Annotated in this window: 60 protein-coding genes, 2 tRNA genes and 1 other RNA gene (1 of these 63 running past the window's edge); 15 read left to right on the top strand and 48 right to left on the bottom strand. The window is 44.7% G+C overall.

The genetic code is table 11. The features are described 5' to 3' along the window. The 5 genes in view from B3N34_RS09000 to B3N34_RS08980 are tightly spaced (at most 8 nt apart) and all read right to left on the bottom strand, a layout consistent with a single transcriptional unit that may run on beyond the window. Nucleotides 1-172: the 5' portion of a YhdT family protein gene (locus B3N34_RS09000; protein WP_286977101.1), read on the bottom strand. The gene continues 143 nt to the left of window position 1, outside the view; only the first 172 of its 315 coding nucleotides appear in the window; its start codon is at nt 170-172; its stop codon lies off the left edge, out of view. Next, nucleotides 147-1,835: a dihydroxy-acid dehydratase gene (ilvD, locus tag B3N34_RS08995; protein ID WP_286977099.1), complete on the bottom strand. Its 1,689-nt coding sequence runs from the start codon at nt 1,833-1,835 to the stop codon at nt 147-149. The genes B3N34_RS09000 and ilvD overlap by 26 nt, the downstream gene beginning before the upstream one ends. Beyond that, nucleotides 1,825-2,991 (bottom strand): aminotransferase, encoded by a 1,167-nt coding sequence (locus B3N34_RS08990; protein ID WP_286977097.1) that lies wholly within the window; start codon nt 2,989-2,991, stop codon nt 1,825-1,827. The genes ilvD and B3N34_RS08990 overlap by 11 nt, the downstream gene beginning before the upstream one ends. Nucleotides 2,992-2,999: 8 nt before the next feature. Beyond that, the gene (locus tag B3N34_RS08985; protein WP_286977091.1) at nt 3,000-3,470 is read right to left on the bottom strand and encodes a CRISPR-associated protein Cas4; all 471 of its coding nucleotides are present in this window, start codon (nt 3,468-3,470) and stop codon (nt 3,000-3,002) included. Continuing rightward, nucleotides 3,446-3,697, bottom strand: coding sequence for a CRISPR-associated protein Cas4 (locus tag B3N34_RS08980; protein ID WP_286977085.1), 252 nt, complete (start codon nt 3,695-3,697; stop codon nt 3,446-3,448). The genes B3N34_RS08985 and B3N34_RS08980 overlap by 25 nt, the downstream gene beginning before the upstream one ends. 73 nt (nt 3,698-3,770) lie before the next feature. Between B3N34_RS08980 and B3N34_RS08975 the strand changes: the two genes are divergently transcribed. Genes B3N34_RS08975 through B3N34_RS08960 form a run of 4 tightly spaced genes read left to right on the top strand, consistent with a single transcriptional unit; the run spans nt 3,771 to nt 6,254 of the window. After that, nucleotides 3,771-4,187 carry a PaaI family thioesterase gene (locus tag B3N34_RS08975; RefSeq protein ID WP_286977083.1) on the top strand — a complete coding sequence of 139 codons (417 nt, stop codon included), beginning with the start codon at nt 3,771-3,773 and terminating at the stop codon, nt 4,185-4,187. A 39-nt stretch (nt 4,188-4,226) separates the two neighbouring features. Next, nucleotides 4,227-4,742, top strand: coding sequence for a cob(I)yrinic acid a,c-diamide adenosyltransferase (locus tag B3N34_RS08970; protein WP_286977078.1), 516 nt, complete (start codon nt 4,227-4,229; stop codon nt 4,740-4,742). Between the two features lie 47 nt (nt 4,743-4,789). Continuing rightward, complete coding sequence (locus B3N34_RS08965; RefSeq protein WP_286977073.1) at nt 4,790-5,467, top strand: GntR family transcriptional regulator; 678 nt, start codon at nt 4,790-4,792, stop codon at nt 5,465-5,467. A 22-nt stretch (nt 5,468-5,489) separates the two neighbouring features. Then, nucleotides 5,490-6,254: a YdcF family protein gene (locus B3N34_RS08960; protein WP_286977069.1), complete on the top strand. Its 765-nt coding sequence runs from the start codon at nt 5,490-5,492 to the stop codon at nt 6,252-6,254. Between the two features lie 16 nt (nt 6,255-6,270). Here the strand turns inward: B3N34_RS08960 and B3N34_RS08955 are convergent, their stop codons facing one another. From B3N34_RS08955 to B3N34_RS08880, 16 genes are all read right to left on the bottom strand, one after another. Next, a complete protein-coding gene (locus tag B3N34_RS08955) occupies nt 6,271-7,617 on the bottom strand; it encodes a replication-associated recombination protein A (protein ID WP_286977062.1) in 1,347 nt (448 codons plus the stop codon). Next, nucleotides 7,614-8,588: an HAD family hydrolase gene (locus tag B3N34_RS08950; protein WP_286977059.1), complete on the bottom strand. Its 975-nt coding sequence runs from the start codon at nt 8,586-8,588 to the stop codon at nt 7,614-7,616. The genes B3N34_RS08955 and B3N34_RS08950 overlap by 4 nt, the downstream gene beginning before the upstream one ends. 41 nt (nt 8,589-8,629) lie before the next feature. After that, a non-coding RNA gene (ssrS, locus tag B3N34_RS08945) (6S RNA) lies at nt 8,630-8,808 on the bottom strand. Nucleotides 8,809-8,834: 26 nt separating this feature from the next. Continuing rightward, nucleotides 8,835-9,290 carry a hydrogenase maturation protease gene (locus tag B3N34_RS08940; RefSeq protein WP_286977057.1) on the bottom strand — a complete coding sequence of 152 codons (456 nt, stop codon included), beginning with the start codon at nt 9,288-9,290 and terminating at the stop codon, nt 8,835-8,837. Nucleotides 9,291-9,296: 6 nt separating this feature from the next. Then, nucleotides 9,297-10,730, bottom strand: a complete 1,434-nt coding sequence (locus B3N34_RS08935) for a Ni/Fe hydrogenase subunit alpha (protein ID WP_414632112.1) — start codon at nt 10,728-10,730, stop codon at nt 9,297-9,299. Nucleotides 10,731-10,744: 14 nt separating this feature from the next. Continuing rightward, entirely contained in the window at nt 10,745-11,284 is a 540-nt protein-coding gene (locus B3N34_RS08930; RefSeq protein WP_286977052.1) for an NADP oxidoreductase, read from the bottom strand. Between the two features lie 23 nt (nt 11,285-11,307). Further along, complete coding sequence (locus tag B3N34_RS08925; protein ID WP_286977044.1) at nt 11,308-13,389, bottom strand: molybdopterin-dependent oxidoreductase; 2,082 nt, start codon at nt 13,387-13,389, stop codon at nt 11,308-11,310. Nucleotides 13,390-13,405: 16 nt separating this feature from the next. Further along, nucleotides 13,406-15,199 carry an NADH-quinone oxidoreductase subunit NuoF gene (nuoF, locus tag B3N34_RS08920; RefSeq protein ID WP_286977043.1) on the bottom strand — a complete coding sequence of 598 codons (1,794 nt, stop codon included), beginning with the start codon at nt 15,197-15,199 and terminating at the stop codon, nt 13,406-13,408. Nucleotides 15,200-15,211: 12 nt separating this feature from the next. Further along, nucleotides 15,212-15,583, bottom strand: a complete 372-nt coding sequence (locus tag B3N34_RS08915) for a (2Fe-2S) ferredoxin domain-containing protein (RefSeq protein WP_286977041.1) — start codon at nt 15,581-15,583, stop codon at nt 15,212-15,214. Next, entirely contained in the window at nt 15,576-16,148 is a 573-nt protein-coding gene (locus B3N34_RS08910) for an ATP-binding protein (RefSeq protein ID WP_286977039.1), read from the bottom strand. Before B3N34_RS08910 ends, B3N34_RS08915 begins: the two co-directional genes overlap by 8 nt. A gap of 6 nt (nt 16,149-16,154) precedes the next feature. Beyond that, on the bottom strand, nt 16,155-16,631 hold the full coding sequence (nuoE, locus tag B3N34_RS08905; protein ID WP_286977036.1) for an NADH-quinone oxidoreductase subunit NuoE: 477 nt from the start codon (nt 16,629-16,631) through the stop codon (nt 16,155-16,157). A gap of 88 nt (nt 16,632-16,719) precedes the next feature. Further along, the gene (locus B3N34_RS08900) at nt 16,720-17,469 is read right to left on the bottom strand and encodes a histidinol-phosphatase (RefSeq protein ID WP_286977033.1); all 750 of its coding nucleotides are present in this window, start codon (nt 17,467-17,469) and stop codon (nt 16,720-16,722) included. A gap of 4 nt (nt 17,470-17,473) precedes the next feature. Then, nucleotides 17,474-17,809, bottom strand: coding sequence for a serine kinase (locus B3N34_RS08895; protein ID WP_286977031.1), 336 nt, complete (start codon nt 17,807-17,809; stop codon nt 17,474-17,476). Further along, the gene (locus tag B3N34_RS08890) at nt 17,806-19,134 is read right to left on the bottom strand and encodes a [Fe-Fe] hydrogenase large subunit C-terminal domain-containing protein (RefSeq protein WP_286977029.1); all 1,329 of its coding nucleotides are present in this window, start codon (nt 19,132-19,134) and stop codon (nt 17,806-17,808) included. The genes B3N34_RS08895 and B3N34_RS08890 overlap by 4 nt, the downstream gene beginning before the upstream one ends. Then, nucleotides 19,131-19,565, bottom strand: coding sequence for an ATP-binding protein (locus B3N34_RS08885; RefSeq protein ID WP_273002944.1), 435 nt, complete (start codon nt 19,563-19,565; stop codon nt 19,131-19,133). The genes B3N34_RS08890 and B3N34_RS08885 overlap by 4 nt, the downstream gene beginning before the upstream one ends. A gap of 1 nt (nt 19,566) precedes the next feature. Next, nucleotides 19,567-19,932 (bottom strand): transcriptional regulator, encoded by a 366-nt coding sequence (locus B3N34_RS08880; RefSeq protein ID WP_286977021.1) that lies wholly within the window; start codon nt 19,930-19,932, stop codon nt 19,567-19,569. Between the two features lie 196 nt (nt 19,933-20,128). Between B3N34_RS08880 and glgP the strand changes: the two genes are divergently transcribed. The 4 genes from glgP to B3N34_RS08860 all read left to right on the top strand — a co-directional run bounded on the left by glgP (nt 20,129) and on the right by B3N34_RS08860 (nt 25,730). Then, nucleotides 20,129-21,886: an alpha-glucan family phosphorylase gene (glgP, locus tag B3N34_RS08875; RefSeq protein WP_286977019.1), complete on the top strand. Its 1,758-nt coding sequence runs from the start codon at nt 20,129-20,131 to the stop codon at nt 21,884-21,886. A gap of 21 nt (nt 21,887-21,907) precedes the next feature. Further along, nucleotides 21,908-23,395: a glycogen synthase GlgA gene (gene glgA / locus B3N34_RS08870; RefSeq protein ID WP_286977017.1), complete on the top strand. Its 1,488-nt coding sequence runs from the start codon at nt 21,908-21,910 to the stop codon at nt 23,393-23,395. A 94-nt stretch (nt 23,396-23,489) separates the two neighbouring features. Then, complete coding sequence (glgC, locus tag B3N34_RS08865; protein WP_286977016.1) at nt 23,490-24,764, top strand: glucose-1-phosphate adenylyltransferase; 1,275 nt, start codon at nt 23,490-23,492, stop codon at nt 24,762-24,764. A gap of 42 nt (nt 24,765-24,806) precedes the next feature. After that, nucleotides 24,807-25,730 (top strand): tetratricopeptide repeat protein, encoded by a 924-nt coding sequence (locus B3N34_RS08860; RefSeq protein ID WP_286977014.1) that lies wholly within the window; start codon nt 24,807-24,809, stop codon nt 25,728-25,730. A gap of 14 nt (nt 25,731-25,744) precedes the next feature. Here B3N34_RS08860 and B3N34_RS08855 read toward each other — a convergent pair whose 3' ends face one another. Beyond that, nucleotides 25,745-26,473: a 2-phosphosulfolactate phosphatase gene (locus B3N34_RS08855; RefSeq protein WP_286977012.1), complete on the bottom strand. Its 729-nt coding sequence runs from the start codon at nt 26,471-26,473 to the stop codon at nt 25,745-25,747. Between the two features lie 88 nt (nt 26,474-26,561). On the opposite strand from B3N34_RS08855, the gene ptsP reads away from it, so the two are divergent. Together ptsP and B3N34_RS08845 are read left to right on the top strand one after the other, a co-directional pair. Further along, nucleotides 26,562-28,280, top strand: coding sequence for a phosphoenolpyruvate--protein phosphotransferase (gene ptsP, locus B3N34_RS08850; RefSeq protein ID WP_286977009.1), 1,719 nt, complete (start codon nt 26,562-26,564; stop codon nt 28,278-28,280). Then, nucleotides 28,277-29,110, top strand: coding sequence for an alpha/beta hydrolase (locus B3N34_RS08845; RefSeq protein WP_286977007.1), 834 nt, complete (start codon nt 28,277-28,279; stop codon nt 29,108-29,110). The genes ptsP and B3N34_RS08845 overlap by 4 nt, the downstream gene beginning before the upstream one ends. Here B3N34_RS08845 and B3N34_RS08840 read toward each other — a convergent pair. Together B3N34_RS08840 and B3N34_RS08835 are read right to left on the bottom strand one after the other, a co-directional pair. After that, nucleotides 29,084-29,857 carry a prepilin peptidase gene (locus B3N34_RS08840; RefSeq protein ID WP_286977005.1) on the bottom strand — a complete coding sequence of 258 codons (774 nt, stop codon included), beginning with the start codon at nt 29,855-29,857 and terminating at the stop codon, nt 29,084-29,086. The two genes, B3N34_RS08845 and B3N34_RS08840, sit on opposite strands and share 27 nt — an antisense overlap. A gap of 77 nt (nt 29,858-29,934) precedes the next feature. Then, the gene (locus B3N34_RS08835; protein ID WP_286977004.1) at nt 29,935-31,032 is read right to left on the bottom strand and encodes a PQQ-binding-like beta-propeller repeat protein; all 1,098 of its coding nucleotides are present in this window, start codon (nt 31,030-31,032) and stop codon (nt 29,935-29,937) included. Nucleotides 31,033-31,289: 257 nt separating this feature from the next. On the opposite strand from B3N34_RS08835, the gene B3N34_RS08830 reads away from it, so the two are divergent. Then, nucleotides 31,290-33,398 (top strand): glutamine synthetase III, encoded by a 2,109-nt coding sequence (locus B3N34_RS08830; RefSeq protein WP_286977001.1) that lies wholly within the window; start codon nt 31,290-31,292, stop codon nt 33,396-33,398. Between the two features lie 44 nt (nt 33,399-33,442). Beyond that, a complete protein-coding gene (locus tag B3N34_RS08825; protein ID WP_286976998.1) occupies nt 33,443-33,904 on the top strand; it encodes a universal stress protein in 462 nt (153 codons plus the stop codon). A 33-nt stretch (nt 33,905-33,937) separates the two neighbouring features. On the opposite strand, the gene B3N34_RS08820 is transcribed toward B3N34_RS08825, so the two are convergent. From B3N34_RS08820 to ltaE, 20 genes are all read right to left on the bottom strand, one after another. Continuing rightward, the gene (locus B3N34_RS08820) at nt 33,938-34,273 is read right to left on the bottom strand and encodes an XRE family transcriptional regulator (protein ID WP_286976995.1); all 336 of its coding nucleotides are present in this window, start codon (nt 34,271-34,273) and stop codon (nt 33,938-33,940) included. 19 nt (nt 34,274-34,292) lie between these two features. Further along, the gene (locus B3N34_RS08815) at nt 34,293-35,249 is read right to left on the bottom strand and encodes an NAD-dependent epimerase/dehydratase family protein (RefSeq protein ID WP_286976993.1); all 957 of its coding nucleotides are present in this window, start codon (nt 35,247-35,249) and stop codon (nt 34,293-34,295) included. A gap of 270 nt (nt 35,250-35,519) precedes the next feature. Next, a complete protein-coding gene (locus tag B3N34_RS08810) occupies nt 35,520-35,657 on the bottom strand; it encodes a hypothetical protein (protein WP_286976990.1) in 138 nt (45 codons plus the stop codon). Nucleotides 35,658-35,813: 156 nt separating this feature from the next. Next, a tRNA-Leu gene (locus B3N34_RS08805) sits at nt 35,814-35,901 on the bottom strand. 59 nt (nt 35,902-35,960) lie between these two features. Further along, nucleotides 35,961-37,121, bottom strand: coding sequence for a pyridoxal-phosphate-dependent aminotransferase family protein (locus B3N34_RS08800; protein ID WP_273002933.1), 1,161 nt, complete (start codon nt 37,119-37,121; stop codon nt 35,961-35,963). A gap of 161 nt (nt 37,122-37,282) precedes the next feature. Then, a tRNA-Thr gene (locus B3N34_RS08795) sits at nt 37,283-37,358 on the bottom strand. A 12-nt stretch (nt 37,359-37,370) separates the two neighbouring features. Next, nucleotides 37,371-37,667 carry a PG0541 family transporter-associated protein gene (locus B3N34_RS08790; protein ID WP_273002932.1) on the bottom strand — a complete coding sequence of 99 codons (297 nt, stop codon included), beginning with the start codon at nt 37,665-37,667 and terminating at the stop codon, nt 37,371-37,373. After that, a complete protein-coding gene (locus B3N34_RS08785; RefSeq protein WP_286976986.1) occupies nt 37,664-40,768 on the bottom strand; it encodes an efflux RND transporter permease subunit in 3,105 nt (1,034 codons plus the stop codon). Before B3N34_RS08785 ends, B3N34_RS08790 begins: the two co-directional genes overlap by 4 nt. Next, entirely contained in the window at nt 40,765-41,919 is a 1,155-nt protein-coding gene (locus B3N34_RS08780) for an efflux RND transporter periplasmic adaptor subunit (RefSeq protein ID WP_273002930.1), read from the bottom strand. Before B3N34_RS08780 ends, B3N34_RS08785 begins: the two co-directional genes overlap by 4 nt. After that, nucleotides 41,916-43,268: a TolC family protein gene (locus B3N34_RS08775; protein ID WP_273002929.1), complete on the bottom strand. Its 1,353-nt coding sequence runs from the start codon at nt 43,266-43,268 to the stop codon at nt 41,916-41,918. Before B3N34_RS08775 ends, B3N34_RS08780 begins: the two co-directional genes overlap by 4 nt. Before the next feature lie 17 nt (nt 43,269-43,285). Then, entirely contained in the window at nt 43,286-43,846 is a 561-nt protein-coding gene (locus B3N34_RS08770) for a TetR/AcrR family transcriptional regulator (protein ID WP_286976983.1), read from the bottom strand. 267 nt (nt 43,847-44,113) lie between these two features. Next, a complete protein-coding gene (gene rpsI / locus B3N34_RS08765) occupies nt 44,114-44,509 on the bottom strand; it encodes a 30S ribosomal protein S9 (protein ID WP_009200248.1) in 396 nt (131 codons plus the stop codon). Nucleotides 44,510-44,569: 60 nt separating this feature from the next. Continuing rightward, the gene (rplM, locus tag B3N34_RS08760; protein WP_286976980.1) at nt 44,570-45,007 is read right to left on the bottom strand and encodes a 50S ribosomal protein L13; all 438 of its coding nucleotides are present in this window, start codon (nt 45,005-45,007) and stop codon (nt 44,570-44,572) included. 253 nt (nt 45,008-45,260) lie between these two features. Continuing rightward, nucleotides 45,261-46,295, bottom strand: a complete 1,035-nt coding sequence (locus B3N34_RS08755) for a nicotinate phosphoribosyltransferase (protein ID WP_286976977.1) — start codon at nt 46,293-46,295, stop codon at nt 45,261-45,263. Nucleotides 46,296-46,300: 5 nt separating this feature from the next. After that, nucleotides 46,301-46,534, bottom strand: a complete 234-nt coding sequence (gene secG, locus B3N34_RS08750; protein WP_009200242.1) for a preprotein translocase subunit SecG — start codon at nt 46,532-46,534, stop codon at nt 46,301-46,303. A gap of 132 nt (nt 46,535-46,666) precedes the next feature. Continuing rightward, nucleotides 46,667-47,260 carry an RdgB/HAM1 family non-canonical purine NTP pyrophosphatase gene (gene rdgB / locus B3N34_RS08745; protein ID WP_286976975.1) on the bottom strand — a complete coding sequence of 198 codons (594 nt, stop codon included), beginning with the start codon at nt 47,258-47,260 and terminating at the stop codon, nt 46,667-46,669. Nucleotides 47,261-47,303: 43 nt separating this feature from the next. Then, a complete protein-coding gene (locus B3N34_RS08740) occupies nt 47,304-47,939 on the bottom strand; it encodes a GerMN domain-containing protein (RefSeq protein ID WP_286976973.1) in 636 nt (211 codons plus the stop codon). Nucleotides 47,940-47,960: 21 nt separating this feature from the next. Next, entirely contained in the window at nt 47,961-49,442 is a 1,482-nt protein-coding gene (locus B3N34_RS08735) for an N-acetylmuramoyl-L-alanine amidase family protein (RefSeq protein WP_286976971.1), read from the bottom strand. Nucleotides 49,443-49,572: 130 nt separating this feature from the next. Next, nucleotides 49,573-50,943, bottom strand: coding sequence for a TldD/PmbA family protein (locus B3N34_RS08730; protein WP_286976969.1), 1,371 nt, complete (start codon nt 50,941-50,943; stop codon nt 49,573-49,575). Next, the gene (gene ltaE / locus B3N34_RS08725) at nt 50,940-51,962 is read right to left on the bottom strand and encodes a low-specificity L-threonine aldolase (RefSeq protein ID WP_286976967.1); all 1,023 of its coding nucleotides are present in this window, start codon (nt 51,960-51,962) and stop codon (nt 50,940-50,942) included. The genes B3N34_RS08730 and ltaE overlap by 4 nt, the downstream gene beginning before the upstream one ends. Nucleotides 51,963-52,119: 157 nt before the next feature. On the opposite strand from ltaE, the gene fdhD reads away from it, so the two are divergent. Then, entirely contained in the window at nt 52,120-52,839 is a 720-nt protein-coding gene (gene fdhD, locus B3N34_RS08720; RefSeq protein WP_286976964.1) for a formate dehydrogenase accessory sulfurtransferase FdhD, read from the top strand. Here the strand turns inward: fdhD and B3N34_RS08715 are convergent. Genes B3N34_RS08715 through B3N34_RS08700 form a run of 4 tightly spaced genes read right to left on the bottom strand, consistent with a single transcriptional unit; the run spans nt 52,817 to nt 55,766 of the window. After that, on the bottom strand, nt 52,817-53,665 hold the full coding sequence (locus tag B3N34_RS08715) for a PHP domain-containing protein (protein WP_286976962.1): 849 nt from the start codon (nt 53,663-53,665) through the stop codon (nt 52,817-52,819). The genes fdhD and B3N34_RS08715 overlap by 23 nt on opposite strands. Before the next feature lie 7 nt (nt 53,666-53,672). Next, complete coding sequence (locus B3N34_RS08710; protein ID WP_286976960.1) at nt 53,673-54,173, bottom strand: chemotaxis protein CheW; 501 nt, start codon at nt 54,171-54,173, stop codon at nt 53,673-53,675. A gap of 13 nt (nt 54,174-54,186) precedes the next feature. Next, entirely contained in the window at nt 54,187-54,741 is a 555-nt protein-coding gene (yfcE, locus tag B3N34_RS08705; protein ID WP_286976959.1) for a phosphodiesterase, read from the bottom strand. A gap of 8 nt (nt 54,742-54,749) precedes the next feature. Next, nucleotides 54,750-55,766, bottom strand: a complete 1,017-nt coding sequence (locus tag B3N34_RS08700) for a homoserine dehydrogenase (protein WP_286976956.1) — start codon at nt 55,764-55,766, stop codon at nt 54,750-54,752. Between the two features lie 129 nt (nt 55,767-55,895). Here B3N34_RS08700 and B3N34_RS08695 point away from each other — a divergent pair, with 129 nt between their 5' ends. Together B3N34_RS08695 and B3N34_RS08690 are read left to right on the top strand one after the other, a co-directional pair. After that, a complete protein-coding gene (locus tag B3N34_RS08695) occupies nt 55,896-56,705 on the top strand; it encodes an MBL fold metallo-hydrolase (protein WP_286976954.1) in 810 nt (269 codons plus the stop codon). Nucleotides 56,706-56,722: 17 nt separating this feature from the next. Next, nucleotides 56,723-57,559: a methyl-accepting chemotaxis protein gene (locus B3N34_RS08690; protein WP_286976952.1), complete on the top strand. Its 837-nt coding sequence runs from the start codon at nt 56,723-56,725 to the stop codon at nt 57,557-57,559. Nucleotides 57,560-57,671 lie beyond the last annotated feature (112 nt).

The raw sequence follows: 57,671 nt of genomic DNA, 5'->3' as shown, positions 1-57,671 counted from the left end.
CGAACTTATAGCTAGATAGAGGTTTTGACCCCATGCCATAGGCGAACCCATACCACCAAACAAAGTAAAGCACAGTTAATATTATCGAATATAGAGCCTCCCTCTTGGCTGACTTATAACGCTTGTCTTCTCCGATATCTTCCAAATTAACAGTCTTCACATCCACCGCCATTCACCTCCAAAACTGCTCCTTTAGCTCCAGAAGTGACAAAAGCGCGGTACCGCTCCAAAAAAGGGCTGTCAAGCTTTCTAAGAAAAGGTTTCCATCCTTCTTTTCTCGAGTTTAACTCTTCTTCGCTAATGTTCACATCTAGTTTACGAGCGGGAATGTCTATTATGACCTCGTCCCCCTCTCTGAGAAGTCCTATTGGTCCCCCATCAGCTGCCTCAGGAGACACATGTCCAATGGAAGCTCCCCTTGTGGCCCCGCTGAAACGGCCGTCAGTAATGAGGGCAACATGCCTGTCCAATCCCATCCCTGCCAATGCGGAGGTTGGACCTAACATCTCTCTCATTCCCGGTCCTCCTTTGGGACCCTCATACCTTATGACCACTACGTCACCTTTTTTTATTTGGCCGGAAAAGATAGCCTTTGTAGCCGCTTCTTCCGAGTCGAAAATCCTAGCAGGGCCATTATGTTTCATCATTTCAGTAGAGACGGCGGATTGTTTTACGACCGCTCCGTCGGGTGCCAGGTTTCCGCGAAGTACGGCAATGCCGCCTTCCCGATGATGAGGTCTCTCTACAGGTCGAATAACCTCGTCATCAAGAACATGAGCATCCTTGAGATTGTCGGCAACTGTATTTGTCGTTACGGTCATAGCGCTACCGTCGATAAGACCTGCATCGGACAACCTTTTCATGACTGCCGGAACTCCTCCCGCAAAATACAGATCTTCAACGTGATCGCTACCCCCGGGGCTCATGTTACACAAATGAGGACACTTTTTGCTCATATCATCAAAGATGGAAAGGGGGAGATTCAGGCCTGCCGCCCAGGCAATGGCGGGTAGATGCAAAGTGGTATTGGTAGAACCCCCCAACGCCATATCGACAGCAATTGCGTTTAAGAAGGAGGCCTTTGTCAGAATTTGTCGAGGCGTAATTTTCTTCTCGATTAACTTCATAACCGCCCTTCCCGTCTCCTTTGCCAATCTAATTCTCTCGGAAAACACCGCCGGTATAGTCCCATTGCCGGGCAAGGCAAGTCCTAAAGCTTCCATCATACAATTCATCGTATTAGCCGTAAACATTCCGGCACAGGACCCACAGGTAGGACAAGCAGATTTTTCAAGTTTAATCAACTCGGCATCCGTCAACGCTCCTGCTGCATATTTTCCTACTGCTTCAAACATAGAAGAAAGATCTACGGTTTTTCCTCCATCGACCTTTCCGGTGAGCATTGGACCACCGCTCAAAACAACAGACGGAATATCCAAACGGGCAGCGGCCATAGCCATACCGGGCACTATCTTGTCGCAATTCGTCACCAACACAAGGGCATCGATCCCATGAGCTCTTGCCATTATCTCGACGGAATCCATTATATGCTCCCTGCTCGTCAGGGAGTATTTCATACCTTCGTGATTCATCGCCAGCCCGTCGCAAACCCCTATAGCGGGAAACTCGAGAGGTAAACCACCAGCAGCATACACTCCAGCCTTAACGGCTTCGACTAGCGTCCTCAAATGAACATGGCCGGGGATTATTGCATTATAGGCATTGACAACTCCTACCCATGGTCTTTCGATCTCCCATTTTTCATATCCTGCCGCCATTAAAAGCGACCTATGAGGCGCTCTGGAAACTCCCTTTTTTACAGTATCACTTCGCATTATTCATTTCTCCTTCCACTTTTCTCAAAAAAATAGACAAACACTCCAGTCCTTTTTGCAATACTTCGCTGGAGCAAGCATAACCTATCCTTGCCCAACCGTTAAATTCCGTGCCAAAGGCACTACCCGGCACCAAAAAAGCACCCGTCTCAGCCAACAATCCTTCGCAAAAATCACTTGATGAAATGCCGTAGTCGCTAAAATTCAAAAAAGCTGTCGTTCCCGCCTTCGGCGTGATCCAACCAACCTTTTTTTCATCGGCAACCCACGAAGACAAGATCTTAAAATTTTTCCGCACGATCCCCAAATTCCTCTCCAAAAGTCGATCTCTGTTCTTCAAAGCTATAAGCGCAAGGTATTCATCAACGAGTCCACAGCTTATGGTCATGTAATCACGATGGGAAAAACATTGTTTTATAACCTCTGGAGATCCAACTATCCAGCCCAACCTCAATCCGGCAAGAGAAAACACCTTAGACATGCTTCCGGTACTAATCCCCTTTTCGTATAAATCGACTATTGAAGGGGTCTTAAAACTTGCTTCGTGCTCCAAACCCCTATAGACTTCGTCGCACAAAATATAAGCATCGTATCTTTTCGCTATATCCACTATGCGCTTTAAAAAATCACCGTCCATTAAGGCGCCAGTGGGGTTATTCGGATTATTTAGGCAGATCATCTTAAGATTTTTGGCGGTTTTAGCAACTCCCTCAAGCTCATTTAGATCGGGCAAGAAATTGTTTTCAGGACGTAGAGGCAAAAGATGAACGGATGCCCCAAATGACTTTGGAACGCTATATAACTGTTGGTATGTGGGATAGACAGATATGACACCATCGCCAGGATTTACGAGTGAAAACTGCGTCAAAAAATTCGCTCCTATTCCGCCCTGTGTGATCAAGACATTGTCTTTATCCATACTTTTATATAGCGAAGCAATGGCCCTTCGCAATTCGCCCGAGCCGGGTATTTCCCCATAAGTAAGTTTAATTCCCGCAATATCCATCATTGCTCCGGAAGGATCTTGCGATAAATTCAGAAGCTCTTTCACTGTGAGCGATTCCACACAAGTTTCGGCAATATTGTACTTGGCTTTAGTTTCGTACCGGTTCATCCACTCTTCAACACCGAAGGGTTCAATATGCAACTCGATCATCCCTTTCTTTAGTCCTGTTGTTTACAGATAAAACGATAAGCACATTTATAACACCTTCCGTCCCCTTCTTCCAGCGGGGGAGGAGGAAAATCTTTAGAGAGCACATCTAAAGCTTCATCTGCAATTTGCATCAAATAGCCTTTCGTCCTCTTATTCCAGCGTATTTTGAACTTTTTCCCTCGATATTGCAATAGCCCGTAGGGTACTTTGAAACCTGCCTCTTCCAACAGGAAGCAATAACACAAAAGTTGTAATCTGTGGCTTTCCGTTGGTTCATCGTAATTTGAGCTTTTATACTCTATCGGTATGTGCCAGGGACCTTTTTTTATTACTGCATCGGGCCTGCCCGTAAAAATTTGCCCCTTCCACAATTTCGAATCGATGCTTACGGGAATTTCCCTCATCCACCAAACGTAAATTCCCAATATGCAGACTGCAGCGATTGTAATGCCAGCTATTTCAACATCAGATACAAACAAAGTAAGGCCCCTCCAACAGCGATGAGAAAAAAGGCAGTCCTCCAGACGCTGCTCCAAAAACCTTTAAGCTTTTCTATGAAGCCAAACCATCTATGGGCCCTTTGCCCCTTTTGAAGGGCTTTTCCGCCACCGTTGCCTTGGGGGGTAAAACCATGGGCCCTATACCATGCCGCACGGGGGCAATATACGTATTGTGCGAGTAATGATGCGCTTATTCTATCTTTCATGTAAGTTTAAAACCCCCTAAAATAAAGAGTATTATTTACCTGTAATCGATGTTACCACAAAGGGGGATTGGAAATGAGCCTTGTAAAACTGCAAGGAACGCCATCGTGTTTTGTATGTGGAAACGAAAATGATAATCCTCGAAGTCTCAGACTGAACATCTTCTGGGACGATGAATCAAGGTACACTTCTATCAGTTTCATTCCCGACGAGAGCTGGTGTGGCTACGAAGGAATGGTTCACGGCGGACTGCTTGCAGCTATTATAGACGATGCCATGGCATGGTCAATAAAAGCGTCGGACGATGACATCTATGTTACTGGGAAACTAACCATATCCTTTAGAAGGGCGGTGCGCTCCGGGGGAAAATACGTGGCCCAAGGTTTCCTTGAAAGAAAGGAGGGCAGAAGAGCTTATACTTCTGCCGTTATCAAGGATGAAGAAGGAAACACTTGCGTCGAAGGCGAGGCCATTTTCATACGTGCAAAATGAAAAAGGGAATAAAATTTTCATCTCAAAGGGGGACCAGCGTTGGAGATTAAAATAACGACCAAGACAGGAGACCAAGGCATGACCAGCCTTGGCAATGGGGAAAGAGTTCCCAAGGATCATCCAAGGGTCGAGTTATACGGAACCTTAGATGAATGTCAGGCACACATCGGAATGGCGCGTGCTACCTGCAAAAACGAAGAAATAAAGGGTACGCTCTTGCGATTGGAAAGGGATTTAAGCCGCTTTATGGGTTACTTGGCTTTATTTCCCGACTTAAGCGCTCCCGATGTTATTTGGCTGGAAGAAATTATTTCAAAGGTATTACGTTCTATTTCGAAGGACAAACCGAGCTTTGTATTGCCCGGCGAATCCATATCGGAAGCAGCTCTCCATACAGCACGCACAGTGGCCAGAAGAGCAGAAAGGATAGCTGTAAAGTTATTGAGAAACAAAGAAATAGAGGAAAACGCCTATGTTTTTATCAATAGGTTATCTGATGCGTTATATGCCTTAGCATTGTGGACGAACAACGATTTACAAAATAGGGAGAATTAAGTATACTTTGTAAAAAATAAATACAACCTTTAAGGAGGAAAAGCTATATGACAAGTAATCCGCTTACTCCCGCTGAAAGTACCGATTTAAGACAAATAGTTTATAACAAGATACGGGACGCAATAATAATGGGAATCATCAAACCGGGGGAAAAACTTTCCGAGACCGAATTGGCACAAACTTTAGCGGTATCCAGAACCCCAATACGAGAGGCCATAAGACAGCTGGCTCAAACCGGAATTGTTAAGCTCGTTCCGAGAAAGGGAGCTTTTGTTACCCTTCCCACGGAAAAAGACGTAAACGACCTTTACGAAGTAAGGATCGCTCTGGAAACAATAGCTGTAAAAAGGATTTGTAAGAAGGGACCGAAGGAGGAACTACTACGCTTTAGAGAATACTTCGCCTCTGTTGATCATAGTACCGACCCCAACGCTTTTTTGTTACAAGACACAGCCTTTCATTCTTTCCTGCGCAACTCATGCGATAATAGATTTCTAAACCAATTTTTAATGGAGACGTATGATCTAATTCAGCTTTATAGACACTATTCCATAAAGGGTGTAGATCTTAAGGAATCGTCAATGGAACATGTCAGGTTAATAGATGCCATATTGGAAAAAGACGAAGAAAGGGCCATTAGGTTGTTGCAAAATCATTTGGAAGGTGCCCGGGATGCTCTCTTGGCCTTTCTAAAAGATGCCTCACCTGCCGGTGAACCGGATTAGCATAGAATAATGTGGAAATGCTATGCTTTTCACACTTTATAAAATAATAGGTTCCTTCGTCGTACCTCCAGGAATATGGGTCTTGCTATTGTTTATTGCCTCTTTATCAGCCTTTAAGAGGCCTAGAAAGGTTTTTCTCGGATGCTTTTTGCTTTTGATTGCCCTTAGTTTTTATCTTTTAAGCACGCCTATCACCTCCAGAATTGCACTTGGCAGATTGGAGAATATGGTTGCACCTTCTCTGCCTGCAGATAAAGCTGCGATCGTGGTGCTTGGTGGAGGGCAGCGCAGGACCTCGGACCCCGATAAAGCGGAAGTATCGCCACATACATTAATGCGCCTGTTCGGGGGCATAGAGTTGGCCGTGAACTTCAATTGGCCAATTTTACTGTGTGGCGGATCATATTCGCAGGAAGTGCCTGAGGCAATGACGATGGCAAAAAAGGTTAAGGAGCTTTTCCCGGATTTACTGATCTACGAAGAGTCGCAATCAAGAACGACTTGGGAAAATATTAAAAATGCCTCGTCCATTTTGAGGTCTTTGGAACTTAAACATGCGATCCTAGTCACGCATGGATATCATATGCCTCGGGCACATTTAATCGCCCAAGGGTTGGCTCCCGAAATTAACTGGCACCCCTTTCCCGTGGGTAAAATGGCAGATAACGCTCCATTGTCGATTATAGACTTCTTGCCCGGCGCTTCGAGCTTGCATATCAATAGCTTGGCCTTAAAAGAGCACGTTGGAATAATAGCTTATCGAATTAAGCTATTTATTGAACGATGATTGAAGGAAAATCAGTCTAATTTCGGTCGTCATCGTTTTTATTGGAATATCTCTTCCATAATTTCTGCAATCTCTTGGAAATGCTCCATTCGTGACCTACATTGCCAGGAAAATAAAAACGCTTTGGAACAGTCATGTACTTTTGGGGGACCCAATGTCTCGGGTCGTCGTGGGGATACACATATCCTTCGCCATGGGATTTAAGATGGAGTGGAACTTCTTGGATTTCGCCCTTTTCTATAGCGTTTAAAGCAGAATCGATGGCCTTGTAAGAACTGTTGCTCTTCTCGGCGCAGGCGAGATAGATTGCACATTCAGACAATATAATCCTCGCCTCGGGCAGTCCGACATGGTCCACCGCGCTTGCCGCAGCTTCTGCCAAAACCAATGCAAATGGGTTTGCCAACCCAACATCCTCGGCAGCAAATATAAGCATCCTCCTGGCTATAAATCTGATATCCTCTCCTCCGGCCACCATCCTGGCAAGCCAGTAAACGGCTGCATCGGGGTCGGAACCTCTCATGCTTTTTATAAAGGCTGAAATGATATCATAATGCTTGTCCGAAGACTTGTCGTATATTTGCAAGGACTTTGGCGCCAATTGAACAACATCTTCCAGTGTTACCCTCTTTTTCCCCGAAGCTACAGATGCCAAAACGACCGACTCCAATCGCAGAAGTGCTTGCCTCGCATCGCCACCAGCAGCGCGGGAAATGAAGGCAATAGCCTGCTCGTCTACTTCTACGTCAAACATCCCCAAACCCTTTTCTTTATCCCGAAGGGCCCTATAGAGAATGTGCTCGATATCTCGTGGCGCAAGGGGCTTAAGCTCGAATACGACCGCCCTCGAAAGAAGGGTCTTGTTTATTTCAAAATAAGGATTTTCAGTAGTAGTGCCCACTAAAATCAAATCTCCCCTCTCAACTGAAGGGAGCAGGGCGTTTTGTTGTTGCTTGTTGAAATGATAAATTTCATCAATAAAAACTATTGCCGATTTTCCTGTACTTCTTTTTAAGTTTCTCGCTATATCAACCACATCCCGCAGTTGAGCTACTTTAGCAGTTACGGCATTAATTTCGAACAATTTTCTTCCTGTTAAGGAAGCCATTGCCCTTACTAACGTCGTTTTTCCGCTTCCGGGAGGACCATAGAGGATACAGCTTGGCACCTGTCCAGCTTCGAGCAATCGTCTAAGCGGCTTATCCTTCCCTAGAAGGTGTTCCTGACCGACAAAATCCTCTAATTTAGCAGGACGCATCCTTTCTGCCAGAGGAACCTCTAATCCTTGCTCCCTGCTGACTTTGCTTTCCTCGATAATATTGCCGACGTAATTTTCAAATAGATCTTTTTGCATTTGACTCATCGGGACAACAACTCCTCGATGAAGGAAATGCTTTCCGACATCCCGCATGGCAAATTTAGAACTTCCCCATCACTTACAACCTTAGCCAGAGGAAAACGCTTTATGAGAAAATCACTTACAACCTTATCCAAGGGCTCCCAAAGATATTTGGGGTCGATGTAAGGGCTATTTCGCCAACGATCAGCCTCAAGCCTACCCTCATTGTCTATACAAAAGGAGCCTACTCCCATCGCCGCCAGCTTGGCAAGGATTTCAAAAGCGTCATCTCCGACAAGTTTTACCGTCAACCCAAAAGCCCTTTCGAGCCATTTAAAACCCCTTTTACGTACGACAGGCTGGTATTCCCATGGTATCAAAGGTTGCGGATTCCCCAGTGCGTAAAACAAATCTATAACTTCGTTGTATGCTACATCTGCCCAGTTACTCCATTCTTCGTTAGCTCGTCTAACGAGAACAGCCCTCATACATGCACGTCTAGCGCCCACAATATCATACAGAAAATCTCCTATAACGACACATTGATACCACGGTATCTCGAGAAGCTCTGAAGCTTTTAAAAAAACTTGCGGGTCCGGCTTCAATAGGCCGTCATCTCTGGTAATTACGATCGGGGGGAGTTTAATGGAAGCCCTTTTGGCCGCCATGGCGACGCACTTTTTGGTGTTTCGGCTCACTACAGCCCAGGGAATGTCATTTTTTTCAAGCCATGATATCAATTCCACAGCTCCTAAAACCGGTTTGGCTTTTTCAGCGCCCTCAACTTCTATCTTTTCTATTGCCTCATAAAGCGCGTCTCTCTCTGTTGCAGGAAGCTTTACCGCTTCCTCTAAAATCATAACCCTTTTACCCCCAAAAAAGCTTTCGTATATGGGAGTAAAATCCAATTTCGTTTCAGCCAGAACCCCATCCCAATCGAGTATAAAACCTCTTTGATTAGCCGGATGCCAGTAGGGACCGCTAAAAGCCTGCAAATTACCAGCTCCCAAAAATGATATTAAAAATAAAATATTAGAAAAACCCCGCAATGCCGTGCCAAGAAGGCCTTGACCCGATCCTCACCTATTGGTGAGGCCTCCCCGTCCTTAGCCTTGGTGATCCTTTAAGATCTCCTCAGCCGGACAGGAGTCAGCCTCGATCGGATTTAGTGTTGGCTCAAGGCTCTTCGGCATAGCACGAACACCGCAGGGCTTTTGCACCTATATTATAACACAAAATGTTCAACAGAAATTATCTGTAAAGTACTTTTTAAAACCTTCCAATGCTTTGTTAAACCTTTCCATACATATACAACTCAATGATTCACCAAAATCAAAGTCAACGCCGGAAACAGACACCATGACTATTTTGGGCATATCAATCCCCATCTGTGCAGCCAAATGCTTTATCCATCCTGGAGTGCAGGTGTGAAGGTTAAGACCATCGATATCGGCAGAGGACGTAACTTCGGCTATATTGTAACCGTCGGAATATTGATCCACAGATGCATCGACGAAGATGGCGAGATCCTTTCCTTCCAATTCAAGCGCTACCTCAGGAAGCAATTGGTGCCCAACCCAAGTAGTTGCTTCATGTCCAATTTCGTTCAGCCATTCAGCAATGACATATGCTCCCCTCTGCCCTACGCCATCATCCCTCCTGAAGGAATTGCCATAGCCCAATACAATCACGTTCATCGACAATTAGCCCCTCACGACCTCTTTAATTACCTCACCAGCGGATGATATTAACTCTAATTTTAACGGCATCTTGCCCACAGCGTGAGTGGAACAGGATAAGCAGGGATCGTAAGCTCGGATAACATGCTCCAATCTGTTAAACACACCCTCCGGTATATCTCTGCCCTTGATGAATTTCTTGGCCACCGCCTCGACGCCTTTATTCATGGCATAGTTGTTATGGCCAGTCGCTACTATCAAGTTGACCTTCGTGATAACTCCGCTCTCGTTAACCCAATAATGGTGAATAAGGGTCCCCCTGGGAGCCTCTATAACTCCTACCCCCTCCGGGTTGATCTCCTTAGATGTAACCCTGAGATCGCTAGATGTAATCTCGGGGTCAGAAAGCAACTGCTCGATACGCTCTATGCCGTAAAGAGCCTCTATCAATCTAGCGTAGTGGTAGTAAAGTGTATAGGGCACTATGCCATCGTCAGTAATTTGCTTGTATAGCGCGTACTCCTTGGAAGCCTGTGGCGTATCGATATTATCTGCGGCATTTAACCTGGCAAGGGGGCCAACCCTATAGGAACCGTGTGGAAATCCCAAGGATTTATAGAAAGGAAATTTCAAGTAGCTCCAGGGTTCGACGTGCTCTCCTATATATTTAAGATAATCCTTTGGATCGAATTCATCCAAAATCCTTCCTCTTGGCGCTTTAATCCGAATGTTCCCGTCGTAAAGCTCGAGATTGCCGTCTCGAACCAGGCCCATATAGGCAGTTTCTACAGTTGCAAACTCCTTCGCCTCTTCCTTCCCTTCTTCCAAATAACCCTTAATCAACTTAATTGCTTCCAGCGCTATTGATTTCATTTCGGGAATTTGAGCGACTATATTATCCCGCTCCTGGGGCGTCAGGCTCCTGTTTACACCGCCAGGAATGCTGTGCCAAGGGTGAACTTTTTTGCCACCCAAAGTTTTTATTATTTCCTGACCAAACTTGCGAAGCAATATCCCCTTTTTCGCAAGCTCCGGATAGCGTTCCGCCAAACCGACCACATTTCTTATCTTCACAGGAGCATCAAAACCTAGCAAAATATCGGGGCTAGACAGATGAAAGAAACTCAGGGCGTGGGATTGAACAATTTGCCCCATATGCATGAGCTCCCTTAGCTTGTGGGCTGCAGGCGTAATGGTAACACCTAAAATATCGTCGCATGCTTTAGCGGATGCCAAATGATGCGATACAGGACAGATGCCGCAAATTCGCGGAGTTATCACCGGCATCTCCCTGAAATCCCTTCCTTTGGTAAAAACTTCAAACCCTCTATACTGGGTTACATGAAACCTGGCTTCTTTCACCTCCCCAGCCTCATCAAGCATTACGGTTATCTTCCCGTGTCCTTCAATCCTTGTTACCGGATTAATCTCTAATTTGTAGACCTCAGTCATGGCCATTTCCTCCCCTTCCTCTAGTCGTAACGCATCATTTCCGAGGGAACTTTAGGAACACGCCCTGCTAACAGCTCTGTGAAGACGTAGTAGATAGTATCTGCATCAGGCGGACATCCGGGCACGTAAACGTCGACCTTCACCTCATAATCTAAGGGTAATGCCCTTGGAAGCAATTCGGGTATATCCTCGCTAGGTATTATTCCTTGAGGATTAACGGTGCTGGCAGTGTCGATATAACCCTCTTTTAAAACCCTATCCTTCGGTATAAAATTGCGCATACAATTAATGCCGCCGAACACAGCGCAATCTCCCCAGGCAACCAAATACTTGCATCTTTCCCTCATTTTTCTGGCTATCTCTAATTCCTCAACGTTACCCAAACCGCCGGATAGCACTCCTACATCTATATCTGGAATGTCCTTTGCGTCTACTATAGGTGAAAAAAGTATTTCTACGTTTTTAAATAAATCGACCAATTTTTCATCTATATCAAGGAAAGACATATGACATCCTGCGCACGCTTCTAACCAATATGTCGCAACTTTTGCCTTAGCCATGGAACTTCACCTCCCAAAAGAAATTATTTTAATGGAATTATGCGAGCCTCGCTGGCCCGAGCTTGTGATGTAAAAACCTCCTCGCAAGGAGACGTTTCCGGCTTCCCAAGCTTCACACCCAGCTTCTTTGCAAATTCATCCATCACATAATGCAGCCCCTTTAGATCGCCTTTTGGAGGAACGATTGTATTGAGCTTTCTGCGCTCTCCTTCGATGGTGCAGTAATGACCGCTTCTTTCGTACCACGCAGGTGCTGGCAGAAGTATGTCTGCAAGGTTGACCAAGGGCCTAACTTTAAAGGGAGTTTGGACCACAACAAATCGCGTTGCAGAAATGGCAGCCAAAATTTCTTCTTCCTCGGGAACCATGCCCGTGGAAAAGACGTACATGAAATCCCTTTTTTCTTTGGTAACCCAAGGATCCTCGCTTACTACAGTGTTTCGAGCTCCCAAGCTGTTGGCACTCACCAACAACGGCACCACCCCTAACCCGTCCTCGTAGAAAGACTTCGACGCTATTGCGAGATTGCAGGCTGCGGTAACTAATTCGTGCGATTTCGTTGCCCTGCCTCCAACTACGAAGATGGGCTTTTTAGCCGATATAAGCATCAAAGCAACCTCTTCGGCAACCTTCGAATCAAGCCCCATGGCTCTGGCACTTTCTTCTATAGATTCCCTGTAGGACGATAAGACAGATTCGGCCCCGCTTTCATATTCGCCAAAACCGGCCATTTCAGAAGGTCCAGCACTGATCTTGCTGATTATCTCGGCCAAATTTGAGAGGGCCTCTGGAAGAGCCTGTCCCTCGGGCAATTGAACATCCAATTCGACCAAACCGGGGAACTGTGATGCTCCAAAGGAAATATTCAGCAATTTAGCATTCTTGTGCAAACAAGCAACTCGTATGTAACTTGCAACCACGGGAGCCTCCTTCTGTGGGTCGGCGAACATTGTAACAACAAGATCGCTATCCAAGATGTGATGTGCTGCGGTAAATGGCCTTACACCCTGGTTTTTGAAGGGCATGAATCCCTTGATAAAACCACGGATCACGTCTCCGTCAAAGGAATCGGTATGCTTTATCTTCAATGCATCCTTAAAAAGGGCGGAAAAGAGCGTCAACTCCTCGTCTGTACACAAGCTTGAAAGGATCGCTCCGGCTTTCTCCTCTTTATACGCCTTTTTAAACTCCGACGCCGCCAGCTCTAATGCCTCTTCCCATGTTGCCTCACGGTATGTGGCACCTTCTCTTATCAACGGCGTTGTAACCCTTTCCCGTTCCGTAGATTCTGGCAACCACCAACGACCCATGTGGCAAAGCTGCCCACCATCGGGTTCATCTTGAGCGGTACCTTCAACTCTGACTATGCTGCCCGTGCGGACGTAAGCCTTTATCTTGCAACCAACGGCACATAAAGGGCAGACGCTGTCGACTATAGCATCGCAATCGCTACGCCTTCCCCTGTAGGCAAAATCTCTTATAGTGATGGTGCCGGTCGGGCAAGATTGAGCACAGGCTCCACAATTAACGCAGGTGTCGCTTTCCGCCAACCTGTGTCCCAGATCCGCTATAACTTTTGCTTGCCAGCCTCGACGCTCGAGGTCCAAAGCGTGGGCACCAACGATTTCAGAACAAGTCCTGATACATCTTTGACACAGTATGCAACGGTTATGGTCCATCATCAAATCCGCATTGGTAGCGTCTACTTCAAAATCGGAATAAAGGTATGGAAATCTCACTGAATCCATTTCATGTTCAATGGCCAGTCGCTGCAATTCACAATCGCCACTTTGCGAGCAAAACATGCAAAAATGATTTCTTCCTGCAAACAGAAGTTCGAGAACCTGGCGCCTATAGTCTTTTAGCTTTTCGTTTTTCGTAATGACAACCATGCCCTCTTGGGCAGGCGTAGTGCATGATGGCAACATTTTGGGATTGCCCTCAAGCTGAACTACGCACATCCTGCAGGCTCCTATAGGTGTTAAACCTTTTTGGAAGCATAGAGTAGGAATATAGACGTCGTTCTTGTTAGCGACATCCAATATCGTATCCCCCTGTACTCCCTTACATTCCTTCCCATCTATGATCAAAGTTATCTCTTTCATGCCAATCCTCCTCCGGCTATACTTTTGCGATAACGCCAAATGGGCAGACCTGCATGCAAGTCCCACATTTGATACATTTTTCTTGATCTATGAAATAAGGAGTCTGTCGATCACCGCTAATGCATTTGACAGGGCAATTTCTGGCACATAAACCGCACTTTCGACATTTATCGGGATCTACTACGTACTTAATCAATGCCGGACAGACCTTGGCGGGGCAACGTTTTTCCTCTATGTGAGCAAGGTATTCGTCCCGAAAATAGCGAATCGTAGTTATTACAGGGTTGGGAGCTGTTTGCCCTAATCCGCACAGAGAAGTTTCCTTTACCATGTAGGCCAGCTCTTCAAGTTTGCTCAAATCCTCCAATGTTCCCTCGCCTTTGCAAATCTTCTCGAGCATTAATAACATTTGCTTCGTGCCCTCTCTGCAAGGAACGCATTTTCCGCAGGATTCCCGTTGGGTAAACTCCAGGAAAAACCTGGCCACATCGACCATACAAGTATCTTCGTCCATGACCACCAAACCGCCCGACCCCATGATGGCTCCGGCACTAGTCAAGGATTCATAATCTATGGGCAGATCAAGATGCTCCTTAGTCAAACAACCTCCGGAGGGACCTCCAATCTGAACGGCTTTAAACTCTTTTCCGTTCAGGATGCCACCACCAAGCTCGTATATTATCTCTCTAATGGTTATACCCATGGGAACTTCTATCAAACCGGTGTTCGTTATTTTGCCGGTTAGGGCAAATATCTTGGTTCCTTTAGATTTTTCCGTCCCCATCGAGGCAAACCAATCTGCGCCGTTCAAGATAATTTTGGGGACGTTTGCCCAGGTTTCCACATTGTTTATATTTGTGGGCTTGCCCCACAAACCATGTTGCGCCGGAAACGGCGGCCTTGGCCGAGGCATGCCCCTACGACCTTCGATCGAAGCCATTAAAGCGGTTTCTTCACCGCAGACGAAAGCTCCTGCTCCTTCCTTTAAATGCAGATGAAAGGAGAAATTGGTGCCCATTATGTTATCTCCGAGCAACCCCATCTCCTCGGCCTGAGCAATTGCTATTCTAAGTCTTTTAATGGCAAGGGGATATTCGGCACGACAATAGATATAACCTTCATCAGCACCAATAGCATATGCCCCTAGCGCCATTCCTTCTATTACCGAGTGGGGGTCTCCCTCTAAAGTGGACCTGTCCATAAAAGCACCCGGGTCGCCCTCGTCGGCATTGCATATGACATATTTTTTATTCCCAGGGGCTTTGCGAGCAAATTCCCACTTCAACCCGGTAGGAAACCCTGCGCCACCCCTGCCTCTCAAACCGGATTTTTTCACTTGATCCAAAACTTCCTCCGGCGTCATTTCCAGGAGAGCCTTCCCCAGGGCTATATAACCATCGCGAGCTATATATTCCTCTATTTTTTCTGGATCTATATAACCACAGTTGCTGAGCACTATGCGATGCTGCTTGCTGTAAAAAGGTATATCCTTATAATACGGAACTTTTTCCATATCTTGGGGCACTGTATAGAGCAACCTTTGAACGATTCGCCCCTTATAGAGATGCTCTTCCACTATTTCGGGCACATCTTCGGGCATTACTCTGCAGTAAAAGGCACCCTCGGGATAAACGACGACCACGGGCCCCATTTCGCACATACCGTGACAACCCGTCTCTACCAACATCACTTCCCTGTCTAAGCCCTTTTTGACAAGTTCGTCCTTGAAGGCCTTCATTACGCTTGGAGCGCCACTGGCAGTACAGCCTGTTCCCCTGCAAACCAATACATGAGCACGATAAATAGCCATGATCAACTCCCCCTAATCCGTTCTGCCGATAACTTTTTCCCAAACTATATTGCCATTAATCATATGTTCAGCAATAATTCGGGATACGTCTTCAGGTTTCATGTTTCCATATGTAACCCTTGGCTCGCCAGGCCTGATTATGTCAACCAACGGTTCGTATTGGCACATGCCTATACAGCCGGTTGTCTCGACGGCTACGTCTTTGATACCGCGTTTGTCAAGCTCGGTTAAGATAGCAGTGAGGACCTCCCTTGCTCCTGCTGCTATTCCGCAGGTGCCCATGCCCACTATTATCTTCTTTTTGCCGCCCGATCGCGCCGAAGTCAGGTCTTTCGATTCTTCTCTAATTTTCCTCAGATCATCAAGATTTCTGATCTTAGGCAATGTCTTCGCCTCCTTTTTTCTGATTCAATAAATCTATATTTTCCTGAATGTAATCTTTAATCCACAAGACTACCTTGGGAGATTTCAACAATTCTCTATCGCCGAGATGGTCGATCAAATCATCAAGGTCAAGTATGAAGGAATTTCCGTCAACGCTATATCTAAAGATCCAACGACATTCGGGCCATCCCATGATCAATGTAGCTATAGTCGCTGCAACATCCCCCAATGGTGGGCAATCTATATGATCCTTTCTAAAGCCGGCTTCGATTACGGTACCTTCTTCCTTTTTGGATTTGATATCAAAAAAGCCCTCGCAAGCCAAAGCTGCCTGCTTTAAAAAGGGAATCCCAAGCCCAACCTTTCGTTCTTTTCTCGTAGTTGTAAAAGGATCTTCTACTTTGCGCAAAAATTCCTCGTCCATACCGCATCCGTCATCGGACACCCTTAAAACAATCGATTTGTTCCTATTGTCGACCGCCAGCTCAATTAGGACCTTCTTAGCCTTTGCCTTTGCGGAATTTTCGGCGATATCAAGGATATATTGAGAAAGATCCTCCAGCATTGAAGTTTATTCGTACCGATCCAAAATAGACTGTATCTTATCGGGAGTCATGCGCCCGTGGGTATCCTCATCCACCATCATGACAGGAGCAAGACCGCATGCCCCCAGGCAAGCCACAGGTTCCAGGGTAAAGCGCAAGTCCTCGGTTGTTTCGTTCTCTTCTATCCCCAATGTCTGTTTGACTTTTTCCAAAATCTGCAAACTCCCCCTTACGTGACAAGCGGTTCCGCGGCAAACGCGAATTATATGCCGCCCCCTGGGTTTTAAATGAAATTGGGCATAAAATGTCGCTACTCCGTAAATCTCGGCTTTCGGCATCTTCAACTCCCTAGATATCGTGAGCAACGCATCTTCAGGCAGATAACCAAACTCCCGCTGAACTTCCTGCAATATGGGAATCAAACCACCCTGTTTACCCTTCCACGGAGCCACTATTTCTTTAGTCTTTTCAACAACATCCACAGTGCCTAATGCCACGATCATCACCACCATTTGTATATATTTTTTAAAATCATGTCTCTCCATTTTGTGATGGATATCATATTCTCAAAAAAGAGTCAAGTAGAAAATATTATGACCAAGGCCACTTCACCATCCTATCATTATATCGATGCAAAGCAAAGAAAATGTCATTAAATGAAGGTTCCTCTAAATAGACGGGCGTCGAGTGACATCTTTGGATGTCGTTAAGTCGATGAGCATCAGAGGATCTGATAATAGAATAATCTAAAACATTTTCCTTCCAGTATAAAGCCTCTTGAGTAGTCAACCTCGCTGACAGCTCTACGGCATCTATATTCATATTAGGATGCAACATCCCGAGCACTGCAAGATACGAATATGCCGGCCTGTCGACGTGGGCCAAAATCGCCATTCCTCCCATGCACTTTGTCTTTTCTATAACATCGTCCACAGATACATCTATTCCCTGTAGCAGGAGAGTGTCAACTTCTTCCAGTATATTGTTCTCATGATCAATTACCAACTGAAAACCAAACAAATCGGGATCGTTTTTCACCGGAGCCAATCGTGCCCACACCCAATCCTGGAAAGCAAAAGCCTCCTCGACAGTTTTAAAAAGGCATAAGGTATGAATATCTTCGCGAGATTGAACTTCCAACGCCGGCAAAACTGTCAGCGGCTTATCTTTGGCTGCGTTAATTACAGCAATTGAATTTGCCGCCGCATTATGATCAGCTATAGCTATTATATCGATCCCTTCATCCAAACACCTGCCGACTATATCCGCTGCCCCCATCTCAAGTTCGGCGCAAGGCGATAATACAGTATGAACATGTAGGTCCATCCAATAAAGGTGCATGACTTCAATCTTTTATGCCCAGCTCGTACAGCCTGCCGCAAAGGTTGAATGCATCCTGCTTTGAAGATGTAAGAGTAATATTTTCTTTCCGACAGCTGTCTATAAGTTCTTGAAGCGGTTCACGTTCCGATGCTAGCACGATGAACGGAATGTCTTTCAAAACAGCGACAGCTGCCACGTTAACATGGTTTTGAATAGTAACCCACACTGCTCCCTCCGGTGCTGTTCTCATTATAAAGCTCAAAAGATCTCCAACAACTCCCTGATGCACTTCTTTGTCAAGGTCACCTTGAACATGCACATCCAATCCCAACTTTTCACATATTTCCTTCACCTTCATGATTTCCCCTCCGGTGTCATTGTATGTACCAACCTCTTTGAAAGGTCGTAAATTTCCTTGGATAAATCTGCAATGCGCTCTTTTAATCTGAAGATGCAATCATCGAGCGAACCTTCACCCTTTACGATATCTTCAGCCATTACTCTGCATGAGGGTCTGCCGCAGGTCCCGCAATCGAGGTGAGGGAGATCGGCGTAGACAGCGTGCAGTTGCTTCAATCTTTCCATAGCCTTTGCCAGATCCTCTCCTAAAGGCATCTGTTCAATGGGAACAATTCTTTCTCTGAGAGACCAAATCTTCGCATTGTAGATCGACTCGAGTTTCTCCCTGTTTTCCTCGTTAAAATTAAAATCAATCTTCATGTTATCAATCTTGATGCGGCTCAAAAAACGAGATTCGGCATTTCCTATGCCGCCTATGCATCCCAAATCGCAAACCCTGGCTTCGACGTAGTCGATACCTCTGAGTTTTCCCAATTCCATTTCCTGAAAAAGGTTAATCACGTTTCGCAACCCATCCACTTCAAGAGTTTTAATGGGCCTGCTCGAAAAACTGCGGACGTGCATTGACTCACCTCCAGTCTTAGCCCATGCTATCCAGCGTGGAACACGGAATGGATGATCGACAGACACCTTTTTAGATGGATCACCAGAGCCTATTAACACCTCTCGGGCAAGTTTCGACGTGGAAATGGCAAATTCAGCAGAACTTATATCCCTTCCAACGGGAGAACGCACCATGGCAATTCGCGCAGGGCAGGATGAAACCAAGGTAACTGGGTCTCGCCTCTTCGACCTCGCTCTCCAAAGATCTATGCTCGTCTCTAGAGGAGATTCTACCTGCACAAGATGGGGAATAAGTTCATGGAATTTGATCTGAATCAACCTGACAACGGCAGGACAGTAAGTTGAAATGAGAGGCTTCAGGTTATCCGAAGAGCTCTCTATGGCTCTTGCTACAGCCAAAGCCGTGACATCGTAAGCCGCTTCATATTCGTCAAAGATAGGCTCGAAGTTCAATTCAAATAGGGCTTGTGTCATCAACTCAGGGATGGGCGGCCAAGAAAACTGCGTGCAAAAGGAAGGATCTGTAACCAACGTCATGGGACGTTTGCTCAGTATATAATCCCATTCATCCTCCTCAAGCAATAATGCTCTATGCGGACATCGTCTCAGGCACTCGCCGCAAGCGATACAAATTTCGCTCAAAATACGAACTTTACCCTCTATGACCCTCATGGCCTCAGTGGGACATGATTTAATACAGTTGACACACCCTCTACAGGATTGTTCTACGATTTTCACGCCGTGAGCCAAACAACTCACCGTCCCTTATTAAGGTATATAACTGCACGTAATTTTGTACCCTTCCCCGGCGCTGTGTCTATATACAATTCATTGGCATTTCTTTTGATATTGGGCAGGCCCATTCCTGCTCCGAAGCCCATTTCCCTTATAAAGTCGGGTGCAGAAGAATAACCTTCCTGCATCGCCAACTCCAGGTCCTCGATTCCCGGGCCCTCGTCTTCAGCCATTATGGTAACTTTATCCTCCTCAACTTGGAGGCGCATAACTCCACCACCGCCATGTATCACAATGTTCATTTCTGCTTCGTAAACGACGATAGCTGCCCTACGGCAAATTTCGGGAGGCAATCCGAGAGATTTTAACGTTTCCTTAAACTGGGTGGCTGTTTCCCCTGCAGCCAGAAAATCCAGGGGCTTAACTTCTAACTCCAACACTAACGGTTCGCTCAATTTAACTCGACTCCTTGTGAAGAATAGGACACGGTTTTAAACCGGCTTGATATAATAATCCGCATGTTTCAAACATGCTCTTCTGACACAATAAAATAGGTATGTCCAGTTTTTTGGCTAGGACAATCGCTTCTTCCAAGGGCCTTTTATTTCTTACGAACACAATACCGGTCATATCCAACATTGTCGCCGTCCGGATGATTTGAATATTTGTTAAGCCCGTTATTAAAAGCGAAGTTGCCAACGCAAAGGCAAGGACATCGCTCATTAGATCCGATGCAAAGGCATACTCGACTTCGCTATCCATTGCTGCAGTGTCAAATAATCTACTGGCCTGCAATATTTTTTCGATTTTGGATATCTTCATCCAATCTGACCTCCCGGAGGACAATTGAAATGGTAATGTTATAGTAATAACTATAACATAATTATTGGCCTGCGTGTATTTAATATCAAAGGGGCAAAAAACGACTTATTATATCCTCACATGATATAATCTTTAAGTCTATGTTTGTAATAGTTTTACGCTTTCTATGCAATCAGAGTGAAGGAGTGGAAGTTTAATGGTTGAATCTTACAGTAGAAATGACGCAATGAATTACAATATACATGTAGGCTCATCGCTTACACATCTGATGGAAATGGACCCTGCCTTTAGAACCGTTGCCTATTTTTCGATGGAAATAGGCGTCATGAACGACATTCCCACCTATGCAGGCGGATTGGGAATTTTAGCCGGCGATGTGCTGAAAAGTGCAGCCGACCTCGGAGTCCCTATTGTAGGGGTTACGCTCCTGTACAAACAGGGATATTTCAAACAAAGAATCGACGAACAGGGACGACAAATTGAGGAACCCTTTCAATGGGAACCGGGTAAAAAACTAACCTTGCTTCCCAATGAAGTAAACGTCGATATAGAGGGCAATTCGGTATATGTACGTGTTTGGGTATATGAAATTGTCGGGGAGACGGGGTATGTTGTACCTGTCTATTTTCTAGATACCGATTATGAAAAAAACATCCCCGAACATAGAAACCTTACATGGTATTTGTACGGAGGAGACCTCAGATACAGATTGTGCCAAGAGATGATTTTAGGAATAGGAGGTCTAAGGATCCTAAGGGATCTGGGTTACAATAATATAAAGACTTTTCATCTTAATGAAGGCCATGCAGGCTTTCTGGCTTTAGAACTTCTTAGAGAACAGGGTTATATCGATTTCGAAAAAATTAAGGAACAGGTGGTCTTCACTTCGCATACTCCAGTGGCAGCAGGACACGATTATTTCTCCTTTGACCTAATAGAGAGAACCATGTCGCCAGTATTCGTAGATTATTTAAAACAGATGATGCCTAACGGCGGCGTTTCAATGGTCGATTTCGGACTCAAATACAGCAGATACATAAATGGAGTATCAAAAAAACACAGAGACGTAAGCAGAAAGCTTTATAATACCGAAAACATAGATTACATAACCAACGGCGTTCATTCAAAAAGCTGGACATCTTCAAGTATGCAACGAATTTTTGACCAAAACATACCGGGCTGGAGAAATGACCCATCCAGGTTGGTCATGGCAAGCAAATTGGGCGACAATGAAATTTGGAAAGCCCATCAGGCAAACAAAATGCATCTTCTATCCAAGGTGCTCGAGAAAACCGGAATAGAGCTGGACACTGAAATCCTCACTATAGGCTTCGCCAGAAGAGCAGTAGCGTACAAAAGAGCCGATCTCATCTTTAAAGACATAAATAGATTAATTGACATATGCGCCGGCAAAGTACAACTCATATTCTCGGGAAAGGCGCACCCTTCCGACGAAGACGGCAAAAAGATGATACAGCGCGTGACAGAGATCTCTAAAGAGATTTCCGATAAAATCCCGGTAGTTTTCTTAGATAATTACGATATGGAACTGGCCGGTCTACTCACCTCCGGGGTTGATGTATGGCTCAACACGCCCATTAGACCCCGTGAAGCTTCGGGCACTAGCGGAATGAAGTGTGCCCATAACGGAGTATTAAATTTATCTATATTGGACGGATGGTGGGTTGAGGGCTGGATAGAAGACATAACGGGGTGGGCAATAGGGCCCGAACCAAAAGAAGTGGAGCTCGTAAATTACGACGAGTCCCAAGACGCGGATGCGTTATACGAAGTGCTTGAGCAAAAGGTCATTCCATTGTATTATCAAAATAAAGACAAATGGATTTCAATGATGAAAAATACAATTTCCTTAAATGCCAGCTATTTCAATACTCATCGAGTTGTAAGAGAATATTGCGAAAAAGCCTATGGCATACACCCAAAATATTACTAAATTAAAGTGAAGTGGTAAGAGGTGTCTTCGCCTTTCAAAAAAATAAAAGTACTTCACATCGCTTCAGAAATGCACCCCCTCGCAAAAAAGGGAGGACTGGGCGACGTCGTCGGCTCCCTGCCCAAAGCACAAAGAGAACTTGGCATCGACAGCAGGGTTTTGTTGCCTCTCTACCCCGGAGTTATGGACCGCATCAATGGGGAGGCAAAAAAACTACCGCGCAAGCTTTACCTTCCTTTAGAGTGGAGGATATTTCCTGCCCGACTATGGCATACCGATGTCCAGGAGGTCCCTGTTTACCTTCTGGACATCGAAGATATATCCTTTTCGGCAGATGTATATCCAAATCAATTGGACATGAACTCGGTAAGACCTTTTTTCCTTCTCTCCTTGGCTGCAATGGAATTTAAAAAGGCAACCAACTGGAATCCACATATATTTCACATTCACGATTGGCCTACCTCTATGGTGGCAACTGCTCTTAAATGGCACATGTATTATTCGACATCATCCGACCAATACGATACCGTTCTCACAATACACAACCTTGCTCACCAAGGAATTGTTCAGGAAACGAACTTAATTCAATGGGGAATCCCAAAAGAGGCTTTTAACATAGAAGGGTTGGAATACTATGGAATGACCAACTTTTTAAAGGGCGGAATTATAGCTTCCGACATGGTCACGACAGTCTCTCCCCGCTATTCCTGGGAAATACAGACGAGGGAATATGGAATGGGCCTGGATGGTGTTTTAAAAAAGTACAACAGTAAGCTAAAGGGAATACTCAACGGGATCGATTACTCCTATTGGAATCCCAAAACAGATCCTCTTATTCCAGCACATTACGACGTAAACGATATTGCCCCGAAAAGAGAATGCAAAAAATCCTTATTATCCCGATGCGGCTGGGAAGACGATGGCTCACCAATTTTAATATATATAGGCAGACTCGCGGAACAAAAGGGCTTGGATATATTATTGCCCTCCATAGAAGCCATTCTGGGTCACGGTTGCAAGTTGATCGTTTTAGGCGAAGGAAGCGAAATTTACGAAAGAGCTCTATTGGATATGTGCGCGCAATTTCCCGACAGCCTATTCGTTAAAATAGGATATGATGAGGAGCTATCGCACCTCATGTATGCAGGCGGAGATATGCTCGTAATGCCTTCATATTTTGAACCTTGCGGTTTATCGCAACTAATCGCAATGCGATATGGAACAGTCCCCATATGTCGTGCTACAGGAGGGCTTGCAGACACAGTTATAGATGCCGATTCAGCATCGGATGGAACCGGTTTTTTATTCAGTTCTTACGATACCGAGGCTTTCTTGCGAGCTATGGGAAGGGCTTTGGCGTCTTGGAACTCTCCAAATCTCTGGAATCGAATTATGTTAAACTGCATGAAGGTCGACTTTTCTTGGTCCAAATCCTCACGAGAATACGCGAATCTATACCTCGAACTGCTGGGAGTCCCGGAAGACGAAAACAAAAATCTATTGCGTTAGTCTTGTCATATAACCTACTAACAGGGTATAGTTATAAGCATAGTTATAAACATATATAGTACACCTTAAGAAATTATTTACGGGGGTGGCATTTTTGATCTATGGAAAGTACGGGAGGGTGTTGGGCATAGTTCTAGCAGGTGGTCGAGGCCAGAGACTTTCCCCCTTGACAAGGCACCGCGCAAAGCCGGCAGTTCACTTTGCAGCCAAATATAGGATAGTAGATTTTGCCCTTTCCAACTTAGTTAACAGCGGAGTCTTCTCCATTTACGTCCTCGTCCAATTTCGAAGCCAGTCATTGAACGAACACATTGAAAGAGGGTGGCAGTTCGGAGGCGCCTTGAGAGGCAGAGACTTCTTTATAACTGTTGTACCCGCGCAAATGTGGACCGGCGAGCATTGGTACAAAGGAACGGCCGATGCCGTCTTTCAAAATCTACACCTGATCACCATTTACAATGCCGACCGTATTTGCGTATTCGCCGCCGATCATGTATATAAGATGGACATAGAGCAAATGATGCAAAAACATATAGAACAAAAAGCGGATTGCACGGTAGCCGCTTACGAAGTGCCTGTAAGCGAAGCGTCTGCCTTCGGATGCCTAAAAACGGACAAAGATGGTTTTGTCGTAGAATTCCTGGAAAAGCCGAAGAACCCGCCCGAAATTCCAAACCGGCCCGGATTTAGCTTTGTTTCCATGGGCAATTACATCTTCGAAAGGGAAATTTTAGAAGAAGTATTAGTTGAAGATGCAAATGATCCCGACAGCAGTCATGATTTCGGAAAAGATATATTGCCGAAACTATACAAAAACCATAAAGTATTGTCCTACGATTTTAAAACAAATGCCATCCCGGGAAATGATAAGCCTTATTGGAAAGACGTAGGAACGATCAAAACTTACTGGCAGGCTCATATGGACCTGCTCAAGGAAAATGCGGATTTAAATCTTTTCAACCCGCAATGGCCCATCAGAACCGTATCCTACGCCGACCCTCCGGGGTTCACCTTCTCCGTGGACAACTCCTCAAGCAGCGTGGAAGACGCGCTTCGCGCGGAGGGAAGCCAAGTAATCGGGGCAACCGTAAAAAGATCGGTTTTGTCGAGAAACTGCGTTATAAAGCCCGGCGCCTACGTTGAGGAATGCATAATAGGAAGAGGAGTAGTCATTGGGGAACGGTGTCGATTGAAAAGGGTCATTGTGGATGCCCAAAACGTTATCCCCCAGGATACTGAAATAGGATTCGATGAAGATTTGGATCGTCAAAGATATCACGTCGATCCTTCGGGCATAGTGGTCGTCCCCATGCCCGCCATACAACTTAGAGCAAAGGTGAATTTCCCCTACCCAGATTCAGGAATTTAGTATATACTACCCGAGTAAATTTTTTCTATGGGAGGAAGATTTATGACAAAGGGAAATATCTGCGAAGAAGTAAAAAAACTTTTGGATATGGCTGATTCAACAAATAACCACGAGGAAGCAACAAGGCTTGCGAATAAAGTCCTCGAGCTGGACCCGACAAATTGCGAGGCTTTGCTGTTATTGGCAGACAATGCCATATCCGATGGCGATATGGAAAATAATCGCTTTTATCTCAACCGGATAATCGAAAACTACGAGAAAGGACAATCCAAAGACAGTACGAGAGATGCGGAAGATGCCAATGACGAAATTTACCTTTTCGCCCTTGAAAGGCTTGCCTTTTCGCTTTCCTTCGACGATCGCCACGAAGAAGCAATGTCGGTTGCCCAAAAATTGTTAGAGATCGATGTAGAAGGAAAAACTACGGCCAAAGATACGATTTATCGGTCGTTGTTGATGATGGACCGCTACAGAGAAATATTGGAAATGATCTGCCAGGAGGAAAACCCTTCAGCCGTTGCTCTGCACGCAAAGGCGATAGCTCTATATCAATTGGACGGAATGAGCTGGAACTCTTACGAAGCCTTGGTCAGCGCATTGGAAGGCGATCCTGATGCTCCTTTCTATGCCTTGGGCATTTGGGATGAGCCTGAGGAACCTGACGAAGAGGAAGTCCAATCCATGCTGACAGCATTGTATATAGTAGAACCGTGGGCCAAATCCGACGAACTCATCGACTGGATAACCCATATTACCATCGCCTTCGGTTTTTTCACCCAACGCCTTCCGGAGGATTTTCTCCAGGTTATGGAATTAAGCGAAACCGGTAGTATGGCTAGGCAGGAATTAGACGAATTAAAGAAAATAATCGACGAAATGCAGAAAGTGGAATCCGTAAGGGATCACGACTTCAAAGGTATAGATCGCGTAGTCTTCGATGCACTGCGCTTCAGACGTAAATATTAAAACCCAAAAAAGGATTAAACCATTATAGCAGGCAAATTATTCCACAGGGTAAGCCGTGGAATCGTATGGCTTTCGTCAATACGGGAAGCGTATTCAACGTCGCTCCATAGGCCCAAATCCTTCAAGCTTAATGCGTGCTCTGCATCCGTCATGGCACGCATTAAATTTTTATCGTAATATTCCCAAGTGGCTATCGCTATCTTTGCTCCATCGTTTAACTTCAAACTTTGGATTTTATCCTTTGCAATTTCCACCATCATACCAGCACAGGCGGTGTCATCTATCATTGCTCGGTTGAACCTGCCGGCGCAAAGTATGCCTATTTTGTTGCCTCTTTCGATAGCAGCTTCAACTACAGTGGTGGCGTTTCTAGAGCAGCCTGCAAACACGGTACCCGAAGAAGCCGCAGCGCGTAATAATGCTTTAGTTCCGTTGGTAGTCGTCATTATGGCCCCGTGAAAATCTCTTAGGTTATATCGAAGCAATTCAATCGGAGAATTGCCGCAATCGAAGCCGGGAGGAGGAAGGCTTTTTCTTTCTCCCATTAAAAGCCATTTTCCGCCAAGTTTAGACTTTAGGCTGTAGGCCTCTTCTACATCTTCTACAGGCAAAAGGACCTTGCCGCCCATCTCAAAAAATGTCACTATTGTCGTGGTAGCCCGTAAGATATCGACCACGATCCAAGTATCTATACGATCCAGATCACCGGAGGGGTTTAGCACAACCGTCAGTTGAACCGACATTTTTAATCTCCTGTGCAACAAATTTGTTTATTTTTACCTTCGCTTGTAACATAATACAGATATCACATAAATAACAGGAGGGTCAATCATGTCAGAAATTAAATTGAAGGGTACTCCTCTATCTCCTGGTCTTTCCTATGGATACGCTTTTACATACAAGACCATACCCTTTGAGCAAAGAAACATCGCCATTAAAACCGAAGACGTCGAAAAGGAGCTATCCCGCCTAAGCGAAGCCATTAAAAAAACGAGGGAATCCCTCGAAAAACTGAAGGATAGAACCAAAAAAAAGCTGGGAGAGGAGAAGGCGGGAATTATAGAGGCTCACATGTTGATGCTTGAAGACCCCATGTTCATTCAAGAAATTGAAAACACCATAAAAGAAGGCCATTCTGCAGAGGACGCCGTTTACACGGCCACTATGAAGATAAAAAAGATGTTTGAAGATATACCTGACCCCTATTTAAGAGAAAGGGCTGCAGACGTAGAAGATGTGGGCAGCAGGCTATTCAGAAACTTATTGGGAGCAATAGATCTTGAATCGATAGGACGAGAGGAATCAACTATAGTCGTCGCCAGCGACCTGGCTCCCTCGGAATTAATCGCCATATCGGGAAACAATGTCGTCGGCTTAGTGCTCCTCCACGGAGGCCCAACATCTCACATGGCCATAATAGCCAAGTCATTAGATTTGCCTGCTGTATCCGGAATAGATATAAGTACAATCTCCGACAATAACATTATCATAATCGACGGCACAAAAGGAGAAGTAACGATAAACCCTTCTTCTGAAACGCTTTCGCAGGTCAATAGAAAGGTAGAGGAACTCAAAAAAGAGCAAGAGGAGGCCATGAGCCTGAAAGATGCTCCTGCAATCACCTCAGACGGTTTCATGCTAAAGTTGTGGGGCAACATAGCCCATCCAAACGAGGTGAACAGCGTTTTATCCTTTGGAGGAAAGGGTATAGGCTTATTCCGAACGGAATTTCTTTTCATGAACAGAAACAATCCTCCCAGCGAAGATGAGCAATTTGAAGCCTATAGCAAGGCATTGGCGGAAATGAACCCCAACCCTGTAGTAATCAGAACGATGGATGCCGGCGGCGATAAGGAGATCTTCTATCTCAACATACCGAAGGAGGACAATCCCTTTTTGGGCTATCGCGCCATTCGGATTGGCATCACCGAGGAAGGTTTGCTTTTGACGCAACTTCGGGCTTTACTGAGAAGCGCAACCTACGGAAATCTTTACATAATGTTCCCTATGATCTCTTCTCTATGGGAGGTAAAAAGGGCAAAAGACCTGCTTCGAAAAGCTGCGCAACAATTGAAGGAAGAGGGAGTAGAACAGGGATCGGCAAAAATAGGAATAATGATAGAAATACCCTCCGCTGCTCTTATGGCGGATGAGCTTGCAAAGGAGGTCGATTTCTTCTCGATTGGAACTAACGATTTAACCCAATATACATTGGCAGTGGACAGAGGAAACGCGAAGATATCCCGATGGTACGATCATTTACATCCAGCAGTTCTCAAGCTTATCGACATAACTGCAAAGGCAGCAAAAATAAACAAAATTGAGCTTGGGATGTGCGGCGAAATGGCCGGCGACCCCCTAGCCCTTCCAATACTCATTGGGCTGGAGTTCGACGAACTTTCGATGTCGCCTCCGGCAATTCCCAAGATCAAAAGACTGACACGAAAAATTAGCTTGGGAAGAGCTAAAGAGATCACGCAAAAGGTTTTGTTGATGAAAGATGCACAGGAAGTACGCGCCTTTCTTGAGGAGATGATATCTCAATTATGACCGAAAAAATGAAGATCATATCTCATTGCGCGCTAGGATCTTTCGGAGACAAAAGGGTCTTGATCCAGGGGTACATTATTTCAAGGTCATTTCCCCTGGTCGTGCTTTTGCACGGAGTGCACGGCTGCGCCAATCTGGCAGAGGGAAACAAATACGGCGTTCTGGCACGCTTGCTTGCGCAGGAATCCATAAATGCCCTGACCATCGAAACCAGCAGAAAAACCAGAGACAGGGATGCCTATGGCAACGATAGAGACAGGTGGATAATGGATGCCTTTAAGGGAAAAACCTATGCTATGGACTTATTTGACGTGGCGAGTGCTATTTCGTTCATACATGATAACCTAGGATGGCCTGAGTTATGGCTATGGGGTTTTTCTCTGGGAGGTTTGCATTTTCTGATTTTGACGGGCGGAATGTATAAAAAAGTTTTAGAACGCTCTGGCCTTAAAAACCCTATAACCTCATTTCCCAAGATCGAAGGTTTGATACTCTCCGGAAGCGGAGACGAGATACGCCCGGAAAACGGACCGTCGTTTCACGAGCCTATTTTGGACTCTCTGCCCAGTCAAGAAATGCTTCTGGAGGCAGCGAAAAATACGAATGCGGAAAATGTCTATGCCTTTTACGGCAGCCTTGATGAAACCTTTACAAAGGAAGCATGTAGGAGGCTGTTTGAATTAACGCCCACAAAACGAGACTTCATCGTCCTCGAAGGAGTTGACCATTCTTTTAGAATTGTTAACGACATTCCTTCGATATCGCCTTTAATCGATATGGTAAATTACCTAAAGAAGCATATTCTAAAAAATCCAGGGCCAACCCGGTGAAATATCAAGAAAAGCCAATATTTTGACTCCAAAAAGGAAGGTACAAAAGGAGCCGATAGCAAAAAAGGGGGCCATGGGGAGATGGTCTTTTCTTCCGACTTTATGGGCAAGCAATAACGATAAGGCTGTCAAACCGCCACACATGAAACTTATGTAGAGAGCAAGACAACCCATCCATGCCCCCATTACCCCGCCAATTGCAGCAGCAACTATCGCATCGCCCGAACCCATGCCACCTTTGCTGACGTACATGATAAGTAGGATCAAAAAACCACATATGCAAGCACCTAATATGCCGTCCAAAAAAATTTGCCAACCCACGAAAACCCTCAAGAACAATCCGATTGCCAAAAAGGGCAAAACCAGCCAGTCGTAAACATAACCCGAATACATGTCTGTCAAAGAAGATAGGAAAAGGCAGCTCCAAAGCACAAAAGACAATATAAAAGCATAGGTAGGCCCATAAAGCCAGGCTAAAACAAGCATTGAAAATCCCATTATCAATTCGACCAATAAATAACTAATCCCGATCTTTTTATTACATCCTCTGCATCTACCTTTGAGAAATACATAAGACAATAGGGGAATTAAATCAATAAAGCTGAGCGTTCTGCCACAGCTTTCGCAGGCAGAACGCTCCTTTCCCCACCACTTTCTCCCTTCAATAGTCCTCTGTGCTACTACATTCAAAAAAGAACCGTATGCCAATCCAAAGATAAAACTCGTCAGACGGAACATCCCAATCATTAAGCTATCCACCTAGTCTATCGCAGAAATCTATTTTACGAAAAAAAGTTACATCAAACTTGTACAGCAACGTAACATCACTTTATGACGTATAGGGTACCTCTCATCGTCGCAAAAACAACTGCTCCCTCTCCCAAAGACGGATCGGCCACAATGTCGCTGTCCGCTTCATACTTCCACAGCAAATCTCCCCTATTGGAATCTATAGCGTAAAAATAGCCATCGTTGCTCCCAAAGAAAAGCACGCCGCCAGCATATACGGGCGAAGAGTTTATCGGGCTACCAACTTCGTAGTTCCATACAACGTCACCCTTATCTGCGTTCACGGCGTATAATTTTCCATCCTGACCTCCTATGTATAATGTTCCTCTAACGTACGCCGGAGAAGAGCCTAGGGGTGCCCCAACGTACTTATGCCATTGAGGTACGACACCCTTTAATTTTACGGCACGAACATAACCGTTATCGGTTATATAATAGACCTTTCCGTCAGCATATAGAGGAGATCCCTTCATTGAACCCTCTGTATTGCCTCCCCAACGCTCGCTGCCACTTTTTGGGTCTAGCGCATGAAATCGTCCTCCAAAGCTTCCCACAAACACAAATCCTTCAGCTATTGCCGGAATATTTTGAAAGCCCCTGTAAGCTTGAAACTGCCATTTATATCCTCCATTTTTGGAATTAAGAGCGTAGAAACTGCCTTCGTTGCATCCGACGTAAACGGTATCGCCAAAAGCAAAAGTTCCCGACATCACAGGGCCATCTACCTTAGCATTCCAAATGAAAGTGCCGGACTTTTTGTCGAGAGCATACACATTTGCCGCGAAGGTTCCCACATATACTTTTTTATCATCGGTGGAAACAGGTCCAAGAATGGAACCATCGCACTGGTATTTCCATTTTACTTCTCCGCTATTAAGAGATATAGCATACACCTCTCCATTATGGTTCCCCACATATATCATTCCGCCATCCACGACAGGAGCACCCGTTATCTTTGATCCCGTTTCCAGCTTCCATGAGAATATGCCTTTCGGAAGTTCTTTTATTGGGAAATTGCCGGTATTTTGGAAATCACCCCTGGCCGGGAAAGCAAAGACGGCTACTGCATTGCCCAATATGAACATCAAAGAAATCACCAAGGCGATCGTCAAAGTCGCACTTATTTTTTTCATAACCCATCACCCCTTTTAAAAGAATATTTTGATATACATGCTACTCTATCCAACTTACATGTTTATTTTATATTATACTTTACAAAACACATAGGTCAATTTAATTAATTTGTAGCTATGATATATTGATATAATATTTTTCCGCCCCTTGTCCTTGAAGAGAGATCAACACAATAATTTCAACTAAGCTCTTGTCTAACCAGGGTAGTATGTGATATAAGTTTTTTTTATGTTAATACTCTTTGGAGGTGTAGTACATGGAAAGGCCAACTTCTTATTTTGGACGTCATGTTTTCAATGAAAAAGTAATGCGCGAACGTTTGCCCAAGAGCGTCTTCGAACAACTGACCAGCGCCATTAACGGAGGACCACATAAACTCAACATTAAAATTGCAGATGTAGTGGCAGCTGCCATGAAGGAGTGGGCTACGTCGCTTGGAGCAACGCATTATGCCCATTGGTTTCATCCAAGGACAGAACTCACGGCCGAAAAACATATGGCATTTCTTTCGTTAGACGATAAAGGTGCTCCACTTGAGGTTTTTACGGGAAGCGAGCTTATACAAAGCGAACCTGACGCATCATCTCTTCCCTCCGGCGGAATGAGAAGCACCTTTGAGGCAAGGGGCTATACCGCCTGGGATCCCACCAGCCCAGCTTTCGTCATGCTCACCGAAAAAGGAGGTACGCTTTGCATACCATCTATCTTCCTTTCTTGGGACGGGACGCCTCTGGACATGAAAATGCCCCTCCTTAAAGCAATAGCCGCCATAGAAGAGAGAGCTATGCGTTTGCTCAGATTATTCGGTAATAGGGGAGTTCATTGGGTAAAAGTAACCGTCGGTGCCGAACAGGAGTTTTTTTTGGTAGAAGACAGCCTGGCCAGGAAACGCCCAGACTTAGTACTCTGCGGACGCACGTTATTGGGATGCCCACCGCCCAAAGGACAACAGCTGGAAGACCACTATTTTGGAGCAATTCATCCCCGAGTGCTGACTTACATGGAAGATGTCGTGGCTGAACTGCACAAACTTGGCATTGCCATAAAAACCCGACACGATGAGGTGGCACCCTGTCAATTCGAATTTGCTCCCCAATTCACGGATGCTAATCTGGCTACCGATCAAAATCAGATAATGATGACCGTCATGAAACGAATAGCACCTCATCATGGATTTAAATTGCTCTTACACGAAAAGCCCTTCGCAGGAATAAACGGCAGCGGAAAACATACCAATATATCTTTGATGGATAGCGATGGGTATAATCTATTGGAACCGACAAACAACCAAAGAAAAAACGTGCAGTTTCTGGCTTTCCTGGGAGCTCTTATACTTGGAATTTCCAAATACAGCTCTTTGCTCAGGGCCTCCGTAGCCTCGCCCGGCAACATGCACAGACTAGGCGGATTCGAGGCACCCCCTGCTATTATGAGCGTCTATCTCGGAAGCACACTGACAAACGTCTTGGAACGTCTGGAGGAAGGTTTTCCGGAAGAGATACCAACGAGTGGAATTATTGATCTAGGTCTGGCAAAACTCCCCACGCTGAAAAAGGAGAATTCCGATCGGAACCGAACGGCTCCCCTCGCATTTACGGGGAACAAATTCGAGTTTCGCGCTACAGGGGCATCCCAATCTTTAGCAGGTCCGCTGACAATGCTTCTCGCCGTATGGGCTTGGGGGATAGAGGAGGTATCCAACAGAATAGAAAGTCGCCTCGGAAATAGCGACATAACGGATGCCACCTTAGACGTGTTGCGCGATATAGCCAAAGAAAGCGTTAAAGTGCGTTTTGAAGGCAATTGTTACGACAAGGCATGGCACGACGAAGCTGTGCGTCGCGGCCTTCCCATTGCCACCACAACTCCCGACGCTTTATCCTACTATTTAATTCCCGAAAATAGAGCACTGCTTTCTAGCCTTTCTATCATGACCGACAGGGAAATCGTTGCTTATTACGAAACAAGACTTGAACAATATGTCAAAACGCTAGATGTCGAAATGGCCGTCATGGAAGACATGATACGACATGCGGTACTTCCTTCAATCTCAAAGCAGGTAGCGCTGGAAGGAAAGGCATTTGAAAGGGCAACTTCCATACTCGACAGCAATTTCGAAAGCTGGAAAGGCAAGATTAAATCATTGTGTGATATTAAAGAACAACTTTACTATAGACTTGAGCAATTAAGAAATCTCCGAAATAAAATATCGAATTGCAGCCTCGAGGAAAGCTCATCTTTGATAACCAACGAAGGGATTTCTTTAATGAATGAAATACGCTCACTGAGCGATGCCGCAGAACTTTGGATCGACGATATGATTCAGCCATATCCATCCTATCGCGATTTGCTTGTGATACAATAACTACGACAGGAAAGTTCTAATCTATAAAACAGGTGGTGATACTGATGACGAAAAAAATATTAGTCGGAGTAGACCTGAGTAAAATGTCGGAATCTTTGATAACGTACTCTCATAACATTGCGCACAGGCTCAATGACGAAATAATCTATCTTCATGTCCTGCCTCGCCTGTCTTCCATATGGCGCGGTTATGAGCCGTGGATACCGCCACAGATAGGAGATGAAGTCAAACAAATAGCCCACAAAAAAATCTCCTACTGGGTCCAGAAAGCCGAGGCACAAATTAAAGATATCCCTTCTCATGAGCACACCATATTAATTGAGGAGGGATCACCCGGGGAAGTTATCATAAGCAAAGCCCGTGAAATGGGAGTTTCTCTTATAATCGTGGGGTACAAAGGACACAGCACTATGGAACACATCTTGGTCGGGAGCACAACTACAGCCATCGCACGCCATGCACCCTGTTCGGTCTTGATCTACAGACCTGGTTTCGAAGTAATTTAAGGCAAATCAATTATCGTACGTGAAGCCGGGATATCATCTGATATTCTTCAACCGTCGCGAAATACCTTCCTCTTCTTTCATCATCTGAAGGATATCCTCGGCAGACATCTTTTCCAAATATATTGCTTCTTCTAAACTATCGGCTATGTCTTGTGCAATCTCATCCAAAGAGGCATCTTCGCTAATTGCAATTTGATCCCAAAATACGGGAGGCTGGGACTCGAAAAATGAGCATACCCTATTCATCGCGAGGGCTTCATCGAAATCCTCCTGACGGCCTCCCTTGCTTAAGAATTCCTCTCGCAAACGCGGTACCATTGCCTTTGCGGCCTTTTTTACCAAGTCCTTTTTTATGCCCTGTATCGTCATTTCGATTCACTCCCGAATCCTAATGCAAATCTGATCTATCAAAATAAGCTAATGTCCTCTCCAAGCCGTCCCGCAAAGAAACAGAGGGAACAAACCCTAATTCTTCCTTTGCTTTATCGATACTTAAATAGGTCTTATACAATTCTCCCTTCCTCGGCGCATCGTGCCTCGCCATTTTTTGAAAGCCAATTATATCGCTTAAGATGTCGTACAGTTCGTTGACCGACGTTCCTATGGATGTTCCAATATTATAAGCGTGGTCATCTATCGATGAGGGAGCCCTCGTTTCTTTCAAACGCTGTAAAGACAAGAGATTCGCCATTGCAACATCACCAACATAGACATAATCTCTCACCTGCGTTCCATCTCCATATATTGTTGGCACTTCCCCTTTAAGCATTTTATTAGAAAATATAGCCACCACACCTGCTTCTCCCATTGGATCTTGCCTTGGCCCATAGACATTAGCATATCGAAGTGCTATATAGGGCAATCCGAACACTTTATTATAATAATATAAATAATACTCCGACGAAAGCTTACTCACCCCATATGGAGAAAGAGGCCCCTTTGGGTGGGTTTCAGAAACGGGAAGGTGCGTCGGCTCTCCGTAAACAACGCCTCCAGATGAAGCAAATATTACCCCCTTTACACCTGTCCTGGTTGCGCAGGATAAGATATTCAAAAGACCTTTGATATTTACTTCGGCATCGTACATGGGATTTGTCACTGACTTTCTAACGTCAATTTGCGCCGCATGATGGCAAACGTAATCGGGGTGAACTTCGTCGAAAACTTCGCTCACGCGAGAATCGCATATGTCGAGCTTGTAAAACCCGGCCTTTGAATTGAGATTCTCTAATTTGCCCTGAGACAAATTATCGATAACGACAACCCTGTGGCCTTCTTCTATAAAGGCATCAACTATATGAGATCCTATAAAACCTGCGCCTCCTGTAATCAGGACGGTAGCCATATTAATTACCTTCCTTTCTCTTTCAACATTAACCGCAGCTTACATGTAGTATATCTTTTTTAAAGCAACCTATCCACCACATAAGAAAAACCGGTTTCAATTTCGATGCGACAAACCTTCGTTCGCCTTTTGCACGACAAAAAAGCGAGTGAAGCCAACGGTTTCAACAATATACCCTCTCGCTCAAAAGAAAACACTATTCTTACCTATTTGCTTGAATGCCAATCATTCGATGGGTATTTTTGCGCCCCCACCCGTTTCTTCATTTGCTTACGGAGGTGGCGCCTGTAATCTTTGATCTTTGATCTTTGATCTTTGATCTGCCCTTCCCTCGGCTATTTTGAAGTAGATAAATTCTTCAATCGCATCTTCCAAAGATACGTTTCTGCGAAACGGAACAATGGACATAAAAAACTCTCTCCCATCGCCAATGGTGAAGGGAGAGAGCAAAAACAGTGCTTTTCATTACTGGTGGATTCGCATCTTTTAACCGCCTTTTAAACTTCCTCCAAGAACCAACCATTGCAACGAACTAATGCCGATTACAACTGGCTTTTTCATCTTTGGTGCCGGGGGCGGGACTCGAACCCGCACAGTACCGAGCACCGGTGGATTTTGAGTCCACTGCGTCTACCAATTCCGCCACCCCGGCTTTGCGATGATTAAGATACCATAATATTGTTAAGGCGTCTAGATCTATTCTGCTTTATTTTACATACTTTCTTCAACAAAACCTCTTTGCAGTATCCCCAGGGCCTTGCCCGGCTCCAGTTTAATTCCGATGCGCATAGCAGCTCTCTCTATTGACGCCACTGCTGAAATCAATATGTGTTTATCGATGTTGCCCATATGCCCCATCCTGAATCCCTTTCCTGCATAATTTCCAAGACAACCGGCAATATAAGCGCCTTCCTCTGCCACAAGAGATCTGAATTTGGAGTCATCTATATTAAACTCGCCGGGATATAGGTAAACCGACAACGTTGGAGCTCGATAGCCCTCGTCGGCCAATATAGAAAATCCCATTGAAGAAATGGCCTCATCAAAAAGGACAGCATGCCTAACATGGCGAGCATATCTTTCCTTGATCCCCTCCGATTTTATTATTTCAAGAGATTGTTTTAAGGCCCATATCAAATTAATGGGAGGGGTACCCCAATATTTGGAAGGGTCTTCCATCACCGGCAACCATTTCTCAAAATCCATGTACGAATCAATTATTGTTCCCAGGCTTTTTCGTTTATCCAGCGCCTTTTTTGAAGCCCACAACAGAGCTAAACCGGGAGCAACTCCAAAGGCCTTCTGAGAACAGCTTATCAATACATCAATGCCCATAGAATCGACGTACTCCTCGGCTCCGCCCGATGCAGCTACGCCATCAACCACAAATATGGCTCCATGATCTTGAACAACCTTACCTATCTCCCCTATCGGCGCCATAACGCCTGTCGATGTCTCAACATGGGTGACAGTAACTACGTCGTATTTTTCTTTAGACAGTCTTTCTTTAACTTCCTCAGAGGTTACAGAGCTTCCCCATCGTGCCTTAATCACATCGACATTAAGGCCGCGCTTTTTGCATATTTCGGCAAATCTATCGCCAAAAAAGCCGTTTGAACACACAAGCGCTTTGTCTCCGGGTTTAGAGACGTTTGCTACAGCCATTTCCATGGCCAACGTACCTGACCCAGCAATAACAAAGGTCTGCCCGCTGCACTGCCAGAGTTCGCGCAAATCCTTTACCACGTTTTTAAAATCTTCAATAAAATCGGGGTCTCCAAAAGCTACCGTCTCGCGTCCCATTTGATCCTGAATAGAGCGCACAACTGGAGTGGGTCCGGGTATCATCACCAATTTTTGTGGTTTTAGCATATTAAACCCTCCCTATTAGTAAGCATAAATTTATAGAAAAATAGCTTCACTTTGACAGGCACGTTTTTATATTATTACTCGATCACCTAAAATACAACAGAGTATGGATTAAAAAATAAAAAGAGCAATCAACTCACTGATTGCTCTTTTTGCCAATTTTTTGGAGCCGGCGGGCGGACTTGAACCGCCAACCTGCTGATTACAAGTCAGCTGCTCTGCCGATTGAGCTACACCGGCCCTCGGGGGAAATTATACCATAAGCTCTCCATCTTGCACAAAGGCACGCAAACCGGCATGATGAATCGCTCGACGTTGTTTCATCTTCTTAAGCTCCTCGATTAAATACCAAGCCTTTCCGGCATTTTCCACTACGAGTATGGCCCAATTCTCCCCAGGCCAAACTGCATCGGCCCAATGTGTACGACATCCCCGATGATGGCCTAACACATGTCTCCATACTGTATAGCCATCAACTTCAATCGACTCCAGTAATTCGATTATTTCGGGAGCTATGCTTTGATTGCAAAATATCCAAACGAACTTCATCGTGACGTTCCTCCCTTTGCCTCAACAAACCTTGGTCGTCGGCGTATCTTTTCCTCGACCAAACTGTACACTACCGGAATCAACACCAGGGTAACCAACGTCGAAAAGGACAAACCGCCAATGACCGATACCGCCAAGGGCCTCCATATCTCGGCACCTTCTCCCTGACTTAAAGCCATAGGCAACATGCCCAATACCGTAGTAAGGGTGGTCATTAAAATTGGCCGCAGCCTCCTTGACCCGCCCTCTACCAAAGCATCGTGCATAACATACCCCCTGGCACGAAGCAAATTCACGTAATCCACCAAAACTATTGCATTGTTAACCACTGTTCCTACCAACATGACTATGCCCAGCAGGCCCTGCAACGAAAGATATAACCCGGTTAACAACAACGCTCCTACCACGCCCGTTAAGGCAAAGGGAACGCTAAACATTATGATGAAGGGGTCCAAAAATGCTTCGTATTGCCCTGCCATTATCATGTAAACCAAGACAACCCCAAACAAGATCAAAAGACCCATTTGCAAAAACGTTTCTTTCATATCTTCAACATCGCCGGTTATTTCCGTCCTCATTCCGGCGGGCAACTCTATTTCTTTAAGTGCCTTTTCGATATCCGTTGCAACATTGCCAACGGAACGGCCTTCAGCATCAAGCTCTATAGTGATGTAACGTTGCCTGTCCTTTCTGTGAAGTTCCGGAGGCCCTAATTCTTCTTTAATTGTTGCCAAATTTGTCAATCGGATCATATCCCCCGTCACCGATGGCACAAGCAACTTATTTAAGGTATCCCAGGAATGCCTTTGATCAGGTTGCAAACGCAGCCAAACCTCGTAGTTATCCTCTCCTTCCCAATAATCTTCATCCAACTGAACGCCATAGTAATAGGCCCTTAGAGCTTGAGCAACGTTACTTGTCGGAACACCCAACAGTGAAGCTCTTTCTTTGTCTACGTCGACCCAAATTTCCGGCCTGCTTGCTTTTTGGGTAATTTCTATGTCGACAGCTCCCGGAATCCCTTCGACCCTTTTCCTTATTTCGTCTCCAATTTTGAGCAATTCATTTACATCGTCTCCGTACAACTCAATTACTATCGGTTTGGAGCTCCCGCCAGCCATGATAGGCGAACTGACGTTTGCGCTTACCGCTTCAAAACCCGCCATTGCGTTTAAATATTGCCTTACTTGAGCTGCCACTTGAAAGCCCGAGCGCTTTCTTTCCCCCTTAGACACGAGCTCGATGCCGATAGTTCCGATATTTGACGATTCTCCCCTTAAAGCACTCATATCGTCTCCGGCGCTGCCGCCGTATATGTAGACGTTTTCAAGCTCCGGGATATTATCCATAGCATAAGCCATGACATCTTTTGCAACTTTCTCCGTCTCTTCCACCCTCGTACCTTCAGGAAGCCTGAAATTAACGCGTACGCTTCCCGTATCTGACCTAGGTATCAACTCTGTCCCTACACGGGTAAAACCTACAACTGTAAAAACTGCACAGATCAACGCCAATCCTATGATCTTTTTTCTGTTACGCAAAGCCCAATCAATTAACAAAGCGTAATAGCGCTCAAGCAAAGTCAAGATACGCTTGGAATGTCTATGAATGAAGAGCTTGTCTTCTTGAGATTTAAAAGTCTTACTTCCAACCATCGGTATAAAGCTTAACGAAACAACCAAGGATGACACTATAGCAAGACTCATAACCACCGACAGGGAGGAAAAAAATATGCCGACTAAGCCTGTGATAAACACCAATGGCAACAGCACAGCCAGAGTCGTCAGTGTGGACGCTATCAAGGCACTTCCCACTTCGCCTGCACCTAACATGGAAGCTATCTGGCGTTTCTCCCCCATCTCAATGTGATAAACAACCTGATCTGTCGTAACAATTGCGTTGTCGACGACCATGCCACAAGCAACTGTGAGGGCCGACAATGTCATTAAATTAACGGTGTATCCCAAGATTCTCATAGCGATAAACGTAGCGATCAACGAAAAGGGAATGGCTCCGCATACCGCAAGCGTTCCCGGCAATCTGCGTAAAAAGACATAAGTGACCAGAAAAACCAGTACAACGCCATATAGCAGAGTAGTGGCCAATTGTTTAAGTGAGTTCAATATAAACTCCGATTGATCGTAACCGATGACATAATCCACGTCGGAGGGGAATATAGACCCCTTTAGCTCCTCCAGGCGGGCCTTTACACCATTACTGACTTGAACGGTATTGGCATCTGTGTTTTTCGTGATCATCATAACGACGGAACGGGCAGCGTCAGCCCATCCAAAGGTTGATGCGTCCTTGTATCCGTCCTCCACGGTCGCTACATCTTTGAGATACACGGGTTTACCGTCGGTAGTGCCGACAATGGCGTAACCTATCTCGTTTACCAGTTTATACCTACCCGGCACTCTTACCTGATATTCCAGCATTCCTTCCTTAAAGCTGCCTGCAGGTAGATTGAAATGTTCTTGTTGCAATACGCTTGCAATCTGTTGAGCAGACAAATTATATGCCTTTAGTTTCTCTGCATCCAACAGGATCTTTATTTCGCGCTGATCCCCACCGAAGATTGAAACATCCCCTACTCCCGGAACCTGTTGAATAAGCTTGCTGACATCGTTATCCACGAAATGATACAGCCCGGGGAAAGTCGGTCCGGCTTTAAATATGACCAACATAACGGGAAGTGCGCTGGAAGTTGTTTTTGTAAGTATTGGATCATCAGCATCATCGGGAAGCCTTCTTCTTATGATGTTCACCTGATCCCGGGCATCGCCCATCCTGGCATCCAAATCCTCTCCCCACTCGAATCTGAGGACAACGGCAGAAGCTCCGTCGCTTGAAGTCGAGGTAATCTCGTCAAGGCCTTGAATAGTGGCCATTCTGTCCTCAACTTCTTCCGTGATTTCCTGTTCGACGTCGCTGGCAGCAGCTCCCTCCCAAGTGGTAATGGCAAGAATTACGGGTTGTTCGAATTGGGGTAAAAGATCGACCCTTATTCCGATAAAAGAGACAACTCCCAATAGGATCACGGCGATGAAGAACATTAAGGTGGCAGTAGGTCTCTTTACCGCTATTTCCCAAAGGTTCATTGACCTACCACCTCCACAGATACCCCGTCGCCAATGGCGCGAACAACAGGCGATATTACATTGTCTTCCGCTTTAAGTCCTTCGATAATTTCTACCAAATTACCGCTCTCTATGCCACGTCTAACGAAAACCTGCTTTGCCTTTTTATCGGGCGTTACAACGAAGCAATACCATTCGCCTGTTCCCGGCAATTGTTTTACCGCCTCCCTGGGAAGGGAAAGTCCTTCATGCTTGCCCACTACGACCTCAGTCCTGGCGAACATCCCAGGCTTTAACATCCCTTCAGATGAAAGCCACACTTCCACTTCTCCGGTCCTGGTGACCGAATCAAGTACCGGGCTAATTCGCACCACTCCGGCCTCAAAAGTCATGTTTGGGAATGCATCTACTTTTACATGGGCAACTTGCCCTAATTTAATCCTTGGATAGTCGTTTTCCGTTACCGTCCCAATTATCTTAACCGTTTCCTGCCTTGAAACCGTAAAACAAGTACTCCCAACGCTAACGGTATCGCCAGGATCTATATGCCTTTCGGCAATAACTCCGTCTACGGGAGAGACGATACTGTGATATTCCCTCATAATTTGAAGCTGCCTCAGCTGAGCCTGGGCCTGATCGAGCTGCCTTTGGGCCTGCTCGAGTTTGGCCTTTTCCACTTCATACTGTCCTTCTATTTGATCCAACTGCTGGCGACTTATAACTTGCTCCTCATATAAATTTTTATAACGCACATAATCTTTCTCCGTGGTCTGCAATTGGCTTTTTGCCTGCGATATCGCAGCCCTTGCGGCAGCGACTGCTGCCTTGGCCTCTTCAATTTGTCGGTTGACCAGGCTATCATCTAGTTTTGCCAAAGGTTGACCCTTTTTTATTTCCGATCCGACATCAACATAAACTTCTAAAACTGTCACGTTATTGGTCACTTTAGATGCAATCATGGCCTTTTCTTGCGGCTCTACCGTTCCAACAAAAGTTACGATATCCTCAAATTCCATTAAATTTGGCTTGACTACGGAAACGTTTATCGCACTCTGTTGGGGGGTTGGCACACCAGGCTGCTCGGTCGTTTTGTCATTGTTCAACACCCTCAGACCGATTATTGATGCCAAGGCTACTGCGATTACGGCTATAACGACTGTTTTGGTCTTCATTTAGTTACCTCCCCGTTCACTGCTTCGTTTTCATTCAGATCGTCAAACACACCTTCATCCATTATGCCCATCGCGTAGATAAGGTCGCTGTAGGCTGAATAGGCGTCATATATTGCATTTACAAAGTTGGTATTGGCATCCGTCAACGCCGTTCTTGCATCTAAAACGTCTATGTTAGTGCCCACTTGCTCAACATAACGTCTCAACGCCATTCGATAATCCTCTTCTGCTGTAGTGACTTGATCCTCGGCTACGCGAACGCTTTGCAACGCCGATTCCAAGTTCTGCCACGCTGTGGATACCTCTAGACGAATTTGATTCCTGAGATCATCAATCCTGGCTAGCAATTCCCTGGCCATGGCCTTATTTTCCTCTATCTTGCTCTTTACTTCTCCCCGATCGTACAATCTCAAAGAGGCGATGATCGATACATTCCAGTCATCCTCATTGGGGAAAAACTCATCTTCGTAATAAGATGCCTCTCCCTGCAGATATATATTTGGCCTTGCCTGGCCCGCGGCAGCTTTGGCCAGCTCCTCTGCTGCTTTTCTCGAGTCTTCCAAGGACACCAGCTCAGGGCGATATTGAAGCGCAATGCTGTAAGGATCGATCTGCGGCAAAGCGAAGGGAGACTCCTCTTCGGGGGATACTTCAGGAACTATTTCGTGGGAAAGCGGAATCCCAACAGCCTTTTCCAGAGCACTTAAGGCAACTTGTGTGCCATTTTTAGCTTGAATCAAATTCAATTCGGCAGACGAAACATCGACTTGGGTTCTAAGGACTTCATTAATGGCCACAACACCTTGGTTGTAAAGCGATTGTGCCTGTTTTAAATGTTCTAGTGTCAAATCATAGTTTTCTTGAGCAACTTGCAGCTGAGCCCTTGCTCTCTGTAAATCGTAATAGGCGTTTTGCACATCATTTCTGATTGTTTGTTTAGTGCGTAAGACATCTGCCTCCAAAGCTCGACGATTCAACGTGGCAGCCCTTAATGAAGCCTCAAGGCCGTCACCGCTGTAGAGAGTATGCGTCAGGGTTAACGCGGCCTTGTAGGTATCTCTATACTTCGATTCCGTCATACCTCCTCCGTATTGGTGCACATACGTTAAGCTCGAATCAAGCCTGGGCGCCAATTGAGAGGCAGTTTGTAGCTCTTGAGCTCTAACCTGATTGAGCTGCTCCTGTGCTGCTTTTAGTATGGGGTTATGCTCTTCTGCTATTGAAATTAAGTTGTCCAAATTATACTTGACATCAGATTGAACATCTTGCCCCCAAGCGTTTTTATCCATAACAAGCACTAAGAAAATCAAAGAGCAAAAACCTATTATCAATAAAAAACGTCTTTCCATGAAATTAGCCACCTTAATTACTCATCTCCCCTCATAACCAAATCAACTATTTGCTTCCAGCTATCTATAGCTTCGCCAGTGTCCAAAACACTACCTTGGCATGATAATAGACCGAATACGACCAAGCGCAACAGTAAAAATACAGACTCTTGCCTATTGCCAGCTAAATCGATGCGCACTCCTTCGTCCATTGATTTTTTTATACATGAGGCAAGGTCTTTTGCCATATTCTTGAATTCTTCTTTCCCCCGTTTCGCCTGAATCAAAAGATCCATCCAGATAAGCATGGTCTCGGGATCTTTTTCAAAGGCCATTAAAATGAGCATGCCTCTTCTCCGCACAAATTCCTTGACATCCGTTGCGTCCTCGAAGGTCAACTTAAAAATATCCTTCATTCTATCAATTTCCAATACTAAAATAGTGCGGTATAGCTCAAACTTATCGCTAAAGTGCCAATACAAAGCTCCTTTGCTAACGCCAGCTTTCTTTGCAATAGAATCTACGCTAGTCCCGTGAAATCCCTGTTGTGCGAACAAATGACGGGCTGCGCTTATGATGCAGTCTCTGGTGTCCTTCAAAACTCAACCTCCCGACTATTCAGTCTGGAGAAAAAGGATAATCTATTTGCCGGTTTTTGTAAAGGGGAAAAATATGAGTTTTAATTTTCAAAATATTGAATTCCAATACATCGATAACTCGATATAAAACAATAACTTGGTTGCAAAAGATTACAGACGGAGAATCACGATCTCCGTCTGTGTGGTTTATAACTATCGCTGCAATACTAATCTCCTGCATCTATCCGTTAACCGCTAAGCCATAAATTGGCGAAAAACGAATTAAATTTACCTCTTTGAGTATTGATAAAGTGCCCTTGCCTTTCTTCTCCCGAACTTCTTTCTCTCTACCATTCTAGGATCGCGGGCAAGGAGGTCTGCTTTTTTCAATACAGGCCTCATTTCGGGATCTAAGGACAACAAAGCTCTGGCTATTCCAAGCCTTACCGCTCCGGCCTGACCGCTTAAACCCCCGCCTTGAGCTTTAATGAATACATCTATTTTTCCTTCCATTCCGGAAACCTTTAGGGGCTCCAAGGCGTTAAGCCTCCACAATTGCCTTGGAAAATAGTCTTCGATGCTTCGCCCATTTATAACAATTTGCCCCTCTCCGGGACGAACACGTACCCTAGCAATTGACTCTTTTCTTCTACCTGTACCCCAATAATACGTTGGTGACGGCAAAGGTCTCTTCCTCCTTTTTAATAAAAACTTTTAAAAAAAATACATTAACAAAACAGAAACTTAAATATCCAAAGCTTCTGGTTTCTGCGCTTCGTGAGGGTGATCGGGACCGGCATATACTTTCAGCTTCCTATGATATTTTAGTTTATTACGAGGCAACATCCCCTTAACGACCCTCTCTACAAGACGCTCGGGTTTTTTCTCCAGAAGCACATTGTAGGGCGTAGATTTAAGCCCTCCCTTATACCCGCTATAACTATATACAACTGATTGGATGCCTTTTTTGCCGGTCAATTTTACATTGGCGGCGTTAACGACAATTACAAAATCCCCTGTATCTACATGAGGAGTATAATTCGGCTTATGCTTTCCCATTAATATGGGAGCTATGCATGCCGCGAGTCTTCCCAAAGGCATATCGGTAGCGTCTACAACATACCATTTACGCTGTTGTTCCACCTCTTTCGGCTTTGTCATAAAAGTCTTGTATCCTTGCATATGAAGTTCCTCCTTCAACTTTCCTCGCAGTAAAAAACCTCTACGATTGATAATATATTTTATTCGGCTTATGCTGACGATACTTTAACTATACAACAAACACAAAGCGTTAAGTTTCCACAAACGATGAGTTCTCGACAGCGGAGTTATTCTATCCAACCTTAGCCCCTTATGTCAAGAAATACACCACAATCGGACCTTACATTCTCCATCAATTTCAGACGGAGACGGGTTAAACATGACCTTTGTTTCCTTACAAAAATCTCCTAAGCCTAGGATTATGCTCTATGCCGGGCAATCTGCCCCTTTTTGCGATGGGTTTTCCGTCGATCATCTTGAGATCCATCGTCATATCTCTCGGAGTTCCATGAGCTATATAACTTCCAACTCCAAATACATCAGCGCCTGCATGCAAAAGTAACTTAATCCTTTCAGGATTAAGGCCACCGGAAACGACAATTTTGACATGGTTAAATCCCTCGACGTCCAATCTCCACCGAACCTCTCGTACCAGAGCAGGCGATACCCCTCCGCGCTCTCCGGGAGTATCCAAACGTACGCCGTGAAGATCTTTCTTTAATGCTCGCGCAACCAAGAGCGATTCTTCGGCTTCGTCTTTAAAAGTATCGACCAAAATAATCCTTGATTCTCGTTCAGGCAATATACTATTGTATAATAACGCGGTTTTTACTGTATCTCCCACTATCAACACGGCAGCATGAGGTATCGTTCCCTGCGGTTCTGCCTTGGCCATCTTTGCTCCCAATATACAACTCGCGCCTGCGCAACCTCCGGCATCTAAGGCAACCCTCTCCATAACAGGGGCAACTGCCGGATGAACATGACGAGCTCCAAAACATAATACAGGTCTTCCATTTGCTGCTCTAACGCATTCCCTAGCAGCGGTTGCCCACCCGCTCGATGCTGCTAAAAATCCCAAAATCACTGTTTCGTACATTCCAAATGCACTGTAGAGACCGTGAATTCTACACACTACTTCCTTAGGAGAAAAAGACATTCCCTCATCTAAAGAATAAACTTCTACGCCCTTACCCCGTAACAAAGACAAAACCTCAGATAGACCGGCAAAAACGCCTGTTTCTTTTGAAAAAATCTCGGCAACCACCGGTACATCCAAGGTGCCGTTTTCTCGCAGAAGATCCCTTGTTTTGACAAAATAAACGTCGGTCGTATATCCCGCCATAATTTCATCGTGATTGGCGCTGTAGAAAGGCCTTGAGCCCAACTGCAAAGCGCTTACATCTTCGAAAAATTCTATATTCTTCATATCCTTCACCTTGCACTCATCATGACCAATATGAGGGAGGTGACCATAAACGAAGCAAGTAATAGAACTGTTACTTTGCTTAAACCGGAAAGACGCTGCCACTGCCCGCCTGACATATCAGCCTGAGTGCCACCACCAAATACGCCAGCAAAACCGCTCTGTTTTCTTCGCTGTAACATTACAATTCCTATCAGTGCAACAGCTATCAATATTTGCAAAAGAGATACGAACAAAAACATCTTCAGTGCCCCCTATGCCTTAACTATGTTTTTTATGATATTTTGCTTTATAAATACATAACGTTACTGTCACAAGCTAAGACCTTTGAGCCTATCACAACGATTTTTATAGCGCAAAAGCCATTCAAATAGCTATTTTAACACACTTCGAGCATTAAGCATATCACAAAGGGCTTTAACGGCAACAGACCTGTGAGAGACGCGATTTTTAATCCCCTGCCCCAGTTCCGCGAATGTTTTATAGTAACCCTTTGGAATAAATATAGGATCGTAACCGAATCCCTCTGCACCTCGCCCAGAAATGGCTATTTGTCCATAACAGAAACCCGACACCAACCATACCTGGTTCATTCTGGGCAAAACTAACGCCAGAGAAGCGACAAACCGCGCCTTCCTCTCTTTCATGCCAACCATATTATTTAAGACCCATGCAATTCTGGATTCATCATCTTCTGCCACTCGTGAAGAATAAACTCCAGGACGTTTCCCAAGTGCATCTACTTCTAATCCGCTGTCATCGGCCAAGGCCGGCATGCCTAGAGCTTTGGCCCAAACTGAAGCCTTGAGAAGAGCATTTTCCGAATAGGAATTACCGTACTCCTCAACATCAATGTCCATTAAATCGGGGGCAAATACCAATTCTACAGGCGCTTCACCGAACAAAACGACCATTTCGTTATATTTGCCTTTGTTTTTGCTTGCAAATACTACTTTATTATTGACCAAAGAGCAATCCCCCAGAGACAAAGGACGTCATAAAAACTTATAATCAAAATTTGGGCGCCAATCGCCATGTAACGGAAAGATCCACAGGATCTGTCATTGCGGCATCTTTACCCTCGATCAAAAATTTTACTTCTTTGATTGGATCGAAGTTATCTATGACAGTCCGAAGTAAGGCTGTCATAAAAAGCAATGCTCTCTCTCTGTCGAGCTTTTGCAAAGATGAGTAAAAGGGGGCGTTCATGTCTAAATAAAGAATTTCTCCATTGCGAAAGACATGAAGGACGCGACTGTTCCCATCGACAAGGCCCTTGGCCGCCATCAGTGACAGCCACTTTTCAACACTGGAGGTGACATTTTCTTCGGGAATGCTCGGAACTATCCTATGACCGACCACGCTTAGAGAGCCGTTATCCGGCAGAAAAAGCGTTACTTCGGCTATATGGGTCCCGAAGTCATTAACTTCATCGAATTTTTGTGCCTGTTGTTCCATGGAAATAGTTTGTTGAACGTTCAATTCCTTGCCAAATATTCTGACAATTAGTCCCGAACCATAGTAACCCAAACCGAACAAAATCATGATAAGACATGTCCATGCGATTATTCTATATGGTAAGGGAGCTTTTTGGGGAACTTTTTTTTGTTCTCTGTCTCGTCTTCGCGGCAGTTCACTGTTATCCATGAAAAACGACCCTCCTAAACCTCACATATTGCGTAAATACGACTCTATACCATCAGCTAAACTTTCAGCAAGCCTTTTTTGATAATTGGGATTAGCCAACAAGGCGGCTTCCGATTTATCCGTCAAAAAACCCATTTCAACTAATACTGCCGGCATTGTCGCTCCTCTTAAAACAAAAAAGGGCGCCTGGGCTACTCTACGCATATTTAAACCGGAATTTTTGCCCACCTTAAATAAAACTTCGGCAAAGGATAGGCTCTGCTCTATCTTTACATTTTGCTCCATATCTCCTAATATCTGTAACAAAAGTTTCGTACGCTTATCGGCTATACTGTTAGCATCCGTAACCCCTTCTCCCAATTCCTTGTTTTCTATAAGTGCTAGTTTCATGGCATCCTCGTCGCTAGGCAAGGCCATTATATAAATTTCGATTCCCTTAGCAGTTCTGCCTGCAGGCAGGGCATTGCAATGTAAACTTACAAACAAATCCCCATCCCAATCGTTTGCCAACTTCGTTCTTTCGTCCAATCGAAGGTATATATCGCGCGAACGAGTGAGGCGAGCGCTAATGCCCCGTTTATTAAGCACATTTGCAAGACCCTCTGCAACTTTCAGGTTTATATCTTTTTCTTTATAGCCGTTTGCAACGGCACCAGGATCCTTACCCCCATGACCTGCATCTATGACTACTACAGGAAACTTCGCTTTTTTATTTGGCGCGTATACTTCAACGCCCTCTTGCGAAGTGGGAGCCAAAGAAGGATTTCCCGAAACTTTAAGAGACGGACTCTCACCCCTCTTTGTCCCGTAACCGAAGAAATCCACTACGTATCTGGGTGGAGAAGGAAGACTAAAGTAAGAAATTCTGTCAGATTTATAAAAAATGTCAATGACCACCGCACCGCCTTTTTGCTCAATGGCAATCTCGGGAAAATCTCCGCTTTTAATATCATTTCCGTAACCCTGATCGAGGATAAATCCTTCAAATCGAAGAGTCAGCTTGTTAGAGGAACTTCTATCGACGAAGGGCGATGCCTCAGAGGATAAATCGACAACCAACCTCACTCTATCCTCCCATTGCCCCCAGCGAAATCCTTTAACTTTGCCCCGCGATATTAAGGTGTTATTGTTTTCTTTAATGACATTTTTCGAAGGCACGTTTGCATCCTTTCCAGGAATAGGGATAACGGCAGCACTCTGGTCCTTGTCCTCCTCTGACTTACCAGCCCATTTTAGTTCTTTGTCATCGCCCACCAGAGGCTTCAATAATTTCAGCACAGTATTTGCTTCCAACCACCAATGCCCTTCTTTGTATAAAGGCATAAAGGGAAGGGGAATAATATTATGACCATTGCTTTTTGCCATAGATGCCCCTTTAACTAACTCTAATGAACTGCCGTTATTTCGGGCCAAAAAGGTCTTATCGTCAAAACTTATCTTGAAACTCAAGATACTGGCGACTACGTCAATTGGAACCAGATCATGGCCATCATCATTTATCACCGGTACATATCCCACGTTCTCAATCCCATGCCACAAAATCCATTTTTCCCCGGCATATCCAATTGTAGCCAAGGCCAAACAGTAAAATATTACGAAAAAATATGTTAAAAAACCCCAATGCTTATATCTTTTAATCGCCCGCGGTCGACACATCATCGATCACCAACGATGGAGACCCAACACTGCCATAAAATTTCAGATCCTCTCCAACTGTAACTATCCGATTTAAAATATCGTAAATATTACCGGCCACGGTCATCCCAGAAAGGGGCCCATCTATTGATCCGTTTCTAATATAAGCCCCTTTTATTCCCAAAGACAAGTCTCCCGAAACAGGATCAAAAGTGTGAAGCCCTATCAACTCCGTCACGTAAATCCCAGTGTTTAAATCTCCATAAAGATCCCCTGCTTTGCCGATTCCCGGAGTTATGAAGAGATTAGATGCACCCACATATGGTATAGAGGCAGGACTTCGAACGCAATTGCCCGTCGAGGAAACTCCATCGATTCTCGCATGTTCCAAATTGTATAAAAAACTTGTCACTACTCCCTCGGAGAGCAATGTCGTCCTTTGGGCAGCAACGCCTTCGCCATCGAAGACATAACTGCCCATACCTCTTTTTATGGTTGCGTCATCCACTAAGCTAATGTGACTCGGAGCTATCATACGTCCCCTTTTATCTGAAAGCCAAGATTTACCTTTATGGACATTATCTGCCAAAAAGGAATCTTCCAACATAGAAACCAGAGATGCTGCCGTTAAACTGTCCAGGAAGAGAGTATACTTACCAGTCTTCAGAGGTTTGCCACCCAGCGTCATGGAGGTTCTGTGCACGGCATTTTTGGCTATATCAGAGTATTTTAAATCGCTCAGATAACGTTGTTCTTCACCAAAACCGCCCATCTCTATTTTATCGCCATCTTCCATTATCAACGCTACGTCAAGCCTTACGACGCTCTCATCCTGCCACTCCATAGCCCCCACACTGGAAAGGTAAAGGGTTTCTTCGTAACCTTCACCGTAAAAAACCTCCCTGATTGACGATACCCTTTTGTCCAATCCACGTACTTCATCGGTAACGATAGGACATATCTTCTCTCCTCTGCTGAAGCTCATGCCGTCAATTACAAGTGGATCAAAAAGGTCGTGGTCCTCGGTAAAATCTAAAATCTCTAAATTCAAACCGATGTGGGGATTCGGATCGTTGTTCTTGCAATTAAAAAGTGCCCATTCGATTACCCTGTTTACGGCATCTTTGGACAGATGATTAGAACAGGCAACCCCCTGTCGCCCTTCGGCATCGATTACTCTCACGCCCATAGAAAGGTTCTGGCCCTTAACCTTTTCCTCCAGCCTGCCGTCCATGAAAGATATAGAACAGGAGGCATTTGCCCTATACAGTATATCGGCCTCCGCAATGTCCTTTTGGTCGAGCAGCCTTTTCATTGCCCAATAAGCAATCCCCTCTACAAGCTCCCTTTGGGGCAAACTTTCTTTCATCTGGACAACTCCTCTAGTATGATTTTGGCAGCCATCTCAACATCTTCAAAGGTTACGTCGCGATGAGTTACGAGCCTGACCCTGGGAAAAGTAGGATTGAACAATAAGCCCTTTCTTTTGCACCTATTTGCCAGCTGGATAACATCTACATCATCATTAAGATCGAAGTAAACCATATTGGTCGGTTTGGAAACGTCGACGACCTTTACACCGCCATTCTTCAAGATATCTTTAAGGACGTTGGCCTTTTCGTGGTCATACTTCAAATCTGCATAATTGTTTAAAGCTACCAGGCCAGCAGCTGCGATAACGCCAGCCTGGCGTAAACCTCCGCCCACTCGTTTTCGCCAGTGCTTGGCTCTATTTATATAGTCCCTTTTTCCACATATGAGAGAGCCGATCGGAGCCCCTAATCCTTTCGACAAACAAAATTGGACGGAATCAACAATTTTCGTATAGGTTTTCGGTTCAACTCCCCAAGCTATTGCAGCATTGAATATTCTGGCACCATCTAGATGTACCAAAAGACCCTTGCTCCTTGCTAAATCTACCACCGACGAAAATCTATCAGGAGAAATTGCAATGCCGCCACAGGCATTGTGCGTGTTCTCCAAGCATAGCAATTTGGCAGGGGCATAATGCACATTTTCTTCTCTGCAGTAAGATAATATTTCATTATGGTCAGGAATACCTTGATCATCGTTCACGCAAAGAGGGACAAGGCCTCCCATCGCCGACAATCCCCCGCCTTCGTTGTTATAAATATGACTTTTAAACCCCAGGATGACTCCCTCGCCTCGATTACAATGCGTAAGGAGGGAGACCAAATTTCCCATAGTTCCGGAACAAACAAAGAGCGCCGCTTCGTGACCAGTAATCTCAGCAGCAAGTTGTTCTAATTCAATTACCGTCGGATCTTCACCATAAACGTCATCCCCGACTTTTGCTTCAGCCATGGCTTTTCTCATTTCATCTGTAGGCTTTGTTACGGTATCACTCCTCAGGTCGATGGTAGACATCATATATTCCCCTTTCATAAAACATGTAAGTTTTTTAAAATTGGCACAAGTCACAATATAGGAGATAAAATCTACGACAAATATTAATTATAATACATGCTATCGGCATAATTGTCTTCATCATTGAATAACGACACAACTTGCGGAGGGATTAAACTTGTTTAGCGATATGAAGTATTTTAGATTTTCCGCTAAAGAAAGAACCTGTTCTCGGAAAGTGGATCAGGTCGCTCACGAAAAAGATGTCGCAATTTACGTAAACAGATCTTACTACACATCCCTTAGGGCGACGCTGAATGATACAAAAGAATTGGCCGTAGGTCACTTATTCTTTCATGGCGTGATTAAAAGTCATGACAATATAGAGCATATTGAAAACGAAGATAAGGCAATTGTAAAGGTCGAATTGAAACCTTCTTCATCCTGTCAAAATAATGTACTCGAATATATAGATGTAAATTGGACAGTAAGCGCAGATGCGATATATGGTGGTATTGCGCTTCTACAAGAAGCTCCCCTTTATAGAAAGACAGGAGCATTCCACGTAGCCATTTTAATGCACCATAAGGGTTACAAATATTTTCTATTGGAAGATATATCAAGGCATAATGTAATAGAAAAGGCTATAGGTAAAGCAATACTTGAAGGAATAGAAAGAGAAGAATACATGTTATTGTTTTCAGGCAGACTAATGCATGAATTGGTAAGAAAGATATTGATCGCCAGAATACCAATAATAGGAGGTATTTCTGCCACCACATGCGAGGCGATAGACCTGGCCCAAAAATACGGAGCTACATTAATCGGTTTTATACGCGAAGGAAGAATGAACGTTTATACTCACCCCGCCAGAATTATCGAGTTTTTTCAATGCTAAATTTCAATGCTAAAAAGGTAAGTTTTTCAGGAATAATATGTTCCGGAACATAAATTCCCATTTCGATATCGGGCCTGTTCTCTCCATGAAAATCGCTTCCCGCCGTAGGATTTAATCCGAACTTGGCCGCTAATTTTAGAAAACCAAATATTTCGTCGGCACTGTGATGGCTGGAATAACATTCCAATCCCCAAAGCCCCGCATCTTTAAGCTTTCTTAACAAAATGTCGAAGGATTCGGAATCCAGGTAAATCTCCCCGGGATGAGCCAATACCGATATCCCTCCTGCGTTTTGGATTAAAGCTATACATTCCTCAGGACTCAACGTTTTCCTGGGCACATAAGCCAACGCTCCTTTGCCAATAAGTCTATCGAAGGCCTCCCTAAGGCTTGAAACATACCCCTTCTTCATAAGAGCCCTGGCTATATGTGGTCTTGCAATTACATCCCCTTCGGATTCCCTTATGACTTCCTCAATAGATATGTCATATCCTAGCGTTTTAAGCTTTGCACACATCTCCCCATTTCTCTCGTCCCTCAATTTCCTCAAGGCTGTCAACTTCTCCTGGAATTCAGGAGAAGTATAAGCCATGCCATATCCTAAAATATGAACGTCGTCATAATACTCGGCAGATAACTCAATACCGGGTAAACCCGGCAAATTATGCTTCCTGCAGGACTCCTCGAACTCTTGCAGACCGTCTGTCGTATCGTGATCCGTCAAAGACAATAGAGAAATGGCCCTTTTCTTTGCCCTTATAACCAAATCCGACGGCGACAATGTGCCATCAGATGCAGTCGAGTGAACATGTAAATCTACCAACATCGGTTTCTCATTCTAAGAAATTTTTTATTTCAAAAACAGAAGCAACGTCCAAAAGAACAATCAAATCCCCTTCCTTAGTTCTAACGATACCCTCCAAATATTCCTTTGATATTGCAGAATCGATGGAGTCAGCACTCTCTATTTGATCGAGAATCACCGATCTTACCTCTCGCACGGAGTCAACCATAATACCGAACATGATATCTTCCTCTTCGATAACAACTATCCTTGATTCGTTCTTCCGCTCAACTTCCTTTCGACCCATCTTGACGGCAACATCCATGACCGGGATAACCGTACCCCTTAGATTGATAACCCCGCAAACGTATTGAGGCGCATTAGGAACTCTAGTTATACTCTCGGGTATGCGAACTATTTCCCTGATCTTAGAAACCTCTATAGCATAATGTTCGCCGAACAAATCGAACACTAGTAACGTCATCTCGTCAATACCTTTGGTATCTTGATAACCCTCTTTTTTCGTTGATATTTCTTCCTTAACCGTCATTGATATCTCCCCCTTACGTCAATCTCCAAGGTTCAAAACACAACAAATCACCCTTCAAAGACAAAAGGCGGATTCCCTTCTCATCCACTATGGCCAATGATGGAGGTTCGCCACCTTTTGGTAAACTTGCAGATCCCGGATTTAGAAAAACAGTTTTTCCCTCGCAGATAACAGAACTAATATGAGTATGCCCAGTAAGCACCAAATCGGCCTTAAAGTCAAGCGCCAAACCTTTATACCTTTCAAAAAATGTTCCGTGATGAGCGAAGACGAGTTTGCCGTCCAACCATAAGACACAATAGGGATAGGATACAGGCCACTTTATCATGGCTTCATCTATATCCGCATCGCAATTGCCCTTAATTATAATGACGGGAACATCAGAAGAGTTTATCTCTTCTGCCAACTCTTTAGGGGCATACCCATCTGGAAGAGGGTTTCGAGGGCCATGATATAGCACATCGCCGAGATGTACGATTAAATTTACGTCTTTACAGATTTTCTTGGCAAGCCTCCACGCTTTAATGCTACCATGGGTATCGGAAATTACGGCAACCTTGAAAGACACAGAGAAATTCACCTGCCTTTCAACAATAATAGGTCTCTCAAAAGCGAATAAGATGTCTCTTTTGGGCCAGACCCCGACCCGCTAACGCATATTTCACCTATCATATCGGTCAAAAGCAGTGCCCCCACAGAAAATCCCTCCAGATAAGCTAAAGGGTGGCTCATCGACAAAATTTCAGGGTTCACCGTAATATCGAAATCACCAGCATTTACCTCGACTCTAGAAAGTAGCTTTAGTTTGCCGCCTCTTCTTTTGGCATCTTCTATGGCTTGAGTAGTTACATTCCTTATACCCTTAACGTGAACCTGACTAATCCCTACATTCAAACCCACGAGGCTCTTAGCGACGATCACTGTCTTTGCCGCGGCCTCCAATCCATCTATATCAACCCAAGGATTTTGCTCTGAAAGACCTCTTCTTTGCGTTTCCAGGAGAGCTTCATCAAAAGAACAACCCATTTCCATTATGCTTAAAATATAATTACATGTACCGTTTAATATTCCCTCGAACCTTTTTATCCGACATCCAGGTAAACCGTCGTGCACCAAAGAAAAAAGAGGGGTTCCAGAGAGAACGGTAGCTTCGTAAAGTATTTTAACGCCCCTCTCAAGAGCTTCGTCCATGATTTCATCGAAATACAGGCTCATCGCTGCCGTATTTGCTGTAATTACGTGTTTGCCCTTTTGAATAGCTTTAATTATAATGCTCCGAGCCGGTTCTCCAAGATCAAAATCAGAGGGTGTGCACTCAACTAAAACGTCGTAATCGATATTTTCCAGCATTTCATTGGAGTCCTGTATAACTGAGCAGCCTCCGCGACTCAGGGCGTCTATTCTTCCGGTTAACGACTCCCAACGAAGCATGTCGTCAACGTCGATCCCTTGAGAATTGTAAATACATCCGCGACTTTTAGTGGCGACCCCCACAAGGGAAATCGAGGCTCCTCTTAGTATATCCTTTTTCATGCACAATAGTTCACAGAACGCTCTCCCAACCCTTCCGCATCCGAAAAGCAAAACATCCATAGTAGAGATCGCCTCCTATTTTTAGCCCCTCCGGATCATATCAGGCAAAAATAATTACAAATTTCCCACAAAAAGTGTATCATAATATTTCGATATTTATAATATTCTCAATAAGGAGGAGGTCAGTAAATGTCGTCAGTAAACTCTATTAAGTTATACGATGACGGTAGGGTTCAATTCTATATGTTGGGATGGGAAGAAATTGAAGACGAGGGGTCGGTTCAAACCAATCAATATATGCTGTTAAGCGGAGATGAAGTAATTTTGATGGATCCGGGAGGTGCTCACGTATTCCCTCGCGTCTTAGCAAACGTATCTGAAATCGTAAACATCAACAAAATAACCCATGTATTTTACTCCCACCAAGACCCCGACGTGTCATCGGGTGTCATTCTCTGGCTTTCTATGTTGAACAATAAGGTAAAAGTGCATATACCAGGGCTATGGGTGAGATTTTTGCCTCATTTCGGAGTCTACGATCAATCAACTATATCACCTATACCCGATGGTGGCGGTGAACTCACGTTGAGAAACGGACACAGGATGGAGATTATACCAGCCCACTTCCTCCATTCTACAGGGCAAGCCACTTTATACGACCCAATTTCAAAAGTGCTTTTTTCAGCCGATATCGGCGCCGCCGTATTCCCTCCGGGCAAAAGATATCCCATAGTAGAAAATTTCGAAAATCACGTTAATTACATGAAAGGCTTTCATGTCAGATATATGGCCTCAAATCAAGCTTGCAGAACTTGGATAAACCTGATTAAAGATAAATACATAGATATCATTGCTCCGCAACATGGATCGGTTATAAAAGGCAGAGAAATGATTGCTAAATTCCTTGCATGGTTGGGCAATCTCAAGTGTGGCGTGGATATAATAGACGAAATATACTCCACTAATAAAAAGAAAGCCCTATCCTCCAAATATCGATAAAAAGCAGGTGAAATATTATGGTACAGCGCCAGGTCATTAATAGTTTGTCTTCATCTCATTTTAGTTTCATGCTTATGCACTCCTTCATGAGCCAAATGGATGAAGTGTTAGTGCGACGCGTAGAAGAGACGAAGCACGAACTTATCAACATTGCGAGCGAATTTTCCACCTTGAGCAACCAATTTAAAGACATGGTGGAAGAATTTGCTCTAAAACGCGAGGAGGCCGACAAAAACGTTAACGACATACGAGATATTAACGAAAATCTCATCGAAGAACTAAAAAAATCCGGCACTGACCTCGAATCCATGGATGATGAAGTAAAGTCGACGATCGATACAACCTATTCTACGCTGAATTCTTTCTTAGAAATAGAGAAAATATCTAAAGAAATACAGAGGATAGCAAAACAGACAAACCTCCTTGCTCTCAATGCATCTATTGAGGCAGCGCGTGCCGGAGAGCACGGTCGTGGCTTTGCCGTTGTGGCAAGCGAAGTACAGAAACTGGCATCGGAATCAAAAAATGCTTCAGAAGGAATTTCGAAAAGGATTGGCGAGATATCACAGTCAGTTGAGGAGTCCATGCAAAGTATTATGAAGATAAGCCAAATGTTTCAGGTATTACAAAATTCCCTTCATAACTTTCTTGAATTTCTAAACATGAACAAAACCTTTTTTGAAAAATTATCCAGTTTTATATACGAATCGGAGGAGGAACTCCGTGACAGTTCAGTGCAGATGAGCGAATCTGTGAAGGTGCTCTCCCAGGCACAACAGCGTTTTGAAGCCATGAGCGGCATAATTTCATCAATAGTAAAAGCACAAAACAACTTAAAAAACATTTCCCTCTAACAGGAAGATCCTTCAACACAAAAAAAGAAGACGAGCCCTTCTCGTCTTCTTATCTTCTTTTTTCGCCTCACCGTGGAGGCAAAAATAAAGCAGGCACATGGCAGCGACCTAC

Source organism: Acetomicrobium sp. UBA5826 (assembly GCF_002433005.1).
In the GTDB taxonomy this organism is placed as follows: Bacteria; Synergistota; Synergistia; order Synergistales; family Acetomicrobiaceae; genus Acetomicrobium.
This window is presented reverse-complemented; position numbering and strand designations above follow the sequence as displayed.

Excerpts from the sequence above, each read along its gene's own strand:
- ilvD (WP_286977099.1), bottom strand. The coding sequence starts at position 1,835 with ATGCGAAGTGATACTGTAAAAAAGGGAGTTTCCAGAGCGCCTCATAGG.
- B3N34_RS08990 (WP_286977097.1), bottom strand. The coding sequence starts at position 2,991 with ATGATCGAGTTGCATATTGAACCCTTCGGTGTTGAAGAGTGGATGAAC.
- B3N34_RS08980 (WP_286977085.1), bottom strand. The coding sequence starts at position 3,697 with ATGAAAGATAGAATAAGCGCATCATTACTCGCACAATACGTATATTGC.
- B3N34_RS08975 (WP_286977083.1), top strand. The coding sequence starts at position 3,771 with ATGAGCCTTGTAAAACTGCAAGGAACGCCATCGTGTTTTGTATGTGGA.
- B3N34_RS08965 (WP_286977073.1), top strand. The coding sequence starts at position 4,790 with ATGACAAGTAATCCGCTTACTCCCGCTGAAAGTACCGATTTAAGACAA.
- B3N34_RS08960 (WP_286977069.1), top strand. The coding sequence starts at position 5,490 with ATGCTTTTCACACTTTATAAAATAATAGGTTCCTTCGTCGTACCTCCA.
- B3N34_RS08955 (WP_286977062.1), bottom strand. The coding sequence starts at position 7,617 with ATGAGTCAAATGCAAAAAGATCTATTTGAAAATTACGTCGGCAATATT.
- B3N34_RS08940 (WP_286977057.1), bottom strand. The coding sequence starts at position 9,290 with ATGAACGTGATTGTATTGGGCTATGGCAATTCCTTCAGGAGGGATGAT.
- B3N34_RS08935 (WP_414632112.1), bottom strand. The coding sequence starts at position 10,730 with ATGGCCATGACTGAGGTCTACAAATTAGAGATTAATCCGGTAACAAGG.
- B3N34_RS08930 (WP_286977052.1), bottom strand. The coding sequence starts at position 11,284 with ATGGCTAAGGCAAAAGTTGCGACATATTGGTTAGAAGCGTGCGCAGGA.
- B3N34_RS08925 (WP_286977044.1), bottom strand. The coding sequence starts at position 13,389 with ATGAAAGAGATAACTTTGATCATAGATGGGAAGGAATGTAAGGGAGTA.
- nuoF (WP_286977043.1), bottom strand. The coding sequence starts at position 15,199 with ATGGCTATTTATCGTGCTCATGTATTGGTTTGCAGGGGAACAGGCTGT.
- B3N34_RS08910 (WP_286977039.1), bottom strand. The coding sequence starts at position 16,148 with ATGCTGGAGGATCTTTCTCAATATATCCTTGATATCGCCGAAAATTCC.
- nuoE (WP_286977036.1), bottom strand. The coding sequence starts at position 16,631 with ATGATCGTGGCATTAGGCACTGTGGATGTTGTTGAAAAGACTAAAGAA.
- B3N34_RS08900 (WP_286977033.1), bottom strand. The coding sequence starts at position 17,469 with ATGCACCTTTATTGGATGGACCTACATGTTCATACTGTATTATCGCCT.
- B3N34_RS08895 (WP_286977031.1), bottom strand. The coding sequence starts at position 17,809 with ATGAAGGTGAAGGAAATATGTGAAAAGTTGGGATTGGATGTGCATGTT.
- B3N34_RS08880 (WP_286977021.1), bottom strand. The coding sequence starts at position 19,932 with ATGAAGATATCCAAAATCGAAAAAATATTGCAGGCCAGTAGATTATTT.
- glgP (WP_286977019.1), top strand. The coding sequence starts at position 20,129 with ATGGTTGAATCTTACAGTAGAAATGACGCAATGAATTACAATATACAT.
- B3N34_RS08860 (WP_286977014.1), top strand. The coding sequence starts at position 24,807 with ATGACAAAGGGAAATATCTGCGAAGAAGTAAAAAAACTTTTGGATATG.
- B3N34_RS08855 (WP_286977012.1), bottom strand. The coding sequence starts at position 26,473 with ATGTCGGTTCAACTGACGGTTGTGCTAAACCCCTCCGGTGATCTGGAT.
- ptsP (WP_286977009.1), top strand. The coding sequence starts at position 26,562 with ATGTCAGAAATTAAATTGAAGGGTACTCCTCTATCTCCTGGTCTTTCC.
- B3N34_RS08845 (WP_286977007.1), top strand. The coding sequence starts at position 28,277 with ATGACCGAAAAAATGAAGATCATATCTCATTGCGCGCTAGGATCTTTC.
- B3N34_RS08840 (WP_286977005.1), bottom strand. The coding sequence starts at position 29,857 with ATGATTGGGATGTTCCGTCTGACGAGTTTTATCTTTGGATTGGCATAC.
- B3N34_RS08835 (WP_286977004.1), bottom strand. The coding sequence starts at position 31,032 with ATGAAAAAAATAAGTGCGACTTTGACGATCGCCTTGGTGATTTCTTTG.
- B3N34_RS08830 (WP_286977001.1), top strand. The coding sequence starts at position 31,290 with ATGGAAAGGCCAACTTCTTATTTTGGACGTCATGTTTTCAATGAAAAA.
- B3N34_RS08825 (WP_286976998.1), top strand. The coding sequence starts at position 33,443 with ATGACGAAAAAAATATTAGTCGGAGTAGACCTGAGTAAAATGTCGGAA.
- B3N34_RS08820 (WP_286976995.1), bottom strand. The coding sequence starts at position 34,273 with ATGACGATACAGGGCATAAAAAAGGACTTGGTAAAAAAGGCCGCAAAG.
- B3N34_RS08815 (WP_286976993.1), bottom strand. The coding sequence starts at position 35,249 with ATGGCTACCGTCCTGATTACAGGAGGCGCAGGTTTTATAGGATCTCAT.
- B3N34_RS08810 (WP_286976990.1), bottom strand. The coding sequence starts at position 35,657 with ATGTCCATTGTTCCGTTTCGCAGAAACGTATCTTTGGAAGATGCGATT.
- B3N34_RS08800 (WP_273002933.1), bottom strand. The coding sequence starts at position 37,121 with ATGCTAAAACCACAAAAATTGGTGATGATACCCGGACCCACTCCAGTT.
- B3N34_RS08790 (WP_273002932.1), bottom strand. The coding sequence starts at position 37,667 with ATGAAGTTCGTTTGGATATTTTGCAATCAAAGCATAGCTCCCGAAATA.
- B3N34_RS08785 (WP_286976986.1), bottom strand. The coding sequence starts at position 40,768 with ATGAACCTTTGGGAAATAGCGGTAAAGAGACCTACTGCCACCTTAATG.
- B3N34_RS08780 (WP_273002930.1), bottom strand. The coding sequence starts at position 41,919 with ATGAAGACCAAAACAGTCGTTATAGCCGTAATCGCAGTAGCCTTGGCA.
- B3N34_RS08775 (WP_273002929.1), bottom strand. The coding sequence starts at position 43,268 with ATGGAAAGACGTTTTTTATTGATAATAGGTTTTTGCTCTTTGATTTTC.
- rplM (WP_286976980.1), bottom strand. The coding sequence starts at position 45,007 with ATGCAAGGATACAAGACTTTTATGACAAAGCCGAAAGAGGTGGAACAA.
- B3N34_RS08755 (WP_286976977.1), bottom strand. The coding sequence starts at position 46,295 with ATGAAGAATATAGAATTTTTCGAAGATGTAAGCGCTTTGCAGTTGGGC.
- secG (WP_009200242.1), bottom strand. The coding sequence starts at position 46,534 with ATGTTTTTGTTCGTATCTCTTTTGCAAATATTGATAGCTGTTGCACTG.
- B3N34_RS08740 (WP_286976973.1), bottom strand. The coding sequence starts at position 47,939 with ATGGATAACAGTGAACTGCCGCGAAGACGAGACAGAGAACAAAAAAAA.
- B3N34_RS08730 (WP_286976969.1), bottom strand. The coding sequence starts at position 50,943 with ATGAAAGAAAGTTTGCCCCAAAGGGAGCTTGTAGAGGGGATTGCTTAT.
- ltaE (WP_286976967.1), bottom strand. The coding sequence starts at position 51,962 with ATGTCTACCATCGACCTGAGGAGTGATACCGTAACAAAGCCTACAGAT.
- B3N34_RS08715 (WP_286976962.1), bottom strand. The coding sequence starts at position 53,665 with ATGTTGGTAGATTTACATGTTCACTCGACTGCATCTGATGGCACATTG.
- B3N34_RS08710 (WP_286976960.1), bottom strand. The coding sequence starts at position 54,173 with ATGACGGTTAAGGAAGAAATATCAACGAAAAAAGAGGGTTATCAAGAT.
- B3N34_RS08700 (WP_286976956.1), bottom strand. The coding sequence starts at position 55,766 with ATGGATGTTTTGCTTTTCGGATGCGGAAGGGTTGGGAGAGCGTTCTGT.
- B3N34_RS08695 (WP_286976954.1), top strand. The coding sequence starts at position 55,896 with ATGTCGTCAGTAAACTCTATTAAGTTATACGATGACGGTAGGGTTCAA.
- B3N34_RS08690 (WP_286976952.1), top strand. The coding sequence starts at position 56,723 with ATGGTACAGCGCCAGGTCATTAATAGTTTGTCTTCATCTCATTTTAGT.